The sequence below is a fragment of the Ditibartonella apihabitans genome, assembly GCF_002007485.1.
Lineage (GTDB): Bacteria > Pseudomonadota > Alphaproteobacteria > Rhizobiales > Rhizobiaceae > Bartonella > Bartonella apihabitans.
In genome coordinates this window covers 1,153,429-1,211,099 of record NZ_CP015820.1, presented here as the reverse complement: position 1 = coordinate 1,211,099, position 57,671 = coordinate 1,153,429, and the positions used below count along the sequence as shown (strand labels likewise).

At 44.8% G+C, this 57,671-nt stretch carries 46 protein-coding genes, 1 tRNA gene and 5 pseudogenes (2 of these 52 only partly in view); 21 read left to right on the top strand and 31 right to left on the bottom strand.

What is annotated here, in order from left to right; genetic code table 11:
- The 6 genes and pseudogenes from BBC0178_RS05455 to rpiA form a co-directional block, all read right to left on the bottom strand.
- On the bottom strand, positions 1-853 hold the 5' portion of the coding sequence (locus BBC0178_RS05455) for an NAD+ synthase (RefSeq protein ID WP_078039469.1). It extends 824 nt beyond the left edge of the window; the window shows 853 of its 1,677 coding nt (coding positions 1-853); the start codon lies at positions 851-853; its stop codon lies beyond the left edge, outside the window.
- A gap of 44 nt (positions 854-897) precedes the next feature.
- A pseudogene (locus tag BBC0178_RS05450) lies at positions 898-1,250 on the bottom strand (diacylglycerol kinase).
- A gap of 46 nt (positions 1,251-1,296) precedes the next feature.
- Positions 1,297-2,670 carry a class II 3-deoxy-7-phosphoheptulonate synthase gene (locus tag BBC0178_RS05445; RefSeq protein WP_078040376.1) on the bottom strand — a complete coding sequence of 458 codons (1,374 nt, stop codon included), beginning with the start codon at positions 2,668-2,670 and terminating at the stop codon, positions 1,297-1,299.
- Between the two features lie 198 nt (positions 2,671-2,868).
- On the bottom strand, positions 2,869-4,257 hold the full coding sequence (gor, locus tag BBC0178_RS05440; RefSeq protein WP_078039468.1) for a glutathione-disulfide reductase: 1,389 nt from the start codon (positions 4,255-4,257) through the stop codon (positions 2,869-2,871).
- A 175-nt stretch (positions 4,258-4,432) separates the two neighbouring features.
- Entirely contained in the window at positions 4,433-5,014 is a 582-nt protein-coding gene (locus tag BBC0178_RS05435; protein WP_077971336.1) for a DUF2059 domain-containing protein, read from the bottom strand.
- Positions 5,015-5,097: 83 nt separating this feature from the next.
- A complete protein-coding gene (gene rpiA, locus BBC0178_RS05430; protein ID WP_077971334.1) occupies positions 5,098-5,802 on the bottom strand; it encodes a ribose-5-phosphate isomerase RpiA in 705 nt (234 codons plus the stop codon).
- A 229-nt stretch (positions 5,803-6,031) separates the two neighbouring features.
- Between rpiA and BBC0178_RS11970 the strand changes: the two genes are divergently transcribed.
- Both BBC0178_RS11970 and bfr read left to right on the top strand, forming a co-directional pair.
- Positions 6,032-6,346 (top strand): (2Fe-2S)-binding protein, encoded by a 315-nt coding sequence (locus tag BBC0178_RS11970; protein ID WP_077971333.1) that lies wholly within the window; start codon positions 6,032-6,034, stop codon positions 6,344-6,346.
- Positions 6,312-6,806, top strand: coding sequence for a bacterioferritin (bfr, locus tag BBC0178_RS05420; protein ID WP_077971331.1), 495 nt, complete (start codon positions 6,312-6,314; stop codon positions 6,804-6,806). Before BBC0178_RS11970 ends, bfr begins: the two co-directional genes overlap by 35 nt.
- 531 nt (positions 6,807-7,337) lie before the next feature.
- Here the strand turns inward: bfr and BBC0178_RS05415 are convergent.
- The gene (locus tag BBC0178_RS05415; protein ID WP_149867423.1) at positions 7,338-9,533 is read right to left on the bottom strand and encodes a ComEC/Rec2 family competence protein; all 2,196 of its coding nucleotides are present in this window, start codon (positions 9,531-9,533) and stop codon (positions 7,338-7,340) included.
- A 222-nt stretch (positions 9,534-9,755) separates the two neighbouring features.
- On the opposite strand from BBC0178_RS05415, the gene gltX reads away from it, so the two are divergent.
- Positions 9,756-11,177: a glutamate--tRNA ligase gene (gene gltX, locus BBC0178_RS05410; RefSeq protein WP_078039466.1), complete on the top strand. Its 1,422-nt coding sequence runs from the start codon at positions 9,756-9,758 to the stop codon at positions 11,175-11,177.
- Between the two features lie 348 nt (positions 11,178-11,525).
- On the top strand, positions 11,526-12,818 hold the full coding sequence (gene gltA, locus BBC0178_RS05405; RefSeq protein ID WP_077971323.1) for a citrate synthase: 1,293 nt from the start codon (positions 11,526-11,528) through the stop codon (positions 12,816-12,818).
- Between the two features lie 297 nt (positions 12,819-13,115).
- On the opposite strand, the gene BBC0178_RS05400 is transcribed toward gltA, so the two are convergent.
- Together BBC0178_RS05400 and BBC0178_RS05395 are read right to left on the bottom strand one after the other, a co-directional pair.
- Entirely contained in the window at positions 13,116-13,883 is a 768-nt protein-coding gene (locus BBC0178_RS05400; protein WP_077971321.1) for a glucose 1-dehydrogenase, read from the bottom strand.
- 77 nt (positions 13,884-13,960) lie between these two features.
- Complete coding sequence (locus tag BBC0178_RS05395; RefSeq protein WP_078039465.1) at positions 13,961-15,082, bottom strand: ATP-dependent DNA helicase; 1,122 nt, start codon at positions 15,080-15,082, stop codon at positions 13,961-13,963.
- 86 nt (positions 15,083-15,168) lie between these two features.
- Between BBC0178_RS05395 and BBC0178_RS05390 the strand changes: the two genes are divergently transcribed.
- Positions 15,169-16,242 carry an NAD(P)H-dependent flavin oxidoreductase gene (locus tag BBC0178_RS05390; RefSeq protein WP_078039464.1) on the top strand — a complete coding sequence of 358 codons (1,074 nt, stop codon included), beginning with the start codon at positions 15,169-15,171 and terminating at the stop codon, positions 16,240-16,242.
- A 74-nt stretch (positions 16,243-16,316) separates the two neighbouring features.
- Here BBC0178_RS05390 and ilvN read toward each other — a convergent pair whose 3' ends face one another.
- The 9 genes and pseudogenes from ilvN to cbiE form a co-directional block, all read right to left on the bottom strand.
- Entirely contained in the window at positions 16,317-16,889 is a 573-nt protein-coding gene (ilvN, locus tag BBC0178_RS05385) for an acetolactate synthase small subunit (protein ID WP_078039463.1), read from the bottom strand.
- Between the two features lie 11 nt (positions 16,890-16,900).
- The gene (locus BBC0178_RS05380; RefSeq protein ID WP_078039462.1) at positions 16,901-18,700 is read right to left on the bottom strand and encodes an acetolactate synthase 3 large subunit; all 1,800 of its coding nucleotides are present in this window, start codon (positions 18,698-18,700) and stop codon (positions 16,901-16,903) included.
- A gap of 640 nt (positions 18,701-19,340) precedes the next feature.
- A pseudogene (locus tag BBC0178_RS05375) lies at positions 19,341-20,155 on the bottom strand (methyltransferase).
- On the bottom strand, positions 20,139-21,122 hold the full coding sequence (locus tag BBC0178_RS05370) for a bile acid:sodium symporter family protein (RefSeq protein ID WP_078039461.1): 984 nt from the start codon (positions 21,120-21,122) through the stop codon (positions 20,139-20,141). The pseudogene BBC0178_RS05375 and the gene BBC0178_RS05370 overlap by 17 nt, the downstream one beginning before the upstream one ends.
- A 69-nt stretch (positions 21,123-21,191) precedes the next feature.
- Positions 21,192-21,733: pseudogene (locus tag BBC0178_RS05365) on the bottom strand (gamma carbonic anhydrase family protein).
- Between the two features lie 29 nt (positions 21,734-21,762).
- A complete protein-coding gene (gene hflX, locus BBC0178_RS05360; protein ID WP_078039460.1) occupies positions 21,763-23,112 on the bottom strand; it encodes a GTPase HflX in 1,350 nt (449 codons plus the stop codon).
- A 176-nt stretch (positions 23,113-23,288) separates the two neighbouring features.
- Complete coding sequence (hfq, locus tag BBC0178_RS05355) at positions 23,289-23,531, bottom strand: RNA chaperone Hfq (protein ID WP_077973529.1); 243 nt, start codon at positions 23,529-23,531, stop codon at positions 23,289-23,291.
- Positions 23,532-23,659: 128 nt separating this feature from the next.
- Positions 23,660-23,848 (bottom strand): hypothetical protein, encoded by a 189-nt coding sequence (locus BBC0178_RS11965; protein ID WP_225868349.1) that lies wholly within the window; start codon positions 23,846-23,848, stop codon positions 23,660-23,662.
- Between the two features lie 146 nt (positions 23,849-23,994).
- Complete coding sequence (gene cbiE, locus BBC0178_RS05350) at positions 23,995-24,873, bottom strand: precorrin-6y C5,15-methyltransferase (decarboxylating) subunit CbiE (RefSeq protein ID WP_225868348.1); 879 nt, start codon at positions 24,871-24,873, stop codon at positions 23,995-23,997.
- A 71-nt stretch (positions 24,874-24,944) separates the two neighbouring features.
- On the opposite strand from cbiE, the gene cobG reads away from it, so the two are divergent.
- The 4 genes from cobG to cobJ are packed head-to-tail and all read left to right on the top strand — an operon-like array spanning position 24,945 to position 29,130.
- The gene (cobG, locus tag BBC0178_RS05345) at positions 24,945-26,312 is read left to right on the top strand and encodes a precorrin-3B synthase (RefSeq protein WP_078039459.1); all 1,368 of its coding nucleotides are present in this window, start codon (positions 24,945-24,947) and stop codon (positions 26,310-26,312) included.
- A 27-nt stretch (positions 26,313-26,339) separates the two neighbouring features.
- Positions 26,340-26,966, top strand: coding sequence for a precorrin-8X methylmutase (locus BBC0178_RS05340; protein WP_078039458.1), 627 nt, complete (start codon positions 26,340-26,342; stop codon positions 26,964-26,966).
- Positions 26,963-27,703, top strand: coding sequence for a precorrin-2 C(20)-methyltransferase (locus BBC0178_RS05335; RefSeq protein WP_078039457.1), 741 nt, complete (start codon positions 26,963-26,965; stop codon positions 27,701-27,703). The genes BBC0178_RS05340 and BBC0178_RS05335 overlap by 4 nt, the downstream gene beginning before the upstream one ends.
- A gap of 23 nt (positions 27,704-27,726) precedes the next feature.
- On the top strand, positions 27,727-29,130 hold the full coding sequence (gene cobJ, locus BBC0178_RS05330) for a precorrin-3B C(17)-methyltransferase (protein ID WP_078039456.1): 1,404 nt from the start codon (positions 27,727-27,729) through the stop codon (positions 29,128-29,130).
- 60 nt (positions 29,131-29,190) lie between these two features.
- Here the strand turns inward: cobJ and BBC0178_RS11960 are convergent, their stop codons facing one another.
- From BBC0178_RS11960 to folP, 3 genes are all read right to left on the bottom strand, one after another.
- Entirely contained in the window at positions 29,191-29,733 is a 543-nt protein-coding gene (locus tag BBC0178_RS11960; RefSeq protein WP_149867422.1) for a hypothetical protein, read from the bottom strand.
- Between the two features lie 109 nt (positions 29,734-29,842).
- On the bottom strand, positions 29,843-30,379 hold the full coding sequence (gene folK / locus BBC0178_RS05320; RefSeq protein ID WP_078039455.1) for a 2-amino-4-hydroxy-6-hydroxymethyldihydropteridine diphosphokinase: 537 nt from the start codon (positions 30,377-30,379) through the stop codon (positions 29,843-29,845).
- Positions 30,370-31,206, bottom strand: a complete 837-nt coding sequence (gene folP, locus BBC0178_RS05315; RefSeq protein ID WP_078040375.1) for a dihydropteroate synthase — start codon at positions 31,204-31,206, stop codon at positions 30,370-30,372. The genes folK and folP overlap by 10 nt, the downstream gene beginning before the upstream one ends.
- 105 nt (positions 31,207-31,311) lie before the next feature.
- Between folP and BBC0178_RS05310 the strand changes: the two genes are divergently transcribed.
- Positions 31,312-31,938, top strand: a complete 627-nt coding sequence (locus BBC0178_RS05310; RefSeq protein WP_078039454.1) for a DUF922 domain-containing Zn-dependent protease — start codon at positions 31,312-31,314, stop codon at positions 31,936-31,938.
- A 3-nt stretch (positions 31,939-31,941) separates the two neighbouring features.
- Here BBC0178_RS05310 and BBC0178_RS05305 read toward each other — a convergent pair whose 3' ends face one another.
- On the bottom strand, positions 31,942-32,256 hold the full coding sequence (locus BBC0178_RS05305) for a 2Fe-2S iron-sulfur cluster-binding protein (RefSeq protein WP_269466425.1): 315 nt from the start codon (positions 32,254-32,256) through the stop codon (positions 31,942-31,944).
- A gap of 210 nt (positions 32,257-32,466) precedes the next feature.
- Here BBC0178_RS05305 and BBC0178_RS05300 point away from each other — a divergent pair, with 210 nt between their 5' ends.
- On the top strand, positions 32,467-37,488 hold the full coding sequence (locus BBC0178_RS05300; protein WP_078039453.1) for an apolipoprotein A-IV repeat region-like domain-containing protein: 5,022 nt from the start codon (positions 32,467-32,469) through the stop codon (positions 37,486-37,488).
- Positions 37,489-38,854: 1,366 nt separating this feature from the next.
- Here the strand turns inward: BBC0178_RS05300 and BBC0178_RS05290 are convergent.
- From BBC0178_RS05290 to BBC0178_RS05275, 4 genes and pseudogenes are all read right to left on the bottom strand, one after another.
- Positions 38,855-39,466, bottom strand: a complete 612-nt coding sequence (locus tag BBC0178_RS05290; protein ID WP_078039451.1) for an ABC-type transport auxiliary lipoprotein family protein — start codon at positions 39,464-39,466, stop codon at positions 38,855-38,857.
- Positions 39,463-40,428: an MlaD family protein gene (locus BBC0178_RS05285; RefSeq protein WP_077971287.1), complete on the bottom strand. Its 966-nt coding sequence runs from the start codon at positions 40,426-40,428 to the stop codon at positions 39,463-39,465. The genes BBC0178_RS05290 and BBC0178_RS05285 overlap by 4 nt, the downstream gene beginning before the upstream one ends.
- A gap of 1 nt (position 40,429) precedes the next feature.
- Entirely contained in the window at positions 40,430-41,269 is an 840-nt protein-coding gene (locus BBC0178_RS05280; RefSeq protein WP_077971285.1) for an ABC transporter ATP-binding protein, read from the bottom strand.
- A 12-nt stretch (positions 41,270-41,281) separates the two neighbouring features.
- Positions 41,282-42,450: pseudogene (locus BBC0178_RS05275) on the bottom strand (MlaE family lipid ABC transporter permease subunit).
- A 265-nt stretch (positions 42,451-42,715) separates the two neighbouring features.
- On the opposite strand from BBC0178_RS05275, the gene BBC0178_RS05270 reads away from it, so the two are divergent.
- The 7 genes and pseudogenes from BBC0178_RS05270 to BBC0178_RS05240 all read left to right on the top strand — a co-directional run bounded on the left by BBC0178_RS05270 (position 42,716) and on the right by BBC0178_RS05240 (position 50,846).
- Positions 42,716-43,495 carry an SDR family oxidoreductase gene (locus BBC0178_RS05270; RefSeq protein ID WP_078039450.1) on the top strand — a complete coding sequence of 260 codons (780 nt, stop codon included), beginning with the start codon at positions 42,716-42,718 and terminating at the stop codon, positions 43,493-43,495.
- Positions 43,496-43,511: 16 nt separating this feature from the next.
- Positions 43,512-45,831, top strand: a pseudogene (locus BBC0178_RS05265) (NADP-dependent malic enzyme).
- 227 nt (positions 45,832-46,058) lie between these two features.
- Positions 46,059-46,343: an acyl carrier protein gene (locus BBC0178_RS05260; RefSeq protein ID WP_077971280.1), complete on the top strand. Its 285-nt coding sequence runs from the start codon at positions 46,059-46,061 to the stop codon at positions 46,341-46,343.
- Between the two features lie 9 nt (positions 46,344-46,352).
- A complete protein-coding gene (locus tag BBC0178_RS05255; protein WP_078039449.1) occupies positions 46,353-47,546 on the top strand; it encodes a beta-ketoacyl-ACP synthase in 1,194 nt (397 codons plus the stop codon).
- Positions 47,547-47,556: 10 nt separating this feature from the next.
- Entirely contained in the window at positions 47,557-48,834 is a 1,278-nt protein-coding gene (locus tag BBC0178_RS05250; protein WP_078039448.1) for a beta-ketoacyl-ACP synthase, read from the top strand.
- Positions 48,835-48,885: 51 nt separating this feature from the next.
- Positions 48,886-49,914: a zinc-binding dehydrogenase gene (locus BBC0178_RS05245; RefSeq protein ID WP_078039447.1), complete on the top strand. Its 1,029-nt coding sequence runs from the start codon at positions 48,886-48,888 to the stop codon at positions 49,912-49,914.
- Positions 49,914-50,846 (top strand): lipid A biosynthesis lauroyl acyltransferase, encoded by a 933-nt coding sequence (locus tag BBC0178_RS05240; RefSeq protein ID WP_078039446.1) that lies wholly within the window; start codon positions 49,914-49,916, stop codon positions 50,844-50,846. Before BBC0178_RS05245 ends, BBC0178_RS05240 begins: the two co-directional genes overlap by 1 nt.
- 757 nt (positions 50,847-51,603) lie before the next feature.
- Here BBC0178_RS05240 and BBC0178_RS05235 read toward each other — a convergent pair.
- Both BBC0178_RS05235 and galE read right to left on the bottom strand, forming a co-directional pair.
- Complete coding sequence (locus BBC0178_RS05235; protein ID WP_078039445.1) at positions 51,604-51,813, bottom strand: TOBE domain-containing protein; 210 nt, start codon at positions 51,811-51,813, stop codon at positions 51,604-51,606.
- Positions 51,814-51,839: 26 nt separating this feature from the next.
- Positions 51,840-52,847, bottom strand: a complete 1,008-nt coding sequence (gene galE / locus BBC0178_RS05230) for a UDP-glucose 4-epimerase GalE (protein ID WP_225868347.1) — start codon at positions 52,845-52,847, stop codon at positions 51,840-51,842.
- A 116-nt stretch (positions 52,848-52,963) separates the two neighbouring features.
- Here galE and mazG point away from each other — a divergent pair, with 116 nt between their 5' ends.
- Positions 52,964-53,809 (top strand): nucleoside triphosphate pyrophosphohydrolase, encoded by an 846-nt coding sequence (gene mazG, locus BBC0178_RS05225; RefSeq protein ID WP_078039444.1) that lies wholly within the window; start codon positions 52,964-52,966, stop codon positions 53,807-53,809.
- Between the two features lie 190 nt (positions 53,810-53,999).
- On the opposite strand, the gene BBC0178_RS05220 is transcribed toward mazG, so the two are convergent.
- Entirely contained in the window at positions 54,000-54,371 is a 372-nt protein-coding gene (locus tag BBC0178_RS05220) for an iron-sulfur cluster assembly accessory protein (RefSeq protein WP_078039443.1), read from the bottom strand.
- A 173-nt stretch (positions 54,372-54,544) separates the two neighbouring features.
- Here BBC0178_RS05220 and BBC0178_RS05215 point away from each other — a divergent pair, with 173 nt between their 5' ends.
- Complete coding sequence (locus tag BBC0178_RS05215) at positions 54,545-54,943, top strand: c-type cytochrome (RefSeq protein ID WP_078039442.1); 399 nt, start codon at positions 54,545-54,547, stop codon at positions 54,941-54,943.
- A 452-nt stretch (positions 54,944-55,395) separates the two neighbouring features.
- Positions 55,396-55,472 (top strand) — tRNA-Pro (locus BBC0178_RS05210).
- 283 nt (positions 55,473-55,755) lie between these two features.
- Here the strand turns inward: BBC0178_RS05210 and BBC0178_RS05205 are convergent.
- Together BBC0178_RS05205 and gltB are read right to left on the bottom strand one after the other, a co-directional pair.
- Positions 55,756-57,210, bottom strand: a complete 1,455-nt coding sequence (locus BBC0178_RS05205; RefSeq protein ID WP_078039441.1) for a glutamate synthase subunit beta — start codon at positions 57,208-57,210, stop codon at positions 55,756-55,758.
- Between the two features lie 45 nt (positions 57,211-57,255).
- Positions 57,256-57,671: the end of a glutamate synthase large subunit gene (gltB, locus tag BBC0178_RS05200; RefSeq protein WP_078039440.1), read on the bottom strand. It continues 4,312 nt past the right edge of the window; the window shows 416 of its 4,728 coding nt (coding positions 4,313-4,728); the start codon falls outside the window, past its right edge; the stop codon is at positions 57,256-57,258.

Genomic DNA, 57,671 nt, shown 5'->3' with positions numbered 1-57,671 from the left:
CATAGTCACCAAATCCCAAAACGCATGCCTGATAATCGGCAGCCAGGTCATGAAGCAATTTTTCTTGTGGACCTGAAAGACAAAACCATTTCCCATTCTGTTTTTGCCAATGGCTAAATGCCAGGTCACTTTCGAAATGGTTCATTTGAAAAGCATTCGAGCCATTTGCATTGAGTGCGAAAGACGCGCCGTCAAAAACGAGTTCATCCTGACCACCTATCTGGTTGGCATAAACGATCGGCAAAGAAGACTTCACCACCTGTTTTTTGACGACGTCGTATCTCAATTCCGGTTTTTCGCGACTATATGGTGAACCATTCGGTACGAGAATAATTTCGGCACCATCAGCGGCAAGACGAGCTGCCACTTCGTCGTCGTTCCATATATCTTCACAAATCGGTAAACCTATCTTTATGCCGCGGAAATTGATCGGCTTCGGACGGGGACCCGGAGAAAAAACACGTTTCTCATCAAATTCGCTATAATTCGGGAGGTCGAATTTACGACATTCAGCAATGATCTTTCCCTCATCAAGAAGGAGTGCAGAATTATAAACATGACCTTTTCGACGGAGAGGAACGCCGACAATGATACCTGCACCTTTGGTCGTTACAGTTGCAAGCTCGCTGATTGCTTTTTCGCATGCTTCATTAAAAGACGGTTTTAAAACCAGATCTTCAGGCGGATAACCGCTAATAAAGAGTTCAGTAAACAGTAAAAGATCGGCACCCGCATCGCTTGCTTGCCTGTGGGCGTCAAGTGCAAGTTTTAAATTGCCTTCAATGTCACCAACAACAGGGTTTAATTGTGCAATTGCGAGCGTGAGGTCATTTTCTATCAACTTTTTGGTCATGATCTTGATTTAGCCTGTCATCGTTGCACTTGCAACGGCATAAGTTAAACGAAAAACAAGGTTTGAATAATCACTGTAATCCATATGCATAGTGTTAAGATAATAGAGAGCAAAACTGCTAATGAGCCTGCGTCTTTAGCGATTTTAATTTCTTCGCGATAATCGTGTGTGACGGCATTGCACGCCGCTTCAATCGCCGTGTTTAGCACCTCTACGATAATAACAAAAACAATAGATCCCGTAAGTAGAAGAAAGCTACCCCATTCTTTAGTGATAAAAAAAGCTATGGGGAGAGAAACTAAAAAACTACAGCTTCTTGAATAATAGCTTTTTCGTGGGTTAGCAAATATCCGAGCGCATGAAGGGAATTCAAAAATGCCTTGAATAATCTCTCCATGCGTTCACCATTCAGTTTGAAAAACAAACCGCTTTCAGTACCGGTTTCAAGCTGTAGTCTTTACTGTTTCGGCATCACGTTGTTTTTTCAACAATTCCGCAACAAGAAATGCCAATTCCAGAGCCTGATCTGCATTAAGCCTTGGATCACAATGCGTGTGATAACGATCAGAGAGATGATCTGCCGAAATAGCATGCGCACCACCGGTACATTCTGTTACATCGCGACCGGTCATTTCGATGTGAATACCACCGGGATAGGTTCCTTCCGCATGATGAACTGCGAAGAAATTCTCCACCTCTTTCAGGATACGCTCGAAAGGACGGGTTTTATAGCCGTTTGCGGTTATTGTGTTCCCATGCATCGGATCGCAAGACCACACGACCTTCTTGCCTTCGCGTTCGACGGCGCGAATAAGCTGCGGCAAATGGTCTTCGACTTTATCATATCCGAACCGTGCTATCAGAGTAAGTCTCCCCGGCTCGTTTTCCGGATTGAGTATATCAATGAGCCTTATCAGATCATCCGGATCAAGTGATGGTCCGCATTTGAGACCAATCGGAGTTTTAATGCCACGGCAATATTCGACATGGGCATGATCGGACTGACGGGTGCGGTCACCAATCCAAAGCATATGACCCGATGTCGCATACCAATCGCCTGAAGTTGAATCCACACGGGTCAATGCTTCTTCATAACCAAGAAGGAGACCTTCATGGCTGGTATAAAATGACGTTTCCCGAAGTGATGAGTTGGTTTTCGGCGTAATTCCGATTGCCCGCATAAAATCCATCGTTTCCGAAATCCGTTGTGCCAGCTTGCTATAACGTTCACCTTGCGGGCTGTTTGCTATAAAACCCAGCATCCATTTATGGACATTATCAAGATTGGCATAGCCTCCTTGAGCAAAAGCACGCAGCAAATTCAATGTTGCAGCAGACTGACGGTAAACCTCCGACATACGTTGGGGATCGGGAGTACGGGATTCTTTATTGAACTCTATGCCATTAATGATATCGCCACGATATGACGGTAACGTTACGCCATCTTTGGTTTCGGTATCAGAAGATCTCGGCTTTGCAAATTGACCGGCAATACGGCCAACCTTTACAACCGGCTTTGACGCCCCGAAAGTAAGCGCAATAGCCATTTGCAAAAACACCCGGAAAAAATCACGGATGTTATCTGCTTCATGTTCTGCAAAACTTTCCGCGCAATCGCCACCTTGTAAAAGAAATGCCTTACCTTCGGCAACCTGGGCCAGCTCGTGTTTTAAATTACGTGCCTCGCCAGCAAAAACTAAAGGAGGATAACGACGCAATTCGCTTTCAACATGAGCCAATGCTACAGGGTCAGGATAGGTCGGTACCTGCTTGATCGGTTTTGATCTCCAAGATGCAGGCGTCCAATTTTTAGTCATCATTATCTCGCTTCACAGTATAAATCATAAGATAAGCGCACTTCCACCGGAAGATTATGGAATGTTCGCGATGAGGCACTTAACAATTTTCCGATATAAGCAGAATTGTTGTTTAAAGCCAAGACACAGGCTCTTCTAATCAAAAAATTGATTATTTTATCGAAATTCAACAATTTTTCTCGTCTATCAGTTCAGTTTTCAATTAAGCTTTTTCCCGTTTTCATAAACATATGTCGGCTTATACATTGTGACCAATTCCTCTGAAGCAGTCGGATGAAGTGCCATAGTTCTGTCAAACACATCTTTTGTTAGGTTGCCTTTGAGAGAAACACCAAGCAGTTGTGCCATCTCGGCGGCATCGTGTCCCAATATATGGGCACCGACAACGACCCGCGACGAGCCGTCGACAACAAGTTTGGTGAGCATTTTTTCAGTATTTCCCGATAGCGTATTCCGCATAGGACGGAAAAGCGCGCGATAGACCTCGACACGTTTGAACTTTTGTACAGCTTCTTCTTCTGTCATTCCGACTGTACCGATTTCAGGCTGGGAAAATACAGCCGTCGCAATCAATTCATGATCCGGAGCAACCGGGTTATTTTTGAAAGCAGTTTCAATAAAACACATAGCCTCATGAATCGCGACCGGTGTCAGTTGTATGCGGTCAGTTACGTCACCGACAGCCCATATATTATCAGCAGTTGTTTTCATGTATTCATCAACAATAACTGCATTATGAGAATTGCATTTTACCCCGGCTTTATCAAGGTTCAAGCCTTCTGTATTGGGCGAGCGCCCGAGTGCCAGCATTACTTTTCCCACTGTCAGGGTTTCACCATTCGAAAGCTCGACTTTAAAGTTTTCCGCTTCTTTCTCGACTTTGTTGATCGTTGCATGATAAACAATGCGGATGCCTTTTTCCTGCATCGCATCGTTTAACAATTGCCGCAAATCGGAATCGAATTTGCGCAAAACAAGATCACCTCTGTAAACGAGCGTTGTTTTCACGCCCAATCCGTGGAAGATATTTGCAAATTCTACCGCGATATAACCGCCTCCGGCAATCACAATTGATTCCGGTAATTGTTCGAGGTTAAAAGCTTCATTAGAACTGATGCACAATTCATGACCGATAATTTCGGGATGACGGGAAACATGTCCGCCTGTAGCAATGAGGATTTTTTCAGCACTAATTTCTTCGCCCGTTTTCTCTATCTTCAAGGTGTGTGCATCAACAAAAACAACGCGGCTCTCGAATATCTTGACATGATTATTATCAAGCCCTTTACGATAAAGCCCTTCGAGCCGCGAAATTTCCTTGTTTTTGGCCGCAACAAGTTTTTTCCAATCAAAACGGGAACCGCTGACAGTCCATCCAAAACCATGACTATCTTTGAATTCTTGAGAATATTGGGAGGCATAGACAAAGAGTTTCTTTGGAACACATCCACGAATAACGCAAGTGCCACCCATCCGATATTCTTCTGCTATAGCAACTTTTTTGCCGAGTGCACCGGCCAAACGCGCTGCACGCACGCCACCCGAGCCACCACCTATTACAAATAAATCAAAATCATAAGATGACACAGGCTATTCCTTTCAATTCGGTTATGCAGTCTTTTATATGGTGTAATCGCACCAAATTGTAAGCCAACGTAATGCAATTCACTTTACTCCAGTTCTGCAATACCGAAATTTTGGAATTTTTGCCAAAAAAATAGCGGCAAATATGCCGCTATTTCCAAGAATCACCGAAAAGTTATTATTGAGCTGGTACCGGAGCTTTTGGTTTAGCTGTCGAAGGCGCTGTCGGTGCAGCAGGCGCGGCGCGTTTTTGAGGGCCAACCTTTTGAGCCATTGCTTTACCGACATTTGTCGCTAAATCTTGAGCAACTCCTTGACGCCATACGTCGTAGGCCGAAAGAATATCCTTGACAGCAACCGGTCCTTCTGTGAGCAATTTCTTACCTGTATCAGACGTGTAGAAAGCGGTAATTTGGTCAAGTTCCGCTTGTGAGAAATGCTTGGCATAAGCACGCGCTGCTTCCTTTTCAAGATCGGCACGACGTTTGACCAACGCCATGGCCTGCTCGTCGACCGTATCGGAAATGATATTCGAAAGATTAGGGTCTTTGCGCATGAGCTCGTCTTTCAAATCACGAGCGGTGCTTGGCAGAAATTCATCAAATTGGTCTGTTGCATGGATTGCTGCGATTGCTTTTTGTGCTGATTGCAAGTGGGCTTCGCTAATATCGTCAGCATGGGCAAAATTGATTCCGATACTAACAATGGCAACCGTTCCCAGCGTTGCAGCAAGGCGGCGAATGGAAAATGCCGTATTCATTCAGTGGTTACTCCATAATTGTGGTCAATAATTCTTAGCCATTTTTTTCGTCAAGAAATATCCCGATGACAAAGACATTTACTCTAAAAATCCGACTCTTCCAAAACTTTTATTTCACCATTAGCCATTGCGACCACTGATTTGTTAGCCAAATTCAAAAATAATCCGTGCTCGACAACGCCGGGAATAGAGAAAAGCGCATTCGACAAACTCTCTGGATCAGAAATACGGCTAAATGATGCATCAAGAATAAAATGTCCACCATCAGTAACAAAAGTTTTGTTATTTTTGACGCGTAAAGAAATATTACCTGAAAGGCCAAGGCTTTTTGCAACGTCGACAATGGCCAGTTTTGTTGCTTCCAAACCGAATGGATTGACTTCAATCGGTAACGGAAATGCGCCGAGTGTTTTTACAAGTTTGGACTGATCAGCAATGACCAACATTCGGGCGGATGCGAAAGCCACAATTTTTTCCCGCAACAGAGCCCCTCCTCCACCTTTGACAAGCGCCATCTTCGGTCCGATTTCATCAGCACCGTCAATATCAAGGTCGAGACTGGGCATTTCATCAAGGCTGGCAACCGGTATTCCCAACTCACGACACAATTGTTCAGAGCGTTCCGATGTCGCAACACCCGTTACTTTCAGTCCTTCTTTTACCCTAAGAGCCAATAAACGAATAAATTCATTAGCTGTCGAACCGGTACCAATTCCCAATTTCATTCCGTCTTCGACAAATTCGACGGCCTTTGCGGCAGCGGCTTTCTTTAATTGCAGAGAATCCATGACGATCAGTTTTTCCTCAAAAATGCTATTTACCTCTTACGTATCGTTCGAAAAATTGCAATCACTACGCGTAATGAAACTGCTGTTTTGGACAAAATTCACCGATTTATACCCTATTTTTATAGTTGATAAAAAATATCCAGTTTATGCTTGATTTCGGCTCTAAAGTTTCATATGTTTGTCATGTTTATTTGAGTCGTATGGGTTAATTTAGACTTGGTTATCGATAATGATTGTTTGTTCGTGTAACGTAATAACTCAATCAGAGATCGAAGATGTGATCAATTCTCTGTTGGAAGAGGATTGTTGGCAATTGATTGTTCCCGGAAAAATTTATAAAGTACTGGCGAAGCGCGGCAAGTGTTGCTGTTGCTTTCCGAATATACTTGAAACTATTATTCGAGTTTCGGAAAATTTTCATCGCCTACATAATCGGGACGAGGCTGAAATTATCTCCTATCTTGATCGTGTGCGCGCATTACGATTGAAATATAGGAGAATAGGCCAACATGAAAGGTCACGAAAAGGTCATAGAGCAGCTTAATCATGCGCTCTTTTTGGAACTCGGTGCAGTCAATCAATACTGGATCCACTACCGTTTAACCGAAGATTGGGGTTACACAAAACTTGCCAATAAGGAACGTGAAGAGTCTATTGAAGAAATGGGCCACGTTGACAAGCTGGTAAAGCGCATTGTTTTCCTCGAAGGTCACCCTAATCTTCAAACTCTTGCACCATTGCGCATCGGACAGAACATAAAAGAAGTTCTCGAATGCGACTTGGCTGGTGAATATGAAGCAAGAGAAGCTTATCGCGTTGCACGTGAACTATGTGCCGAACTTTCCGATCATATTTCGAAAAAAGTGTTTGACGAATTGTTGGAAGATGAAGAAGGACATATAGACTTTCTCGAGACACAGCTTGCTCTTCTCAACAAGATTGGTGAAGAGAAATATGGTCAGCTCAATGCCGGTTCGGCCGAGCACGCTGAAGCAAAAGAGTAATTTTTTTGTTTATTGGCTGGGGTCCAAGAAAAACTTCGCTCCAGCCAGTTTTTATATTTTGTTCTGTTTCAATTATATTTTTTCCGAAAATATAATCACTCTTGCAAAAAAGAGTTTTAATAAAAGTAAGCCATTTAGACGATCGAATTATTAAAGTGGTCGATTTATTAAGTCAATTTTCAGAATGGAAATTTTCGATAACCTGAGCGCGATGCTGTCACGCCTGTAATGTCGCGTCAATAATGTCCCGCCTTTAATTTCACGTCAGTCATGTTGTTAAAACCGGTGAAATGGGAAATTTGCCTTTCGGATATGTCGTTCAATATTGTAGATTTTCAGCTTGCTATCAAATATCCCAACGCCGGATAGTTGATCGACGCATTTGACGTTTCATGAAGACCAATGAATATTCATCAATAAGATCAGGGCTTGATGTTTTACCTGTTTTTCAGGTATCCGAAACTAATCTCCAATGCCCTCCGATTGATCAATCCAGAATAACAGGCCACCTACTTTTCTTATTTTTATCATTCAAAATTTAGAACCCGAAGAACGCAAATATTTCCTGTGTTCGTTCCAGGGGCGCGTTGGTCCACTTTCGATTGCCGATATAATTTTGCCATTGTCTGTTACGACTATGCTGCCTTTGAGATTCAAGGAAGTTTCGGTAATGACCTTTTGTTCCGGTCTGCAATTTATCAGATGAATATTACTGGAAAGTAAGAGTATATCATCATCCGGACAGGTCAAGTCGCTGGTATTTTGCTTTTCAATCACCGCTATTTCCAACCCGCCGTCTTTTTGCGCATGACACGTACCATGATCACAAATGAATTGGGCATTCTTCTGGTAGTCTTCTGACGACGGGCCGACAATTCCATTCAAAGCATATGAACGCAACCAAACTTCCGTTGTAAATCTGGTCGGTTTAATATCTGTAATATAAAGGGTTTTGTCGTCTATCAATCCGACTGCTCCTTTATCTTCAGATATAAGCAATAAAGGCTGTGTTTGATGAATGACAAAAATTATACCGACAAAGAAGAATATTATGGAAAACAAACATAGTCTTGTTTTGAAAAACAGCAGGATTACGAGGCCGATGGATAAAAAAACCAATGCTATAGGGGGTATCAGCCCCGGATTGACGTCGGGAGAAATCGAAGCCACGCTATAGGCTATTTTTTCGACAATTTTCACCCCTACTCCCATAATTTGCAAGGGCCACCACTCCAGACCAAAAGGCATCAGCAGCGCGGCGGCAAGAGCGAAAGGCATGACAGCAATCGACATTACAGGAAAGGCTAAAGCGTTGCTAAGAACGCCTAAAGGCGCCGTGTTGGAAAAATGATAAGCGGAAAAAATCCCGCTTGCGAGTCCCGCAACAAGTGATGCGACGGCGGTTGAGAGAACCGGAAACAGAACAATTCGCATCACGCCAGCACCGAAAAACATTGGCGTTGTCTGAAAACCGGATTTATGTTTCCGGCTCCACCATCCGAATGTTGCAATCAAAGCTCCGGTTGCCGAAAACGACATTTGAAAACTCGGTCCCAAAACTTCATGAGGAAACACAACCAGAGTTATAATTGCTGCGATAGCAAGGTTACGCATTGTAATTGCGGAACGATCAAAAATTATTGCCACAAGCATAACCGCAACCATTACGAAACTGCGTTGGGCAGCAACGTCCGAGCCGGACAATAACAGATAGAAAGCGGATACAAACAACGCCGCCGCAGCAGCGAATTTCTTTGATTGATAGCGCGAAGCAAAAGAAGGAAATAGTGCAAGCAATGTCCGGATAACAATTAAAACCATTCCGGCGACCATCGCCATATGTAAACCCGAAATAGACAATATATGGGAAAGTCCGGCTATGCGTAATGCTTCATTCGTTGCCGGTAAAATACCGCCCCTCTGGCCAGTAATAAGTGCCGCTGCTATGCTACCTGTTTCGCCGCCTATCGCATTGATTATTCTGTTTGTCATTGCCAATCTGAGACGCGCGACTGCCAGAGAGAACCGTTCCAGTGATGAGATGGGTGGCTCAACAAAAATCTTTGTCGGTTTACCGACAAAATATCCTTGTGCGCCGATTGATTGAAAATAGTTTGCAAAGCTGAAATCATAACTGTCAGGACGTATCGGTCCGGAGCTCGCCCGTAATTTTGCACGTCCTTCGATGCCATCTCCGGGTTCAAATTCTGTGTTATTACCGGAAAATGTTAGTTTTGCACGTTCGGGAGCGTGATTGAGATGTGGTTTTTCGGTGGAAATTATATCCACGATCAACCGTGATTTCCCCCGTGTTACCTTTTCAACAGAGATAATCCGTCCTTTAATTGTCGAAGAGATATCACTCCCGAGCATTGGCGTAGAAAGGCGCCAGGTTTCTATCTTCGAACACAAAGCGCCAAGAAAAATGCACATTGCCAAACCGGTTATATAAAAGGCCGGACGAAAGTGACGGGAGAGAATGAATATCCCGATTGCGATAATAGAAAGCGCTGTAAGAGTTCTGCCATCAGGTTCATAAGAAAGTCCGAAATAGATGACTACCCCGACAGTCATGAACACAGGTATTAGTAAAAATAATAATCCTTGTTCGCGTTCGAAAATGAATGCGGAATACCCCCGCAAAAATATATCGGCGAGTTGTTTATAAAGCCGCTTTAACCCTGTTTTATGTGGAACGATAAATGGTATATCATCTGGCAGACTCACGACATGCCGTTCAAGCGGACTGTAAAGCTGCGCAACAGACCTCGTTCTGGTCTTAACGGATTGGCTGTTCAACCTTTGCGCATTTGATTTGCTTTCTAACGCATTTCTCTGCTTTATAATTCTATCCGTCCCCGTTGGTATGGCTGGTGCATGGTGCTGAGTCTATGCTAATGGTTCGACGCCATACTGACAATGGAATACTCATAGAAATCTGGAGACATTATGTCCACGCCTGTAGTTACACGTTTTGCCCCTTCACCAACCGGTTTTCTCCATATCGGAGGGGCGCGTACCGCTCTTTTCAACTGGCTTTATGCCAAACACACTGGCGGCAAGATGCTGCTCCGCATTGAGGATACCGACCGCGAAAGATCTACAAAAGCTGCCGTCGATGCAATTATTGACGGATTGAAATGGTTGGGACTGACATGGGATGGGGATCCCATTTCGCAATTTTCGCGCGTTGACCGGCATCGCGAGGTGGCAGAAGAACTCGTCAAAAAAGGTCAGGCCTATTATTGTTATGCAACGCCGGAAGAATTGACCGAAATGCGTGAAAAAGCGCGCGCTGAGGGAAAGCCGCCGCGTTATAACGGCATATGGCGTGACCGCGACCCTTCAAAGGCTCCCAAAGGAGTAAAACCAGTTATTCGCATCAAAGCCCCCCAACAAGGCGAGACAATTGTTCATGACCGCGTTCAGGGCGACGTCCACTTCCCGAATAAAGATCTCGACGATTTCATTATTCTTCGTTCGGATGGCACGCCAACATATATGCTTGCAGTCGTTGTAGATGATCATGACATGGGGGTCACTCATGTTATCCGCGGTGATGACCACTTGACCAATGCTGCGCGCCAGACAATTCTATTCAATGCTATGGGCTGGGATGTTCCGGTTATGGCTCATATCCCGCTCATCCATGGGGCAGATGGTGCGAAACTTTCAAAAAGGCATGGTGCGCTCGGCGTTGATGCTTATCGTGCCATGGGGTACTTGCCTGTTGCATTGCGCAATTATCTTGTTCGTCTCGGCTGGAGCCACGGAGACGATGAAATTATGTCGACCGAAGATATGATCTCGTGGTTTGATATTGACGACATTAACAAAGGTGCAGCGCGCTTCGATTTTAAAAAGCTCGAAGCGATCAATGGTCAATATATGCGTATGAGCGACGATAAAGATTTGTTTGACGCTGCGCTTTCTATTCTGCCAGAGATTGAAGGTGGTAAAGAACTAGAGGCCAAACTGAACGAGAAAAATCGTTCAGAATTTCTAAAAGGAATGCCGGAACTCAAAGAGCGCGCAAAGACACTTGTCGAGCTTATTGATAATGCTGCTTTTATCTTTTCTGACCGTCCATTGAAACTTGATGAAAAGGCAACCAACCTTCTCAATGACGAAGGCAAAACCATCCTCAAAGGGATTTATTCTGCTCTCGAATCTTGCACAGAATGGACCAAAGAAAAGCTTGATCATATTATCCGGAACTATGCTGAAGAGGCTCAATTAAAGCTCGGTAAAGTTGCTCAGCCATTGCGTGCAGCATTAACCGGAAGAGCCGTTTCGCCAGGCGTTTTCGATGTTCTTGTCATTTTAGGACGTGACGAGTCGCTTGGACGAATTCGTGATCAGATTGCTTAAGGAAAAATCACAAAACAAGCTTTATAATCTGAAAACGACTTTAATATTTATAGATTAATTTTGCACCACAGCCTTTTTTTAAAAGGGCTGTGGCTTTTTTTCTTAACAGTTTGAATAGAAATCAGAAGTTGCAAGAACGCCCCTTCACTTTTACGCAATTTTTCAAAATTGAATCACACAAGATTGACACCGGTAACGTAAAAATACGCAACTTAGACATTGCAAGCCGGCTCTTTTCGGATAATCTGGAAAACAACACAGGCATTGGACGTGAGCCGCAGTCATTACCTGTAATGTGAACGCGGTACCTCATCGTTTGTGGGGTGGAGGTTCTGAAAGGGAAGACATATGATAGATAATAAAGCACATATAACTGTTGACGGTAAAAGCATTGAGCTTCCGGTACGTAAAGGCACTATGGGGCCAGACGTTATCGAAATTGCTCCGCTCTATAAAGAAACCGGAACATTCACTTATGATCCCGGTTTTACGTCAACAGCTTCTTGTGAATCTAAAATCACTTTTATCGACGGAAACAAAGGCGTATTGCTGTATCGTGGCTATCCGATAGATCAGCTTGCAGAACAGGGCGATTTCTTGGAAACCTGTTACCTGCTTCTATACGGTGAACTTCCGAGTAAAAAACAAAAAGAAGATTTTGACCGCACAGTGCGCGAACATACAATGGTTCACGAACAGTTTTCGCGATTCTTTCACGGCTTCCGCCGCGACTCACACCCGATGGCTGTGATGGTGGCTTGCCTCGGAGCAATGTCGGCCTTCTATCACGATTCACTTGATATCGCTGATCCCCGTCAAAGAATGATCGCATCAATCCGGTTGATTTCGAAAGTACCGACTCTCGCCGCTATGGCCTACAAATATTCAATCGGCCAACCGTTTGTTTACCCACGCAACGACTTGGGCTACGCTGCTAATTTCCTGCAAATGTGCTTTGCTGTTCCTTGCGAGGAATATAAAGTTAATCCGGTGCTGGCACGCGCTATGGATCGTATTTTCATTCTTCATGCCGACCATGAACAGAATGCTTCGACATCAACTGTTCGTCTAGCCGGTTCTTCGGGTGCCAACCCGTTTGCTTGTATTGCTGCCGGCGTCGCCTGCCTGTGGGGTCCTGCTCACGGCGGTGCTAATGAAGCCTGCTTGAAAATGCTTCAGGAAATTGGTTCGGTTGATAGAATTCCTGACTTTATCGCACGCGCCAAGGATAAAAACGATCCTTTCCGCCTGATGGGATTTGGTCACCGCGTCTATAAAAATTACGACCCGCGTGCAAAAATCATGCAAAAGACATGTCATGAAGTTTTGACCGAACTTGGTATCAAGGACGATCCGCTTCTCGACATCGCTATGGAACTCGAACATATTGCTCTTAACGACGAATATTTCATCGAGAAGAAGCTTTATCCGAATGTTGATTTCTATTCCGGCATTACATTGAAAGCTCTCGGATTCCCGACCGATATGTTCACAGTTCTGTTTGCCTTGGCACGTTGTGTTGGTTGGGTTGCACAATGGAAAGAAATGATCGAGGATCCGGCACAGAAGATCGGCCGTCCGCGTCAGCTCTATACCGGTGCTGCACGCCGTGACTATGTTCCTATCGACAAACGGAAATAATTTGCTTCGGAAATATTCAATTTTCCGAAAGATAAAAATTCTAACCCCGCCACAACATTTTGTGACGGGGTTATTTTTAATTCAAACATTACGTTAGAGACCGAGATAGCGTCGTTATAAAAGTTGGCTATTTAGTGTCTTCGACGAATTCCATAAATTCACTCAACTCTGCTAACCGACATTCGCCTCCGGGTACACAACCAGCATAAGACGCATCTTCAGCCGGTTGCCTGCATTCGCGTAGCGTTAGCGACTGCCCATATAGTCTGGTTGGGCAATGGCATGATTTAACGCACTTTATTGGGCAGTATAGCCGCCATCAATAACCAATTCCGAACCGGTGACAAAACCGGATTCATCGGAAGCAAGATAAAGAATACCGTAAGCAATATCGTCCGGTACTCCTAATTTTCCAATCGGGTGGAGAGCTGTTAACTCTGCTTTTCTTTCCTCGACATTGCCGCTGTCTATGGCATTTTGTTCAACCATCGGTGTCCAGATATAGCCAGGATGGACAGAATTGACGCGAATTCCATAACCCGATTTTGCGCAATGCAATGCAGCAGACTTCGTGAAAAGGCGAACCCCGCCCTTACTTGCGTTATAGGCAGCAAGCGTTGGATCCCCAACCAAGCCTTCGATCGATGACAAATTGATAATCGAACCGCTCTTTTGATTTTTCATCACACGTATCGCTTCGCGGGTGCCAAGAAAAACCGCATCAAGGTTGATTGATAAGAGAAAGCGCCATTTTTCCAAAGTTTCTTCTTCAGCAGAAGCCGAATGACCAACGCCTGCGTTATTCACCAGAATATCCAGCCGGCCAAAGAGACTGACTGTGTCGTCAACGACCTTTTTCCATTGGTCTTCCTTGGAAACGTCATGTTTCATGTATTTTGCAGTACCGCCGGATTTATTAATTTCCGCCTCTACTTTTTTGCCTTGCACTTCATCAAGATCAGTCAAAACAACCTTCGCACCTTCTTTTGCTAGAAGACGTGATGTCGCCTCGCCCAAACCTTTTGCACCGCCTGTAACGATTGCAACTTTGTCTTTCACCCGCATAGTAAATTCTCCTCATAGCTACATTGAAATAGTATTCAATTTTAATCGCAATTATCGAATGTTATCAGAAGAATTGATTATCGTACAATTGTCAATTTTTCGGCTGCACGCGTAATTGCTGTATAAAGCCAACGTTCGCGCGTATCACGAAAAGCAAAACTTTCATCAAATAATACAACATTATCCCATTGCGAGCCTTGGGCTTTATGGACCGTTAAAGCATAGCCATAATCAAAATCATCATAACGGCGCTTCATTTGCCAGGAAATCTCGCTTTCTGGGTCATCAAAAACTGCTTTCAGTAACTTGATTTTTGCAACACCGCGATCGTCATCTTCCGGAGTGACGAGCAAACTTATACCGGGTTTTACGGTTTCCTTGGATGCCGTCATTACCCTCCATAACGACCCGTTCAACAAACCTTTGGCCGGATCATTGCGCAAGCAAACAAGCTTATCGCCGGCTTGCGGGTAATCGGCTGTAAAACCTTTGAGTTCTCTCAAACGCTTATTATAGAGTCGACGTGTTCGATTAATGCCAACGAGAACCTGATCGGCGTCGAGAACCAGTTGCTGGTCAACCTGCTTCCGCGTTATGACTTGAGCCGCACCATAGTCGCCATAGTCAATATCGCGTCCTTCACGAACATCCATTGCCAGACGGATAATCGGGTTATCCCGTGCCTGACGATGAATTTCTGTCAGAAGAAAATCCGGCTCATGTTCGGTAAAAAATCCGCCGCCCGATATTGGCGGCAATTGTCCGGGGTCACCCAATACAAGAATTGGAGTTCCAAAGCTCATGAGATCACGGCCGAGCTGTTCATCAACCATTGAGCATTCATCAATGACAACAAGCTTGGCCTGTGCAATCGGACTTTGACGATTGAGTGAAAACATCGGTGCCATCGAAGTTTTACCTGTGTTTTCGTCGGCAACTTCTTCTTCACCCCTTGGGCGATATATCAAAGAGTGAATAGTTCGCGCATTGCTCGCGCCTTTTGAACGCAATACCTGCGCCGCTTTACCGGTGAAAGCGGCAAATTGCACCGTACCATCAACGCTTTCGGCAAAATAGCGTGCTAAGGTTGTTTTTCCCGTGCCCGCATAGCCAAACAAACGAAAAACCTGAGACTGACCATTTTTAAGCCAATTTGCGACGCTGGTCAGTGCTTTATCTTGCTGTGGTGAAAATTGCATAACTTATCCAAACAGGATTCGACGGTTCAGAGCAAGTCCATTATAGTCCTTTTAAAAACAGCACCTGTGTTTTTAGGGAGGAAGATATGTCCTACATCGATTTCTGTCATCATTTCAATCTCGAAATCCCGCTTATTCAAGCTCCAATGGCAGGAGTTTCAACACCGGAGCTTGCGGCAGAAATCTGTAATAATGGCGCTATTGGCTCTCTGGGATTGGGCGCATCCTCGCCTGATGCTGCATCTCGGGCAATAGAAACATTAAAAAAGGTCACAAGGCGACCATTTAATATCAATTTTTTTAGCCACAAGCCTGTCAAGCCCGACGAACAAATTGACGACGCGTGGCTTCAGAAGTTAAGTCCCCTGTTCCACGAATTTAACGCCGAGCCACCTCGAACTTTGCGGGAAATCTATAGCAGTTTTTATATGAACGACGAATTGTTCGAGCTCGTTATGAAAGAAAAACCGGCAATTGTGAGTTTCCATTTCGGACTTCCCGAAACCGAAAAAATCTTGGCTATGAAGCAAGCCGGAATATATCTCATAGCAACAGCAACCAATCTTGATGAAGCTTGGGCTATTGAAAAGGCCGGCTTGGATGCAATTGTTGCTCAAGGTTATGAGGCCGGCGGTCATCGAGGGACATTTGATGAAAATTTAGCGGACTCATGTCTTTCTCTCAAACAGCTTTTAAAGATAATTTTGAAAAATCTTTCCATACCCGTCATAGCGGCTGGCGGATTAATGGATGGTCAGGATATTGCAGAATGCATTAAAGCCGGTGCAAGCGCCGTGCAATTAGGAACAGCTTTCATAGCCTGCCCCCAATCGCAAGCCGATAGCGGATATAAACAAACTCTCGCCAGCCAATCAGCATATCATACAGTTATGACACGTGCTTTCTCGGGGCGACCAGCGCGTGCGCTATATAATTCTTTTGTCGATTTCACCTGGCATCAGCCGGATAAAGATGTACCTTCCTATCCCTATGCATATGACGCGGCAAAACAAATTGCCAGTCTTGCCAAAGAAAAACAGGACTTCGGATTCGGTGCCTATTGGGCTGGCCAAGGTGCTCCCTTTTCCCGACCGATGGACGCAAAGAAACTCCTTGCTTGCCTCAAAAAAGAATTTCTTGATGCTATGCAATCGTCGTAAAAATAAGCGTTTAAAAAAGGCCCCTACCTTGCGGTAGAGACCTTCAATTTCGTTTATCGGTTGGCTTCTCTTAATCACATGCCTTCCGGACCACGGTTCATCGCCGAAACGCCTGTCCGACATATTTCTACCAATCCCAAAGGCTCCATAATGGAAATAAACTGATCGACTTTCGCGGTGCGGCCGGTAATTTCGAAAATAAAATGTTCGACCGTTGCATCAATCACCTTGGCGTGGAATGCCTCGGCCAAACGCAATGCTTCCACGCGATCGGCACCTTCACCTGTTACTTTTATAAGTGCCAATTCCCGCTCGATAGGTCCATCTTGCTCCTGCTCACGTGCACGAACAGTCAGATCGACCACGCGATGAACCGGTATAATCCGTTCCAACTGATGACGAATCTGGTTAAGAACTTGCGGCGTTGCCCGTGTCACAACCGTAATACGGGAAAGCTTTTCTGCATGTTCTGTTTCCGAAACTGTCAAGCTTTCAATATTATAACCGCGTCCTGAAAACATCCCGATAACACGGGCAAGCACGCCCGGCTCGTTATCAACGAGAACTGCAAGCATATGCGTTTCCATCGGGTCATTATTCGGCTCGATAAAATAAGCCGAACCAAAACTTAAATTCTGTGCGTTCATCATTCTATCCCTTATACGAGCGAGCGACCTTTTGCGTCGATAGCATTCTGAATTGATTCATCATTAGCTTCGTCAGGAAGAAGCATGTCATTATGTGCCCTACCCGATGGAATCATCGGAAAACAATTTTCCTGCTTGGCAACCACACAATCAAAGAAAACCGGCTTGTCGCATTCAAGCATTTCTTTGATTTTCCCATCAAGTTCTTCCGGTTTCGAGCATCTTATGCCAACTGCACCATAAGCCTCGGCGAGTTTGACAAAATCCGGCATAGCATCTGTGTAGGAATTCGACAGCCTGTTTCCATGGAGAAGCTGCTGCCACTGACGCACCATTCCCATATAATGGTTGTTCAATATAAACACCTTGACGGGTGTTTTATGTTGCATTGCCGTTGCCAATTCCTGAATGTTCATCTGAATTGACGCATCGCCTGCAACACAAATAACCAGCGCATCAGGATGCGCAATTTGCACGCCGATCGAAGCCGGAAAGCCATATCCCATCGTCCCTGATCCACCCGATGTCATGAAATGGCGTGGTTCCTCGAAGCCATAATACTGAGCTGTCCACATCTGGTGTTGTCCAACTTCCGTAGTGATATATGCGTTTTTGTCTTTCGTCAGTTCATAAAGGCGTTTTATCGCATATTGCGGCATAATAACATCAGATCTGTGCTTATAAGCCAGACAATTACGCGCTCTCCAGTGATTGATTTCGTCCCACCAGACTTTTCTTGCTTCTTTGTCCGGCACCGGTTTCAGAGCACGCAAACTGCGCGTCATATTTTCCAGAACATGCGCAACATCGCCGACGATCGGGACTTCAACCTGAACAGTTTTATTGATTGATGAAGGGTCGATATCGATATGAATAATTCTTGCTTTCGGTGCGAAAGCGTCAAGACGACCGGTAATACGATCATCAAAACGCGCACCGATAGCCAACATCACATCGCAATCATGCATTGTCATATTGGCTTCATAAGTACCGTGCATACCGAGCATACCCAGCCAATTTTTTCCTGATGCCGGATAAGCTCCCAATCCCATCAGTGTTGATGTGATAGGAAAATCACCGAGAGCAACAAGCTCACGCAACAATCTTACCGCATTGGCACCGGAGGAAATAACACCGCCGCCAGTATAAATTACCGGTTTTTTCGCTTCAGCGAGCATTGAAACTGCATATTCGATTGCTTTGGCGTTACCGTCCAATTGGGGGCGATAGCTTTGGCGTGGCATGGAGCGCGGCGCGGTATAAACGCCTGAAGCAAATTGTACATCCTTCGGTATGTCGATCAAAACCGGTCCCGGCCGTCCCGTTTGTGCAATATAGAACGCTTCATGAATGATGCGGGCAAGGTCGTTTACGTCTTTTACCAACCAGTTATGTTTCGTACACGGACGTGTAATACCGACGGTATCGGCTTCCTGAAAACCGTCTGTACCAATCAGCGTTGTAGGAACCTGCCCTGAAAAACAGACAAGCGGAATAGAATCCATCAATGCGTCCTGTAATGCTGTAACGGTATTTGTAGCCCCCGGACCAGATGTCACCAACATAACGCCGACTTTACCGGTACTGCGAGCATATCCTTCGGCTGCGTGTCCTGCTGCCTGCTCATGGCGAACAAGAATATGTTCGAATGAATTCTGCTGATAAATTTCGTCAAAAATCGGGAGAACTGCTCCTCCGGGGTAACCAAATACACGTTCTACCCCTTGATCGATAAGCGCTTGTACGACCATTTCCGCACCAGACATTGTTTTTCCGTCGAAACTGTCTTTTGGTTTTGGTTCTTCTGTCATTTTTCCTACTCGTCAACTGAATTCTTTGGCTAATAAAAAAGGCCCCCAAGGGAGCCTGTTTCGCGTATGAGTGGCTGTTAGCCGAATGGTTACACCATTTGCCCCATACGCGTTCGCACTACTAGAATAATCTGTTTCATGCGCGAAACATTATTATGCCTATGACAGCCCGTCAATCCAAAAGTTTCAATTTTTATCTAATATGTGTAGTTTATTAAGCAGAATCTTGATTTTCCGATTGCGTGTTTTTGTATAAGCCGCTTCTGTTATGTACATGTTATAGAAATCAACGTTAAAAGGCACACGTATCTGACAGACGACTTCAATCGTCAGAAAAATACAATTTCCTGAACCTTTGGAAGTTTTTACCGCACCGTCTACGGCACGTTTGACGAATTACAAGATTATTTTTCATATGATTTAGAAAACCGGCATATTTCCCACTTTGTTTCCACGAACTAAAAACCTCAATTCTATGTCCGGCTTATGGGGTAACAAAAACGGATGGAGCACGAAGCAAGCGAGCTCTTGAATTCCTCAACACTATAGAGGAAATAATCGCCGGTTCATTCGTTCAATCAAATAGACAATGAGAACAAAGAGCCCCGATCTGTTACCAAATACTGATCAGGTCGAAAAGTCAGGATGTCTTGCGAGTGACATATAATTGTCCCGGCACAGGCTCACCCTGTTCGGCACGAACAACTATATTATTGACGCTTACACATTCAATATTGTGTTTTGCCAATTCATTCCGGATATAATCCTCGTTGTGGGCAAAACGTTGATGCGGCCCGACTTTATAGTTCAGTCCGTTAAATGCACTTTCAGAAAGTGTTTCGGTTGAAAAACCGAAACTCCATGTTGTGCAAGACGTTCAGAAACTTTATCGAAAAACAATTCGATGTCCCCCATATAGGGTAGAACGTCGGTAGCGACGATTAAATCCCACTGTTCGGCAGAGCGTGTAACAAATTCCACGGCATCGCCCACAAACAGATGCTGGTAATCACCTTTTTCATGTGCAATCTCGATCATATTTTCGGAAAGATCGACACCGGTCTTGTCACTTGCCAGATCATCAAGTGCATCAGCCGAAAGTCCTGTCCCACAGCCAAGATCGAGCATTCGATCAAATTTCAAGTCGGGAAAAGCTGCTAATAACTGTTCTCGCAATTGTAACGGTACGTCATAGCCCAATTGATCAACCAGAATATAATCGAACATATCGGCATTTTGGTCGAATAAAGTTGCCACATAGGCTTTTGGAGCGGTCTTCGGCGTTTCTCCCCGATTAATAGCAGCAAGTCTCACTCTAATCCCGCCATAATCTTCGGGATCTGCTTCCAACGCCCGTCGATATGCTGCGGCTGCTTCATCAAATTTTCCCTGTTTTTCAAGGAAAAGCCCGAGGTTATAAAAATGTTCCAATTCGGCTTTATTCGTCTGTGCCACTTTGTTTTCTTCTTTCGGATAAATGACGGGCAATGATCGTACATACCATCAATTGTATCTGGTGAAATAACATGAGTGGCAAGACAATTGCGCCGATTGCCCCACCCGAGCCGGCAAAAATGGCATTGGCCATAGGCGCGCCACTTGCGAGACTTTTTTTCGAACCGCAAAAAGTAATTGTTATACAGTCCTTCTCGTCGAAGCCTAACAATTTTGACCCATACCATGTGACGGTCAATACAATCGCTAGCAAAACCACGTCGATAATAATCATCACAATCAGATCGTGCCAGCTTGTGGTGTGCCACAATCCGCTTGTGGTTGCTTCGCTAAACGCAAGATAGACAACCAGAATAATTGACCCTCTGTCGACGATTGAAGTCAAGGATTTGTGTCGTACTATAAAATTTCCGATAAAGCGCTGGCAAAGCTGACCGAGAACAAACGGAATAAGCAGTTGCACTAGAATGCTTTCAAATGCCGTTGCCGATATGGTTGCGTTGCCACTGCCTGCGGAAAACAACAATCCGACGAGAAGCGGCGTTAAAAACATGCCAAAAATGTTCGAGGCTGAAGCCGAAACAATTGCAGCAGGAATATTACCACCAGCAATGGACGTGAAAGCTATCGACGATTGGACCGTTGAAGGCAAAACGCACAAATAGAGAATACCCGCATAGAAAGCAGACTCTTTCAACCCCGGAACGATAATGCCTGCCAAAACACCCAAAATCGGAAAAAGAACAAATGTCGCAAGAAACACTGTCAAATGCAGTCGCCAGTGAACAATACCGGCTAGAACCGCTTGCCACGGTAACTTTGCTCCGTGCAGGAAGAATAGTAATCCGACAAAAATCTGGGTAAGCAACGAAAACCAATCCGCCGCTTTTCCGGATATTGGGGCGATGCTGGCAATGATAATTGCCACAATCAGCGCAGTTAAGAATTTGTCTGGCAAAAACTTCATTATTGTTATTCTTCTTGTTGTACGAAGAAAATGGAATAGTTGATGAGTAGCGCCTCGTAAATGGACCTATCATTGTTCCGGCAAAGTGAGAGGCACCAGATTATATTTGAATCTTTGTGCATTGTCATAATAATGTGACGCAGATTTTTAATGCCTTCTATTTCCTCATCGGTCAAATTTCTGACAAAACGTGCCGGATTGCCAACAATAAGTGACCGGCTTGGAAACTCTTTACCTTGAGTGACCAATGCCCCTGCTCCCACTATCGACTCTTCGCCAATAACCGCGTGGTTCATAATAATAGCGCCCATTCCGATCAAACTTGTATCTCCAATGGTGCAACCGTGAAGGATAACTTTATGACCAATGGTGCAATTTTTGCCAATCGACACTTCGATACCGGCATCGGTATGAACCATTGTCATATCCTGAATATTTGTTCCTTCACCAATAGTAATCGTTTCATTGTCCCCGCGCAAAACGCTTCCGAACCAAACACTGGAGCGCGGCTTCAAAACAACCTTTCCGATAATTTCGGCACTTTCTGCAACCCAGCTTGCTGAACTATCTTCAATAACGGGATCTATACCATCAAGCCGATAAAAAGCCATTCGCATTTCCCTCCGGAGATAAATTTCGGTTAGTCCGAATGTTTTGTTTTAATGATATTATCGAAGCGTTCATTCGCCTGTCCGGTTAGATTGGCCGAAACAATAACCGAACCGTCATCTTTAGATGTCTGTTTGATGACCTCACCATTCTTGTAAAGCCAATCAAGAAGACCGTATTCATCCGGCTTGAGAACAATTTGCCGTTTGATCATTTCGCCAGATATTCGTTTTTCAATAATCGCGAGGAGTTTGTCAACGCCTTTGCCGGTTAGAGCAGAAACAGCCACAACCGGCGTGAGAGAAGTGCGGGCAGAATCCTGCAAAGCAGCCAACGACACATCGTCGAGCAAATCGACCTTGTTCCAGACTTCTATAATGTGATCGGGATCATCTGTATTGACACCGAGACTTGATAAAATATTCAAGACATCCTGCGCGTGGGCGTGGTTTTCGACGTCCGACATATCGCGCACATGAAGGATAAGGTCAGCTTCGACAACCTCTTCCAATGTTGCTCTGAATGCTGCAACAAGATGGGTTGGAAGATCGGAAATGAATCCAACGGTATCCGACAACATCACCGTCTGTTCGTGCGGCAAGATTACTTTGCGCAATGTCGGATCAAGTGTTGCAAAGAGCATGTCTTTGGCCAACACATCCGCGCCCGTCAAACGATTGAATAATGTCGATTTACCTGCATTGGTATAACCGACAAGTGCTATAACCGGATAAGGGACTTTTTTTCTTTTCGCCCTATGGAGTGCTCTTGTTCTGACAACTGTTTCAAGTTCACGCTTGATGCGGACGATTTTTGACTGCAAAATGCGCCGGTCAGCTTCAATCTGTGTTTCACCAGGTCCGCCGAGAAAGCCGCTGCCACCGCGCTGTCTTTCCAAGTGGGTCCAACTTCTGACCAGTCGCCCCTTTTGATAATTGAGGTGGGCAAGCTCAACCTGAAGGACACCTTCTTTTGTTCTCGCCCTATCGCCAAAAATCTCGAGAATAAGAGCTGTGCGATCAATAACTTTGCAGTTCCAGGCTTTTTCAAGATTTCTCTGCTGGATCGGCGTCAGGGAAGAATCCATGACCGCAAGGTCGATTTTTTTATCAGAAACAACCTTGCCGATTTCTTCGACTTTTCCTTGACCTAACAGTGTTGCCGGACGCGGTTTTTCGATATTGACGGATATTTTTTCAACAACATTCAGGCGGATAGCTTCGGCAAGCCCTACCGCTTCATCGATACGCGAGCGCGACGATGCTTCATAATTTTTCTTCGAGTTCTCCCGATCATATATGACGGGAACGATAACAATTGCTCGTGTTTCAACTGTTTGTCTTGAAATCAGTTTGTGGGTCTTGTCATGATCGTCCATCATAACAAGCTAACCACAAAACTCGACATAAAAGTGGAAAGACCGGGAAGTGAAAAAACCTGATCTTTTCGGCAAGAAAACTTTTTTCAACCGAAAACTCTTTTTTGAAGTTTCAACCGAAAATTCCTTTTTTAAAAAATGCCCAAGAAGCTATTTCCCCGAAAAACTATAAAGAGAAGCTATTCAATGTCCTCTTCTTCATCCAGCATCTGCACCGGCTGACTAGGCATTATGGTCGATATCGCATGCTTGTAAACGAGCTGGGAGTGCCCGTCACGTCGCAGCAACACGCAAAAATTGTCGAACGATGTTACTATGCCGGTAAGTTTGACGCCATTTACCAAAAAGATTGTAAGAGAAATCTTCTGTTTACGTACTGCATTCAGAAAGAGATCCTGCAGGTGCTGCGATCGTTCTGTCATTGTTCTTATACCTATATTTCGAACCGCATAAAATTCTAATTTGTTCATATCGAACAAAAAACCACCAATTGTCAATCCGTAACTACAACCGCGCCCACAGCTTTAAGTAGCATAATATATTAAACAGTTCAGGTTTTTCGGGCAATCATCATGGTGATCGGAAGCGAATTGCGCCATACGTGAAAATTTCCCAAAGGAACCGCTTCGGCAAATGCAAGATGAATGAGGCGCGCATTAACTTTTTTGGAATGCTCTGCAAGGATGGCATTGGTTTCAAGCGTTACAGCATTGACAACCAGCCGTCCACCGGACTTCAAACTTTTCCAGCAGCAGTCGAACAAATCGGGATGGGTAAAACCGCCACCAATAAATATTGCATCGGGGCTTTCAAGGCCAGCCAGACAGAACGGCGCTTCTCCTCTTATGAGCGAGAGACCGATAACTCCAAAGTGATCGGCATTTTTTAAAATCGTATTTTGTCTACTCTCTTTTTTTCAATTGCATAAGCACGTGTTCCTCTAGAGGCACGTAACCATTCAATCGAAATCGAGCCGCTACCGGCTCCAACATCCCACAACACTTCACCAAATTTCGGAGCAAGATGCGCCATAGTAACTGCCCTGACATCCTGTTTGGTGAGTTGACCGTCTGTGAAAAAGGCGTCATCAGGCAATCCTGAACAAAAACTAAATCCGGCATCTGCACGATCAGCGTGGCATTCAACCGCTACCAGATTGAGATTTTCGCAATCATCAAGGTCGAATTTATCAGCCTTTTGAGAGCGAATGCGCTGTTTTTCACCGCCCAAATGTTCCATGACAGTCATTTCGCTTCCACCAAAACCATATTCTACTAGGAGTTTTGCAAGCTCTGATGGACTGTTTTTGTTTTCCGACAGAATAATCAGCCGGTTATTGTTCTGCAATTGGCCAAGGATTGAACGAATAGGACGGCCGTTGATTGAAAGGCAGACTGTATCTTGCAATGCCCAGCCGAGATGGGATGCGGCCAATGAAAACGACGACGGATGTGGCAGAACCAATACCTCGGCTACGGGTACTTTTCGAAGTAAAGTTGCTCCTGCTCCGAAAAACATAGGATCTCCGCTGACCAGCGCGACAACATTTTGCCCTTTTAACGACAATATTCCGTCTACGCCTTTTGAAAAAGGTGACGGCCAAGGAATTAATTTTGCCGGCAAATTTTCAGGCAAAAAACCAAGGTGTCTTTTGCCGCCAAATATATAGGAAGCCGCAGTTAAAGCATTTTGTTGGCGCAGCGTAAGGCCACTCCAGCCGTCATCTCCAATACCAATAATTGTCAGCCAAGGTTTTTTGTTCATTCACGTTGATCGGTAAGCTATTTGTCCCTATTTAGCTTTATTAGAATCTGCCCACTCCGAGAGCAAGCAAAATGATTACCGCCGCATCTACAGAAAATGAAGTTAAAATCAAGGCAGTTCAGGATAGACGATTTGCCTGTCCGGGATTGTTTCGTATGCCGCTAGCTAATGATGGCGGGATTTGCCGAATAAAACTACCGTTAGGCCGTTTGACGAGCGAGCAAATTGACGGCATAGCAGATGCAGCCGAAACCTTTTCGTACGGCTATGTCGAACTCACAACAAGAGCAAATGTGCAAATACGCGCTGTTGCAAAAAACAACCAACAGAAGTTGATCAACAAAATTCTTGATCTTGGTCTTGGACCTTTAACTCCGGAAGGCGACGATATTCGAAATGTCATGGTTGCACCAACCGCCGGCATTGACGTAGACATGTCGTGTAATACTGTTGAATTTGCCGACAAGCTTCTTGCTATGTTGCAACTTGAAAAAAACTTTGCGAGCCTGTCTCCGAAATTTTCATTTCTGATAAATGGCGGTGAAACAACACAGGTTTTGAACCATAAAGCCGATATCTGGCTTTCAGCCCATCCTGACGGCAAAGCTTACAATTTCGGATTTGCTTCATCGGCGCTCGATATGCCGGATAGCAAATCGCCTACCATTGGCAGCATCACAGAAAAAAAAGCGCTGGAATTTATACGATATGCGCTCGGATTGTTCATCTCCATAACAAAATCCGAACCTTCCATAAGTCGCATGAAGCATCTTTGTGTCAGTGGCAAATTTAAAGATTTTCTTGCCCAAATCTATCAACACTTTGGCAATGATATCTCTAAACCGTTGATGAACCCCGAATTACACGAAAACCTTTCGACATTAACCGGCATATTACCGCAGAAACAGAAAGACTTATTTTATGTGGGGGCAAGACCCGAGCTCGGACGAATGGCATCAAAAACCTTGCACGGCGTTGCAGAGCTTGCCAGAATTCGTGCACTCAACACGCCAATACGCCTTACCCATTATCAGGGGATCATCATACCCGATTGCAGTCGGGATGAAGCAACATTGATCAGAGATGGCCTTTCGAAACTCGGACTTGCAACCGACGAAAATAACCCGGCACTTTATGTTTATTGTTGTGCCGGTGCGCCTCTCTGTCATTCGGCACTTTCCAATGTTCAACGTGATGGAAAATATCTCGTTGAGCATTTTTCAGGCAATCCGAAAGCGCTCGTTCACTTGACCGCGTGTTCAAAATCCTGCGTGGCAACCGAAGCTTTTCCATTCACGATTCTCGCTGTCAAAGACGGTATTTATAACCTCTATCGTGCAAATTTAACGAATGAGACGGAAAAAAATAAATTCGGGCAACTTTTGTGCGAGAATATGAGCATATCTGATGTTATGCGCTATATAGAAAACGAGAAATAGAAAAATACCATAAAAAGGCGTGAAGCTATGCTTGATTACTTGAGAGATGGTCAGGAAATTTACAACCGGTCATTTGCAACAATACGCTCGGAAGCTGATCTCACCAATATACCGGCCGATCTCGAAAAGCTGGTTGTCAGGGTTATACACGCTTGCGGTATGACTGACATCGTGAAAGATATTGCATTTTCCGACGGCGCTGGCAGTATCGGCAGGAAGGCGCTCGCCGACGGTGCTACAATATTATGCGACGCCAAAATGGTTGCCGAAGGAATCACCCGAAAACGGTTACCGGCGAATAATCAGGTTATCTGTACACTCGCAGATAAATCTGTAGCGGAACACGCGAAAAAAATCGGAAACACGCGTTCAGCAGCAGCAGTCGAACTTTGGAAACCTTATATAAAAAACTCTGTTGTCGTCATTGGTAACGCACCGACAGCACTCTTTCACCTACTCAACCTCATTGAACAAGGTTTTGAAAAGCCTGAATTGATTATCGGCTGTCCGGTAGGATTTGTCGGCGCAAAAGAATCAAAACAGGCTTTGGCTAAAAACCAATTTTCCATACCCTATATTGTTGTTCACGGAAGACGGGGCGGTAGCGCAGTGGCAGCGGCTGCTATTAACGCTTTGGCGAGTGAACGCGAATGAACGGAAAACGAGCAAAGCTTATCGGTGTTGGCGTTGGCCCCGGCGATCCCGAACTTATAACGGTTAAAGGGATGAAAGCGATCCAGTCCGCCGACGTTATCGTTTATCACGAAACGGAAACGCATAACAGCAATGCGCTAAGAATTGCCAAGCGTTGGATTTCTGAAAAAGCACATTTACAGCCATTGACCTACCCCGTAACTGTGCAATCCGACAGCCGATCCGATCTTTATCGCGAAAAGTTAAATCAGTTTTATAACAACTCGTACCAAACGATTGATTTATATTTAAAAAATAACAAAACTGTTGTTATTTTGGCTGAAGGTGATCCGCTATTTTATAGCTCGTTTATGTATCTTTATGACCTTCTGGGAAAAAGCTACCCGACAGAAATCATTCCGGGCATTTCTTCAATATTCGGAGCTGCATCTGTTTTACAAGTGCCTTTGTGCTACCGCAATCAAAGCTTTACCATTTTGTCGGGCGTCTTGGAGAAACAGGCGCTTGTCGAAAAACTCCGCAATGGCGATGCATTTGCTATTATGAAAGTGGGAAGAAACCTGTCCAAAATAAAAGAGGCTTTGGAAATAACCGGCCTGACGGAACGCGCACTTTATATCGAACGAGCGACAATGGACGAGCAGAAAATCATTCCGATCCTTGAAGCCGATGGAGAAAAATCACCATATTTCTCACTTGTATTGATACCGGGTATAAAGCACAAAATTAAGACCTGACATAGGCAAAAAGGTTAATTATATTGTTTAATTATTCATCGCAAAATACTGATATTTTTATTTTTTCCGATTTATCGAAAGATCGGGCTACCGCTATTTCCAAGTTTTTAAAAAACGCAACTATATATGGAACAAGCCGTGTCGAAGGCACAGATATTACCATTGTCGATGACATAGCCAATTCAATTAAAGATGCTTTCCTATCCGGCCGTCCGATCGTTGCTTTGTGTGCTTGCGGTCTCATTGTCAGAATTCTTGCCCCGCTTTTGAAAGACAAATTCAGTGAACCTCCGGTTTTGTGTATTGCAGAAGATGGCTCTTCCGTTGTGCCATTATTGGGAGCGAATATCGGCGCGAATGATCTCGCTCATGACCTCGCAAAGCTTCTTGATAGTCATGCAGCAATTACCACCAGCGGATATTTGCGATTTGGTCTAAATCTTCTCACCCCTCCGGAAGACCTCGAACTTGTCAACAAAAACGACGCTGCAAGTTTTCTTTCTTCGCTTCTTGCCGGAGAAACCGTAGAGCTGGTGGGAACGCATCAGTGGTTTTCTACCGGTTCACTCCCATTCGCAACTGACGCTTCACTTAAGATCGTTATTGATGAGAACGGGAGTGATATAAAAGGCTCGTCTACCAAGCTCATTTATCGCAAGAGCAAAAAAAACGGGCTGCTTACAATTGTCGGACTGGGGCCTGGAAACAGCGAAAATATTACCTTTTCTGCTCGTAATGCTTTGGCAGAAGCAACCGATATTTTCGGCTATGATTATTATATAAAACTCGCATCTCCGTTTCTGGCGAAACAAACGCTCCATCCGAGCGATAACAGGCAAGAACTTTTAAGGGCAAAAGAAGCGTTGGACCTTGCCGCTACGGGCAAAAGAGTGGCTATGATTTCTTCGGGAGACCCCGGAATATTCGCCATGGCAGCCGCTGTTTTTGAAACTCTCGATGAAAACTATTCGCCGCTTTGGGACAATGTCGAAGTAAAAGTAGAAACGGGTATCACTGCCGCGCAATCTGCCGCAGCGCGTCTCGGAGCGCCATTGGGACACGATTTTGCGGTTATTTCATTATCTGACAATCTGAAACCGTGGAAAATCATCGAAAAGCGACTGGTTGCGGCAATAAAATCGGATATGGTGTTGGCACTTTATAACCCCGTATCACGCAACCGCCCGACGAAAATCGTTGATGTCTTGCGTATATTGAACCAACTTTGCCCTACTGACCGGATTGTTATGATAGGAACCGATATCGGACGCACTGGCGAACAGACCTTGATAACGACACTTGCCGACATGAACATCAGAGACATTACGAGTCGTTCTGTGGTTATCATCGGTTCAAGTCAAACACGCTGTTTTGAAAGGGCCGGCAAAGTGTGGAGCTATACCCCCCGTTCTTATCCGGATAGATAAAACCCAGATCACCCTTTTATTAATGGCTGTACCGCTATTAACGCTATGCCAGTCAATCTCTTAGTATAAGGATTGCCCTGAGGCTGCTGTCGCTTGTGTCCGTTTTTTAACACCGGTAGAGGTTGTCGATGTCGTTTTCTTAGGTGTCCTGACAACAGTGGTTTCTGTTGTATTTTGCGATAAAGCTTTGGTTCCCGCAGCCGCCTGAGCTTCCGCAGCTATCTGATCTGCACTTTTCGGAGATGTGTCAATCACCGATTTTACGACACCTCCTGCACTGACGGTGCAAACAGCATCACGTAAATCAACTTTGAGGATAACTTGTGTCGAGCCATCTCCGGGTTTGCGGGAATCAACCGCTTTGATAACGCGCGTAGGCAAAAAATACTTATTTGCCGCACTATTGATACATGCTTGTGCGAGATCAGGGGCTACGCTGCGTGTCGGAGCGGTAAATGAAGGAAATTTCGGTGCCGGATTGCTTGCAACAGCAGTTGTCAGAGAATTCGTCGCCGTTGTCTGGTTTTGTGTTGTAGTACATCCGGTAACGGAAAGTGCAAAACCTGCAACGATAAAGATGGATTTCGGAAATACGCTTGACATGCGGGCACCTCAGCTTAGCTCTTCGATGATGCTTATAAACACGATCGAACTTATAAAGCCCTTTAACGATTTTTTTCTCTTCCGTCATCATTAATATGTGAAATGACAGTCATCTCATCGTGAAGTGTGTCGGAAGTATCACAATGCCATCATCTGCGCAGTCCTTCTTCCATTCCCTGATAGTGCGTCCATTGACAATAAGAGCCTGCGCTATTTCGCATAAAGGGTATAAAACGAACGCTCTTTCAGTCATCAACGGGTGCGGTAATGTCAAGGTTTCCGACCGGTAATGAGGGATATTTTCATAAACAAGCAGGTCTATATCGAGAGTTCTTGGCCCCCATTTTATCTTTCTTTCCCGACCATATTTTTTCTCGATATGAAGACAGAATTGTAACAAATTTTCCGGATCAAAAATCGTCTCGATTTCACAGCAAATATTGACAAACCGGTTTTGGTCTATTTTGCCCCATGGGGGTGTCTGATAGAAGGATGAAACAGATATCAGATGGTTTTCCGAAGAGTGTTCGATATCGGCAAGAGCATATTTCAAAGTCGATGGAACATCCCCGATATTGCCCCCTAGCCCCAGCCAGGCTTTTTTGGGAGTATTATCGGAACTTCTTTTCTTATAAGCTAGTTGCATGCTACGCCTTCGACTCCGTCTACAACAGCCAATGCATCCTTATTCATGATCACATTATGTACTCTAAAAATGGAAAAACCTGCTTGTCTCAATAAAACGGAGGTTGCAGTCGTTGCTATATCGCGCATTTTCGCGTCTTGCTGACCGGTTAAAGTACCGAGGAAACGTTTTCTCGAGGTAGCAGCCAGTAACGGAAAACCGAACATATGAAGTTCCGACGCGCGGTTCAACAACACAAGATTATCATGAAAATTAAGGCCGAACCCGAATCCCGGGTCGAGTACAATAGCATCATCGGCAATACCGGACTTTTTGGCAAGCTCCAAAGATTTGTCAAAGAAGAATTTCTGATCTTCGATAATGTCTGTCAAAACGTCGCGGTCACGGGAATTGTGCATGATGACAACGCCCGCCCGCTCGGAAGCAATAATCTCGGCCATTTCGGGTTCCCGCTGCAACCCCCAAATATCGTTGATAATGTGTGCACCCGCTTTCAAGGCAATCTGGGCAGTTTCCGCGTGATATGTATCAATAGATAAAAACGCCCCCTCTTTTCCGGCCAATTTTTCGACAACCGGCAATACACGATTTTGTTCTTCTTTTATGGTGACGGTATCAAATCCCGGTCGGGTGGATTCGCCTCCGATATCAATAATGGAAGCGCCATCATCCATCATTTTTTGTCCAAAGCTAACGGCCTCTTGCAAAGAATTATGTTCCCCCCCATCTGAAAAGGAGTCCGGAGTCACGTTCAAGATGCCCATCAAAACAGACGACGGATGAAGTGAAATTGTTTTATTATGACCAATCGACCAGAAGTTTTTCATATTAATTTCCGCTTGCTTCAAGATTGTCTTATTTTGTAGACGCTTTTTTAGCATATTCATGTAAATGATCACACAAGTTTACTATTTTTAACGACAGAGATTAAAATGTTCAAAAAAACGATCAGTACTTTGGCTGCTACATGTTTTTTCTTGATACCGTTTTCTGGAACGGCCGATGCCGCCAGAATTTATAAAACTGTCAGCTATTACACCTTGTCAGGCACAACTCCTGCGCAACTCGATAAAGCCTTGGCACATAAGGGACCCTATATTAAAAGTACCGGAAGCCGCCATCCCGGAGCCACAACAATTTCATTTGATCCGCGATTGAAACTTGTTCAGGACGGTCGTTATTGCAAGGTCGCATCTGTAAGTGTTGATGTTCATGCAAAAATGTCTCTGCCTAGATGGAAACAACGTTCAACGACCAAATCGATAGAAATGGCACTTGTATGGGACACATTGTCGAGGGACATCCAGCGCCATGAAGAAAGTCACATTGTGATTGCCCGCTCCCATGCGACAAAAATAGAACGCTCGGTAAAAAGTCTTCCCTATAGATCGAATTGCAATCTGTTGAAGCAGGATATCGAAAAGACAACCTATAATATACTGCTCGACCATGAAAATGCCCAACGACAGTTTGATCGTGCAGAGGCAGTCAATTTTGATCACCGCTTTATAAATTTACTTGTCGGACGTTTGCAAAAACTCGAACAAGCAAAGCAATAATCATCAGCTTTGGCGTTCGGGAATGTAAACAACAAGTCCATCCAGACTTTCATCGAGAACAATTTGACAAGAAAGTCTGGAATTTTCACGTCTGTCATAAGCAAAATCCAACATATCATCTTCCATTATATTTGGCGCCCCTACCCTGCTCCGCCATTTTTCATCTATATAGACATGACATGTTGCACAGGAACATGCGCCACCACATTCGGCAATGATGCCGGGCACGTTATTTTCCAGTGCAGCTTCCATCAGAGTGAGGCCTGATGAGCTATCCACAGCAAATTGCTGGTTGTTTTCCTCACTTATGAACAAAATATGTACCAACTTACAATCGTCCTATATATTTGATTTATCATATTTTTTTTAGTTTTTTGAGACTCCCCCCGTGGCGCCGTTAACTTTATCTTAAAAGATTTCAAACTTTAGCCAAGAACGTATTCCTTTCTAATTCCTTAAAGGTTAGGATAAGCATGCTTTATTGAAAGTACCACCGTCTTTCAATGTGTATAGAGTAAAGAGGCTAAGATGGCACGTAGAACCAAGGCAGAAAAAATTGATGACGAAGTCGAAGAAGCACTCGAAGAGGCTTTGGACTTCAATTTCGATAATGCCACCACAAAAGAGAGTGCTGCCCAATCGACCAACGGCCTAATCGACCTGGATGATCTCGCCGAGCAAATAGCGCAAGCAACAGAAGAGCTTGCTGCTGAAAATGCTCCTTCGGCTCGTTTGAATGGCCAGAATAGCCCAACTGTTGATGAATCTGTGGCTGAAAGCCTGTTCGGCAAAAAGCCGGATCGCGAATCGACTGGCGGTACCGTGCATGACAGTCTGGTAACCAATCCACCGAAGCCTGCCAATGATGATCTCAATTTAATAAAGGTTTCCGGAAACTATACGGCAAAGCCATCACGTATTTATTGGAGCACCACTGCACTCAGTGCTCTGTGGGCGGCAGGCGGTGCATATGTTGCAAATTCATTGGCTCCTGCCGGCCTTGCAGCATTTGCCGCTACTCCTGTCGGACTTGCCGTTGCCGCCGGAACCGCTGTACCGATTTTAATGTTCTGGGGATTTGCGCAGCTTTCCAAACGATCCACTGAACTCCGCAATATTGCGGCTGCAGTAAGTGATGCTGCCTTACGCTTAGGTCGTCCGCAAGCAACAGAAGAACATGCCGTATCACTTGGTAAAACTATCCGTCAGGAAGTTTCTGCCATGAACGAAGGTATTGAACGGACTCTGTCACGGGCTGTGGAACTCGAAGCACTCATTCAGGGTGAAGTTCAAAACCTTGAACGTGCCTATACAGAAAATGAATCGCGTATTCATAATCTCATTAGCGAACTGAGCACCGAACGGGAGGCAATTCTCGGTCATGCCGATCGGGTGCAATCCACTATTCGCGGCACACAAAATGAATTGAGCAAAGAATTCGACGTCATCACGTCCAATATTTCGAACAATGTCGAGAATGTTACAAAAACTCTTACTCAAACACTCCAAAAACAGGGCGAAGAACTTGTTGCCAGATTGGCAGAGGTGGGTGACGGCGTAAGTGGCGAACTCGCTGAAAAATTCCGTCAGACTGCTGAAGAATTGCAAAGGCAGAATTCCGATCTTTATAACAATCTCGAACAGAGCGTTACTTCTGCTGCCGAACGGCTGGAAAATAATAGTGAGAAAATTTCCACAAGTTTCAATCAAGGAGCTGAGGAAGCAGAACAGCGCGCAGAAGCACTCAGTCAACGGATGCAAGCTGCTACCGAGCGGGCTTTATCCGATTTCAACGACAAAATTACAAAATTGGGTGACCATGCTTCTACTTTGTCCACACAATTCGACAATGTCGCCACAGAAGCGATTGCGGCGTTTGAAAAACGTCTTGCCGATGTCGACAGTTCACTGGGCGAACGTGGTAATTCAATCATCGCTGCCTTTATAAACCGTGCTCAAGAGCTCGAAGAAAACACTGAAAAGCTGGGTGGCGTTCTTGATGCAAGAGCAAATCAAATCAACGAAACTCTCAAGGCTCGTACTGTCGAAATTGCGAATGCATTTACCGCAGGTCGTAACGACTTCCTGTCAACATTTGATGACGGCAAAAAATTGCTTGCTGATGAAGTCAAAGGGCTTGATATCTCGCTTGGCGATATGCTCAAAAATCGTTCCGAAGAATTCAAATCACAGATAGCCGGAGGACGCGAACTCATAGCAGAAATGCTCGGGAGCGAAACCGACAAATTGGCTCAGACAGTGAAAGGTCAGATGGACGTACTTTCACAGCACGTCAGCAGTATTGAACAAGTTTTGGTAAAAAATGTCGAAACACTTGATCTGCACTCGCGCGAGCATGTTGAAGGCATTGAAAAACGTACCAACGCATTACAGGCTGCTATTGAAAAGAGTTTTGAAACAGCCAACGAACTTATTGATACACAAACCAAAAATATCGACACGAGAGCGGATGCTTTAAGAGATTCACTTACAGTCAACAGTTCCGCTCTGAACGAAGTCCTTGCCGATCAGGCACGTATTCTGGAAGAGCGCATTGATTATATCAAGGATGTCATTGCAAAAGGTGACGCTACATTCAACGATACAGTTGGCAGTCAGGTACTGAAAGTACAAGATTCGATCGCCAACAATAGCCAGGAATTGAAAACGGCGTTCGCGAATCATTTGGACACTCTTAAAAATCATACGCAATTGCTTGAAAAAGCGCTGAACGAATCAAACGATTCATTGTTAACGTCAATGGATAACCGCATCGGATCCATGAATGAGACATTGACCACCAATTCCAATATCGTCACCGAGCGCGCAAAAGAGTTACAGGATAACTTTACGAATACGCTAGGTGAAATATCGAAATCGTTCGAAGCGCAAAGCAACTTGTTAGAACAAAAATCTGACGAGCTTAAAAACGTGGTAGCCAAAAACAATGAAGGCATTAAAAACACGTTTTCCGAACAGACTGCGATTCTTGACAATCGTACCCAGACGATACAGACCGCACTGGAAACCGGCATACAGAACGTAAAAAGCTCGTTGGAAGGTTCAGCCCTGTCTTTTGCTAGCGACCTTCGCGACAGCATTACTTCTGCGTCAGAAACATTCACCGATGAAGCCAAAAAAGCATCCGAATTGATTACCCAATCGGGTGGTGAGCTGGTGACAAACCTGACATCCCAGACCGACAGAGCGCATTCGCTGCTAAACGAGACAAGCGATAAACTCGTTAACGGCCTGACAGAAGCAACTGACAGAGCGTCCGACATCCTTTCGTCTACCGGAGCCGGTTTGACAACATCTTTGGCCGAACAAACAGATAAAACCAAAACAATTCTTGAAGATTCAAATGCGTCTTTAAAGGATTCACTGAACGATATTGCTGACAAAGCATCTTCTTTGTTGTCGCAATCGGGCAATCAGGTTCTCTCTTCCTTCAATGAGGAAGCAACCAAACTTCAGTCTACCCTCACGAATATCAGCGATGGTATTTTGTCGACGCTGAATAATGAAACAAATAAGGTTCAAACCAAGATTGCCGATCTTGGTCAGGAATTTGTAACGTCTTTTGCCGATGTAGCTGTAAAGGCCGAAGGTGTCCTGTCTGCTTCCGGAAAACGGGCTGTTACAAACCTGACAGAACAATCCGAAACGGTTGGGAAAGCTCTTTCGGCTGCGGGTGACAACATTCTTTCATCTCTTGATGCAAAAATTAATGAAGCCACAACACGCTTCAATGAAGCTGGACAGACGTTGACAACATCTTTTGACGGTGAAATGGCGAAAGCCGAGGGAATTATCAATCAGCAGGCCGAACGTTTCAATTCGGTTATAGTCAGTTCAGCACAATCTATAGAACAATCATTAGCTGATCGTTCCAATTTCCTGAACGAAACGATGCAGCAATTGCAAACCAATATCGATTATCATTTGAATAGCATTGGCGAAAACGTCAATAATGTCGTTAGCGGAGCTTCCAGCAAGATTGCAGGTGATGTCGAACAACTGACAAATGTTGCCGAAAATCTCGGACAGGCTGCTCAACAGACGACCCAATCACTCGGTAGTCTGGCAGCCCAGTTCAATGATCAATTGAGCGCTGCAACACAAGAAGCCGAACAACGCATGCAAGCACAAAATGATGCCTTGATGAACGCCTTGGCACAACGCACCTCGGAAACACTTCAAGCGGTTTCCGGTGTCAAGGATGATTTCATCGGCAATGTTTCGGGAGTGTTGATGCAGATGGAGCAATCTGCACAGAATATCAGTGCCAATGCAAATAGCTTGATCTCGTCAATCCAGAATATTGACGGACAGTTCAATGAAGCGGCCAATAGTTTCTACCAGAACAGTAATCAGATTGCTGAAAATCTGAACAATTCTACCCAGATGTTGGGCAACAATGTTGAACTTCTGCAAGGTTTGTCTGGCAGCGCACTTGAACAAATAAATCAAATGTCTCAAAGCCTTGATCAACACGCAAATGTTCTCAATCAGGCTGTTCACATGCTTAATCAATCACAAAACTCGTTTAGCGGTACGATTGAAGAAAAGCAAAATGCATTGGCTCAATTAAGTGACGCATTGATGTCCAAATCGGAAGAAATCAATCAGGTCATTGCCCATTACGAGGAGGCTATCGGGTCGGCATTGAAAGAAACAGACCAGAGCACACGCGATTCAGCGTTCAGACTTCAACAGAGTTTGAACGAGATGGTTGTCGTCGCCTCGTCGAAATTTTCCAACGCTACCGATGAAATTCGTCGTGCGACAGAATCCATCAAGAGCGAGCTTGAAAAAACAAGCAATAATTTGAACACCACTATCCGTCAGCTACCGGCACAAACGAAGGAATCAGCAGAACAAATGCGTCATGCTGTTACCGATCAGATCAAAGCGTTGCAGGAATTGTCTCTGCTCATGCAGCAAAATGCGCAGAACAGCAATTTTTCACGGCCATCAACGTCGGCTACAAGCTTGAAAGCGGAAACCCCTGTTTTTGAAGACAGACCGCGTTCATCCACTTTGTTCAAACAGAATTTTACCGCAAATCCGTCGATGACACCAAAGCCAGCCACGGCGCCTGTAAAAGACGGTTGGGTATCAAATCTTTTGGCTCGAGCTTCTCGCGGAGATGAATCGGGTGTTGCAACTCTCACCAAAGTTGACCAACCGCGCCCTGCCGATCATGTGATTGAATCGCTAAATTCTCTATCCGTCGATATTGTCCGGGCAATTGACCATAATGCTGCGGTTCAACTCTGGGATCATTATCGTCGTGGACAGCGGAATATTTATACACAGAAGCTCTATACGCTGAATGGTCAGAAAACATTCGAAAAAATCCGCCAAAAATATCTGGTTGATAGCGACTTCCGCCGTTCGGTCAACCAATATATTGCAGATTTCGAAAAGCTGCTACGCGATGTCTCTCGGGAAACTGGCGACAGAGAAACAATAAGGAAATATCTCACTTCCGATACAGGCAAGGTTTATACAATGCTTGCCCATGCAAGCGGCCGTATCCAGTAATCTCATTGAAAGGGGAACATCAAGCTCCCCTTTTTCATATCTGTGGTCTGCGACTTCATTTCTCGCTATCCGTCTATCAAACTTGATTGACCTTGTCGGAGATTTGGCTCCGCACGATTGGCGTTCCGTCTGTCTCTGTTGCCTTATCTTTGCTGATTGTTCATTCCGTTCGTTTCCCTCGATTGAGGTTACAGACGTCTAAAACGGGGCATCCAAAGTGAGTTATCCTGTATAAAAGCGGCCATCAACACGTTAAATTTTTATCGTACTATCGCTATTTTCTTTGCTTTAATGTGGAAAATATCATTCGAACAGATCGGAATTGTACCGTGATTTCTCGACACATCATTAGCCTGAATGCTTTTGTCAATTGAAGCGGGTAAGGACAGGTTTACGTGATCGGATAACCGGAAGCCAATAAATTGGACAGAAACAAAAGTTTCAGAAAAAACAACCGAACAACCATTATGTGAAAGGGATCACCGTTTTAAAAAATGCTGTTTTTTTAATTGAGACCGTTTCAACTCGTCTCGACAAACAGTCCAAGAACAAACTGTTTCAACAAACAATCAAAGACGGGGATTTCATGTCTACCTGCCCTATCTTTGAAAGACAAATCAATTTTAAAATCATAAATTGTCGAAAAACCACCGGAAAACAATCAATCAAGCGACAAAGGCTCTGATTGAATAACTTGTTAATAGTTATACAATCCCTCCATAGAAAGGTGAAACATCCCCTATCTTTTTTGTTTTCCGAAAATCGGGAAAATTACGTTATATCGATTTTCAATATTTCATTTTTATTTTTAAAAATTGCTATCCGGTTAGCTTCGCAAAATTTATTACAAGATACGAAATTCTTAAACCGCACAAATTTCTTTGCTTTCCTGACAAGCCGTCTTTGAAAAAAAATAATATCGCTTCTGGCTTTCTATCGACTCATGAATTTCGGATTCTTCTCAAGCGACGTTACTAGAATTTCCGGAACTGTTATCTGCCTTGTTCGATTTAGCGGTTAACTGCCGATCAAGCACATAGCCGCTTTGTGGGTTTAAACCTAACGCGGCTGGTAGCTGTTTGGTGATTTTTGAAACTAACGAATGAAACAGCAATAATGAGAATATCAATAATGGTGCGGTCGTTACTCGCCCTTTTTGGTCAATGCATCGGTTAGTGACTTAAGTGTTCGATGGCGATAAAACAGGTTAAAGCCAAAAATTCTGCGAGAACCTCACCATTTATTTTGCCAATATTTTTTTCCGCACCGGTTCGGGGGTTGGCTATCTTTTTTGCTTAATCTTAACCCCATGATTGATCATCAAAATTCGCAGGTCTTCGCCATAAAGGCGGATGTTCTACACTTTTCAGATAGTCGAAATCGTCCAATTTATGATGTCCTTGGTCATTTTCTTAAAGGCATTATCCAAGGCTGCGGCATATTGATTATTATTTGTTCCTGAAACAGGTGCCTCGGTTTTGAAAACTCTGGACGCCGTTATATTGCCGTTTCTGTCATCCATAATTTTTACAGATATTTCCAGAGTGGCAGTGTTGTGTCCGTTAACAACATTGACATCAAATGAACGGATATCAGTCAGGATACGATAATTGATTGCCAAGCCATCACCCGGGCGTCCAACGCCACCAAAATGATTGCTATTGTCAAAGGCCTGAACAAGACGTGCCTGAACAAGATCAGGAAGACGATCGCTCCATTGTGCCCGTTTAAGGTAAGCGATGGAACCATTCTGCTTAATAACAATATCTTGTCCATCAAGCGCTTTAACAGCATCCGGTTTTTCAACAAGTATCTGTATTTTTTGATGTTTCGGCGTTCCGGCTACAGCAACATCGTTGATAGAAAGATCATAAGTATCACGCGCGGGCGCTCCACATGCTGAAAGAAGAGAAGCCGTCAACAGAAATCCCAAAGGATAGCTGAGAATCCGTTTGACGTGTTTCGTTTCTATTATCATCGACGTGTTCTCCCGTCATATTGTGGCACAGTACCCGAACCTCCGAACAATATCCGTTGGGGATCACGCTCCAGATCGGATATTGCCTTTTCAATACGGTCAACCGAGCGGCGGCTATCACTAACAAGCGCCTCGACATTTCTCAAACCCTGCCCCGAAAATCTTTCAAGATTATTGGCAATCGGCCCGATATGCTCATTTATCGTGTCGGCAGCTTTCTGAATAGAAGCTAAAGTTTGCTGGGCTTGTACAATGACGCTGTTCCGGTTGTCGGGTGAAAGCATGTTGTCAAGCTTTGCCATTATAGAATCTGCTTTTTCCGAAGCCGTATTAAGCCGTGACATCATTTGTCTGGTATCATCAAGAATTTTCTGCACATTATCGGTGTTTTTGTTCAACGTATCCGAAAAATTGCGGGCATTTTTAATCGTTTCCGTGAGCGGTTCACGGGAATCTTTCATAAATTGCTCCATCTCGCCCAGAGTGGAATTGGCGCGAGCAAATATATCTTGCGCTGTCGCCAACAGATTGTTGAATGTCGACGGATCCGCATCGATACGAGCGACTGTATCTTCCTTTTTGGCCTCTTGCAAAAGGTTAGGTTCTTTCAGGCTCCCCCCTTTTAGTTCAATAAAAGCAAGACCGGTTAATCCTTGAAAGCCTAAAGTTGCGACTGTGGAGCGCGTTATAGGAGTGGTACCATTAATTTCGGTTTTCGCTATAACCATATTCGGATTGGTATCATCAAGCACCAGCCTGCGTACTGTACCAACGCGAATGCCGTTGAAAAAAACCTGACTGCTTTCACCAAGCCCCGTTACCGAACCGGGAATACGCACATCCAAAGGTTCGAGCTGATGCGAATCACCCATTCTGGCTATGAAATAAACGATCATAAAAGCAGCGATAAGTGTCACCACAGTGAAGATACCGACTGTCACATAATCTGCTCTGGTTTCCATCTTACTCTGCCGTCTCTTTTATATCAGTTTTCGGGTGTCGATCACGAGGAACAATCTGTCTTGCGCGTTTGCCGCGAAAATACGATTGAACCCACGGATCGTCAAACTTCAACATTTCCTCAATAGTCCCCTCAACCATAACCTTTTTATGACCGAGAACTGCTATTCTGTCACAAACAGCATAAAGGCTATCAAGGTCGTGTGTTACCATATATACAGTTAATCCCATAGTGTCGCGTAAATCTTCAATCAAAAGATCAAAATCTGCCGCGCCAATCGGATCAAGACCGGATGTCGGTTCGTCCAGAAAAACAATATGGGGATCAAGCGCCAATGCACGAGCGAGAGCCGCACGTTTAATCATGCCGCCGGAAAGCTCGGAAGGATATTTTTCCGCCGTATCGGCTTCTAGTCCGACCAACGAGATTTTAAGCCGCGCAAGTTCGTCCATCAATTTTGGCGACAAATCGAGATATTCCCGCATCGGGACCTGAATGTTTTCCAGAACATTCAATGCTGAAAAAAGCGCACCGTGCTGGAATAATACGCCCATTCGCATATCAATCTCGACCTTTTCCTGATCCGAAATTTCATCAATGTCCTGTCCCAGTATTTTTATATGGCCTGATACTTTTTTATTCAGTCCCAGAATGGTTCTCATAAGAACTGATTTTCCGGCGCCCGATGGACCAATAAAACCCAGAATTTCCCCGCGATGAATATCCAAATTCAATCCATCAAGAACTTTTTTGCTGCCAAATTGGACTGTAACATCACGAACCGAGATGATTTCATCGGTTGTCAGATCCAATGTCGAGTGGTTTCGTTTGGCTTTTCTCACCTTGAAAACCTCTTAAAAGTTGATTGCAGCATAGAAGATGGCAAAAAAGCCATCAATAACAATGACAACGAAAATCGATTTAACAACCGAACTTGTCACCCGTTGCCCTAGTGACTCGGCGCTTCCTCCAACCTTCATCCCTTCGACAGATGCGATGATGCCAATGATCAATGCCATAAAAGGTGCTTTGATAAGTCCTGCAAAATAGGTTGTCGTATAAACAGCATCGTTCAAACGCGTTATAAAAGCCTCATATGAAATATTCGAATAGAGATTGGCAACCACGCCAGCACCCACCAGCGCAGCGAGATCGGAAATAACGGTCAGAAGTGGTAAAATAATTGCCAAAGCCACAAGACGCGGAAAAATCAGGACACCGATCGGATTTAGTCCCATAACTTTCAATGCGTCCGTCTCTTCACGCATTTTCATGGATCCTATCTCGGCAGTTATCGCACTTCCAGAACGTCCGGCAATCATAATGGCTGTCAAAAGAACACCGAGCTCGCGAAAAACCAGAATCCCGACGAGATCGACGACAAAGATTTCAGCTCCGAAAAGACGTAACTGGAATGCCCCTTGTTGGGCGATAATCGCACCAACGATAAAAGACATAAGAACGATGATAGGAACAGCACCAACACCCATTCGATCTATTTGCGTCACCACTGCCGGAAGACTTACGCCAGATCCACGACCTTTTTTCATTTGCGAGCCACGAATTGTCGCTCCCAAAATATCCATAGCGAGTAAAAATCGTGATAACTATTTATTACCCTTTCACCCAGTGTCGAAAAAAAACGGATATAGGCCGGCAGTTTCGGCTCGTTGAGCGTGTCATCTTTATTTGAAAAACTCTTCCCCACTGTAATAAGCAGCGAATGCCAGGATTGTTTTGTACCGGTAAGTTCGACAGCAATGTTGCGTTTTTTGAGTTTTACATAAAGCCGCTCGAGGACCCAGGCTCCGGCAGTGTCAAGAGATTGCAGTCCCGAAGCATCCAGAACCGCTTTTTGGCAATCAACATTTTCCAGCTCACGTAAATCGTCGTCAATAAGATAGACAGTGTGGGTCGTCCAATAGCCATGGCACAAGACAGACAAAACACCATCGCGGAGCTCATGTTCCACAATTGCCGGTTTTTTGTCTGCCTTTTCCTTCGCGTTTATGCGATCAGTCATTCAACCCGTCCATTACCCCGTTGAAACGTCGATTCCTCTCAATACAATTTTAAGTATCATTCAGAAAGATTAATGTGCCATTAACTATAAAAATTTTGATTATAACACATTCGTGTAAGGAAGGAGCTTTCGTGGATCATGACAGGTGCGTGTCCTTAGACTATAGTTGAAAAAGATGAAACGAAAGCATAACATTCGTCTGAAAAGACGAGATGAGTATTGAATTTCATCTCTTTATCAAGTTTTTTCTGAATGAAAGTATAATATGGATTTGGGTATAAGCGGGCGGAAAGCAATCATATGTGCTTCAAGCAAAGGACTCGGAAAAGCATGTGCTATAGCTTTGGCAAATGAAGGATGCGACGTTATAATCAATGGCCGACATGCGGATAGTCTTCATAAAGCAGCACAAGAAATCAAAGCACTTACCCAGAAAACCGTGATAGAGGTCGTTGGCGACGTTTCAACATCCGAGGGGCAGCATTTATTGCTAGAACAATGCCCTGAACCGGATATTCTCGTTACCAATAATCACGGCCCGCAATTTCGTGATTTCAGAGAGCTCGACCGCAATAAAATTGTCGATGGCGTCATTCAGAATATGATAACGCCAATCGAACTTATCAAAGCAGTGATTGACAAAATGGTCCAAAAAAAATTCGGCCGCATTGTCAATATAACGTCTACATCCGTCTACGCTCCGATAGCAGGACTTGATCTGTCATCGGGTGCACGGGCTGGCCTCACATCGTTTCTCGCAGGCATTGCCCGAACGGTTGTTTGCGATAACGTAACAATTAACAATCTTTTGCCCGGTCCATTTCTGACTGACCGGCTAAAACAAAGCTTTGATGCTGCTTCCGGTGAGACCGGAATATCCGCTGACACGATCATGAAAGAAAGACAATCACAAAATCCGGCAAAACGATTTGGCAATCCTGAAGAATTCGGACAGGCTTGCGCTTTTTTATGCTCGGAAAAATCCGGTTTTATAACCGGGCAGAATTTAATCATTGATGGCGGCTCTTATTTGAGCGCCTTTTGAAATTTGGAAGAGCAATATGGTACAGAAAAACAAATCTCCTCGTCAGAAAGAACTCGAAGAAGCTGCACTTTTTTATCACCGTTATCCGAACCCCGGAAAGCTGGAAATACATCCGACAACTCCGCTTGGAAACCAGCGCGATCTTGCACTGGCCTATTCTCCAGGCGTTGCTGCTCCTTGCGAGGCAATCCACGACGATCCGAAAACGGCTGCAGAATACACTTCACGAGCAAATCTCGTTGCGGTTGTTTCGAATGGTACTGCGGTTCTCGGTCTTGGAAATATTGGCCCGCTTGCTGCCAAACCGGTTATGGAAGGAAAGGCCGTCCTCTTTAAAAAATTCGCGAATATTGACGTTTTTGACATCGAAATAAAAGCAAATGACATTCCGCATATTGTCGAAACTGTCGCTGCTTTGGAGCCGACATTTGGCGGCATCAATCTTGAAGATATCAAAGCACCTGAATGTTTCGAAGTCGAAGAACAGCTCAGGGCACGGATGAATATTCCGGTATTTCACGACGACCAGCATGGGACAGCCATTATCGTTGGTGCAGCTGTTATCAATGGCCTCGAACTTGCTCACAAAAAATCGAGGATGTAAAATTGTCGCTTCCGGAGCAGGTGCGGCAGCCCTAGCCTGCCTCAATCTTTTGGTTCGACTCGGTGCAAAGAAAGAGAATATCTGGGTCAGCGACCTTGAAGGTGTTGTTTATGAGGGACGCGAAGCGCTGATGGATCGCTGGAAAAGTGTCTACGCGCAAAAGACAGATGCCCGCAAACTCGATGACATCATTGAAAATGCCGACATATTCCTCGGGGTTTCGGCAGGAAATGTCCTGAAGCCGGAAATGGTCGCCAAAATGGCCAAGACGCCACTCATTCTGGCTCTTGCCAATCCGACGCCGGAAATTATGCCTGAGGATGCCAGAAAAGTGCGTCCCGATGCGATGATTTGCACCGGTCGTTCCGATTATCCCAATCAGGTTAATAATGTTCTTTGTTTTCCGTATATTTTCCGTGGCGCACTTGATGTCGGAGCAACGGCAATCAACGAGGAGATGAAAGCAGCAGCTGTTTACGCTATTGCTGCACTAGCCAAGGAAGAACCTTCCGATGTTGCTGCCCGCGCCTATTCGGGTGAGGCTCTCAGCTTTGGACCAAATTACCTCATTCCCTCCCCATTTGATCCACGGCTTATTTTGCGCATTGCGCCGGCAGTTGCAAAAGCGGCAATGGAATCAGGCGTGGCGACAAGACCGATCAAAGATATGAACGCTTATCTTGATCGATTGAACCGGTTTGTTTTCCGTTCCGGACTTATCATGAAACCGGTTTTTGCCGCCGCAAAAATTGCTGAACGTAAACGCGTTATCTATGCAGACGGTGAAGACGAAAGAGTTTTGCGTGCAGCTCAAATAGTTCTCGAAGACCAGACAGCCACACCAATTCTGATCGGCAGACCGGACGTGGTCGAGACCAGACTGAAACGTTTCGGTTTGAGAATTCGTCCGGGCAAGGATTTCGAACTCATCAATCCGCAAAATGACCCCCGTTATCGTGATTATGTCGATCTGTTTCTTCATTACACCGGTCGGCGTGGTGTAACACCGGAAGCCGCAAAAACAATCGTTCGAACATCAACAACAGCAATTGCAGCTCTTGCCGTCATGCGTAACGAGGCAGATGCCATGATCTGCGGGCTTGGTGGCCGTTTTGGAAGGAATCTTCAACTTGTCGATCAAATCATAGGTCTCGGAAATAATATCGGCCAATTTTCGGCTTTGAGCCTGTTGATATCACAGCGTGGAACACTCTTCCTCACCGACACTTACGTAAACACCGATCCAAGTGCAGAACAGATAGTGGAAATGGCAGCCCTCGCTGCCGAAGAGGTTCGTGGTTTCGGTATCGAGCCGAAAGTTGCGCTTCTTTCTCATTCGAACTTCGGCTCTAAAGATACCGAATCCGCCAGAAAGATGCGCAAAGCTTCCGAGCTTCTTGCCGAGCGTTATCCCGAGCTTGAATCAGATGGTGAAATGCATGGAGATGCGGCTCTTTCACAAATTTTACGTGATCGCGTTTTCCCCGGATCGCGTTTAAAAGGAGAAGCAAATCTGCTTGTGTTCCCTAATCTTGATGCTGCCAATATCACTCTTAATGTTGTAAAAAATCTGACAGATGCGTTACATGTCGGTCCTATATTGTTGGGTACAGCAAGACCCGCTCATATTTTAACACCATCCGTTACCTCTCGTGGTGTCGTCAATATGACAGCTCTTGCCGTCCTTGAAGCCAATACGAAAGGGAATCAAAAACAACTCAATAAGGGATAAAGTCGTAAAATTTGCTTTCCATTTTACTTTTTGACTGTTATTCCGCCTCTATCTCCATAAAAAAGCCGAAATAGAACCGGCTTTATAGTGGAAGAGGCGGAATATTGTTTCCGGGAAGCAATAAGAAATGTTAATTCTGCTTTAAGTCTTTTTTTAATTGAGAAAGACGCTAGATAGAATCGCTGAAAGGCTGCTTGACGGCCGTAACTAGTAAAAGGAATTGCACATTGTCCTCTACGTTTGACAAAGTTGCCGATATCATCGCTGAAACAAGCGAGATCGATCGCAATACAATCACACCGGAAAGCCATACGATTGACGATCTCGGTATTGATAGTCTGGACTTTCTGGATATTGTTTTTGCCATAGACAAAGCTTTCGGTATCAAAATACCGCTAGAGCAATGGACACAGGAAGTTAATGAAGGCAAAGTAGGAACAGATGAATATTTTGTTTTGAAAAATCTTTGCGCCAAAATTGACGAACTTGTTGCAGCTAAAAACGCCGGATAATCCTGTATAATGCAAAAAAACCATTCTGTTGTCATCACCGGTATAGGTTTAATCAGCTCTTTGGGAGAAGGTGTTGAAAAACATTGGGAGATGCTGAACGCGTCTTCCCTCTCCCCGCGAATTGATAGTGAAAGCTTTTCGCCTTATACCGTTCACGCTCTCGGGGACGTTGACTGGAGTAAGCAAATTCCCAAGCGGAGTGATCAAAGACAGATGGAAACCTGGCAAAGATTGGGTACATATGCGGCCGGTCTTGCCTTGGACGATGCGGGTGTCAAAGGTGATCTTTCAATCACTTCAACCATGGATATGATCGTTGGTGCCGGTGGAGGCGAACGCGATGTCAATGTTGATGTCGAGATACTCAACAAAGGTCGCACAACAACAGATCGTGGTGTGATGCTCAATGCAACTCTGTCAACCGAGTTGCGTCCAACTCTTTTTCTTGCACAGCTTTCAAATCTATTGGCAGGCAATATTTCGATCGTTCACAAGGTTATAGGCTCCTCACGCAGCTTTATGGGTGAAGAAGGAAGTGGCCTTGCTGCCTTGATGGTTGCAATTGCGCGTATCAGATCAGGCCAAAGCACTCATGCCCTTGTTGGCGGCTCATATAATGCCCAGCACTATGATATGTTGTTGGGGCAAGAATTGGGGCAATTGTTGAAGCGGGATGGTTGGTCGCCTGTATGGCAGCGTGAGAATTGTCTGGGTGGCGGCCTTGTAACAGGCTCCGGCGGCGTTTTTCTTGTACTGGAAAGTGCCGAATATGCAAAAAAACGAGGTGCCAATATCTATGCAGTCATTTCGGATTTCGTAGCCGATCAAACCAATCGAAAGAAGATACCGATTGAGAAAACACTGGATACAATTCTGGAGCGTGTCAAAGGAAACGCTCTTCTCGGACAAAATGATCTCATCATATCAGGCGCTTCCGGCGTTAAAGGCATAACCGGAGCCGAGAAGACATTATGGGACAAGAACAAGCTTGCCTATCGAGGTATCTCGACTTTGTTCGGCCATTGGCGTGAAGCGCAATTTCCTCTCGCACTGGCTCTCGGCGCCATGGCTATGAAGAAAAAACAAAGCTTCAAAGCATTAAGTGATGATGAACAACCATTCGATGGCAATCTTGAGAGCGTTATCGTTTCTACCGTTGGCGCAACAAGAGCCGAAGGCATGGCAAGACTTATAGCTGGCTAAAGGATTCGTAATGGACAAATATACCGATCATCTAGGGCGGCCAGTTGTCGCAATTACCGGAGCTGGTGTCATCAGTTCTTTAGGTCAGGGAAAAGATAAAAACTGGGAAAAGCTTGTCAATGGTGTCAGCGGCATTCACAGGATTACGCGCTTTCCGGTTGAAGGTTTGACCACACAAATAGCGGGCACGGTAGATTTTCTTGAAGAAAGTCACATCGGTGCTTCAGCTTTATCGGAAAAACTGGCGACAGTTGCTGCAAGCGAAGCAATTGAGGAAGCCGGACTTGATGAAACTGCTTTTAACGGGCCACTCTTTTTAGCTGCTCCTCCGGTAGAACTTGATTGGAAGTCGCGTTTTGCTCTTGACGATGAAGTTAATCGCGAAAAAAATCCGTCCTATCAGGCATTTTTGGAAATATGCGCTAAAACCCCTCATCAAGCTTTTTTCGAGACTACGCAATTCGGCTATATCGCCGAACGTTTGAAGGATCATTTCGGAACAACCGGCCTTCCTGTTACTTTGTCTACCGCCTGCGCCTCCGGCGCAACGGCAATACAGCTTGGTGTTGAAGCTATAAGACGCGGCGAAACCGATCGCGCATTGACAATTGGTACAGATGGTTCGGTTTCGGCGGAAGCTCTGATAAGGTTTTCTTTGTTATCCGCTCTTTCAACGCAAAACCAGATACCCGAGAAAGCCTCGAAACCTTTCAGCAAAGGCCGTGATGGCTTCGTAATGGCTGAAGGGTCAGGTGCACTTGTTCTTGAATCTCTCGAAAGTGCATTAAAGCGGGGAGCAAAAGTTCTGGGTATTCTTGCCGGTTGCGGAGAAACAGCCGACGACTTTCACCGCACGCGGTCAAAACCCGATGCTTCTCCCGCTACTGCATCTATGCGCAAAGCATTGGAAGATGCAGGTATTGGCATTGATGACATTGATTATATCAACGCTCATGGGACCTCGACACCGGAAAACGAAAAGATGGAATATCTGGCCTTGTCAAATGTCTTCGGCGAACATGTTCATGATGTTCCGGTGTCATCCAATAAATCCATGATTGGCCATACACTGACTGCGGCCGGTGCGATAGAGGCCGTTTTTTCACTATTGACCATCAGAACCGGTATTATGCCGCCAACCATCAATTATGATGACCCTGATCCAGCAATTCCACTTGATGTAGTGCCTAACAAGTGCCGGAAGGGTAATGTGACCTCTGTTCTTTCCAATTCTTTCGGATTTGGCGGACAGAATGAAAGTCTTGTCATCAGAGCTTATAACGGGTAACTCACCTTTTAACGGCATTCTCTGGCACATTATTTTTAAGAAGGAATAGTCATGCGCGCATTGCAATTGCTTGACGACAAACGTCTTGAATTAACTGAAATAGCGCCTCCTCCGGCTCCCGGCAATGGTGAAGTTACTGTTCAGATAAAGGCTGTAGCGCTTAACCATATCGATGTTTGGGGATGGCGTGGTATGGCTTTTGCAAAGCGCAAATTACCGCTCACAATCGGAGCGGAAGCTTCTGGCGTTGTCCAGTCGATTGGTTCGGGTGTTGGTAACCTTCAGGTGGGACAAATTGTATCCATTTATGGAGCAAGAACCTGTGGACTTTGCAAAAACTGTCGTGAAGGACGGGATAATCTTTGTACACATGTCAGCGGTGTTCACGGCTTCCATATTGACGGTTTTGCCTGCGAGGCTGTGAATTTGCCTGCCCGATTGCTGGTACCGGCACCGCTTGATTGTGATGAAATTGATGCCGCTGTCGCTCCAATCACTTTCGGAACTGTCGAACATATGCTGTTCGATAATGCAAAACTTCAGCCCGGCGAGACAATTCTCATACATGCCGGTGGATCAGGCATCGGTTCGGCTGCGATACAATTGGCAAAGCGTATGGGCTGCACGGTTTATACAACAGTCGGCTCTGACGGCAAAATCGAAAAAGCGAAAGCTCTCGGTGCCGATGTCGTCATCAACTATCGGAACGATCGGTTTGAACATGTTGTAAGAAAGCTGACCAAGAAAAAAGGCGTCGACGTCGTTTTTGAACATGTCGGTGCTGATACCTGGGCCGGTTCGATGCTGTCTTTGAAACGCGGCGGACGCCTCGTTACGTGTGGTTCGACATCAGGTGTTTCTACATCAATGAACCTTATGCAACTCTTCCAACAGCAATTGAAAATTTTCGGTTCTTTCGGCTGCCGAATGGAAAATATGGCGAATGCCATGCAAAAAATGGCAGAAGGCATTGTTCATCCGGTTGTTGATACCATTGTCGATTTTGGAGACATTGAAAAAGCATTGAAACGGATGGAAAGCCGTGATGTGTTTGGTAAAATCATCCTGAAAATCAGTTGATGCAAAAATTGCGTTCAAAACTCATTCTTTTTCGTATCCGGACGAAATTGAAAGACTGGTGGGACTGGTCTTGGGCACATTTCGTCGCCGGATTGATGGCGCTTATTCGCTATCTTCCGGCAAAAGCAGGAATCGGCTTTTTTGCTTGGTTTGCCCGAACTGTTGGGCCCCTACTCCCACGTCACCAGATTGCACTCGACAATTTGCGTCAGGCCTATCCGGAAAAAGATCCTGAATGGATCCGTAAAACCGCTCTTGAAATGTGGGAAAATATGGGGCGTTTATTTGCGGAATATGTATTCCTTGATAAAATTTTCGACTTCGATCCGAATGCCAAAAAGCCCGGTCTGGTTGAAGTCGATGGAATTGATATCTTTGTCCGGCTCCGAGACGAGAAAAAACCGCACATTTTCTTTACAGCCCACACCGGTAATTTTGAACTTTTACCCATTTGTGCTGCAACATTCGATCTCAATGTAACGGCACTTTTTCGCCCGCCGAATAATCCCTATATCGCAAAACGGGTTTTGAAGGCCCGGCGCACTGCTATGGGGCATCTTGTACCTTCCAAAGCCGGTGCTGCTTGGGCGCTTGCAGGCAAATTGGCAGAAGGTGAAGATGTCGGCATGCTGGTCGATCAAAAGTTCCGCCGTGGTATAAAGGGAACTTTTTTTGGTAGACCTGTCAGAACCAACCCTTTATTGATCAAGCTTGCCCGCCAATATGACTGCGATGTCTACCCTGCCCGCTCTATCCGCTTACCGGGTGGACGTTACCGGCTGGAACTTTATGAACGCATGGATTTGCCAAAAGATAAGGACGGCAATATTGATGAGGTTGCAGCCGCCCAAAAGCTGAATGACACTGTTGAAACATGGGTGCGCGAATATCCTGGTCAGTGGATGTGGTTCCATAAACGCTGGGACGATTAGTATCTCTTATAACGTTCCCCGAAAAACGGATTTCCCATTTGTTGCACCCGCTGGATATCTATTCGGCATTGCGGATTATCATGATAACGCATAACTCCACATTAGGCTTCCAACACAATAATGACGGCAATATTGACAAAGTCATGGGTTCACGAAAGCGACGCTCCAGCGAGAAGCAAGCTATGTGATTATCAGTAAAATAGCGGCATTTTGATAGATATATTGACTTCCGATCGCTTTCTCAACCATTGGGAAGCTCGTAAGTTAAAAAGCACAAAGCTCTAAAAGATGAGTGCTTTGAAGATAGCATCAATAGGCTTTTAAAGCTTTTGTACGAGCAACAGTTTCCGGCTATTTGCCAAACTTCCCGAGGACGAAATAGCAAACGAGATATTATTCCCTTTCAGGCTTTATCGCGACTGAAAAAGAGAGTGGGTCCGGGGGCGTTTGTTTAGAGACTAAATTCAATGAACGGTTCTATCGCTTTGACGAGGCAAATTCCGGTTTTTTAATATCAAAACTTGCGTCCGCACACGGCTGTCAAATTTATATGCTTTTGCACCGTTCTTTGTTTGAAGCTCTCCTTAATAGAGGAGACAAACCTAAATAGCCCGATACACCCCCTCGTTTTTCGGCAGATAATCCCACAAATTCGAAGAGAAAAAATGGCGATATTTTCTGTCTCTCGGCACGAACGCTAAGACAAAGCGAAATATCGCATCATCAGCCGTTCTTTATCGTTAGCTGGGAAGCCGCCTTAATCTGCAACTGCAACCATAACATCGGATGATTTTATAACAGCAGCAGCAGGTTCACCGACTTTTAGCTGAAGATCATCAACCGCTTCATTGGTAATGGAGGCTGTTACCACTACACCACCAATATCAATCTGGACATGGGCTGTTGTCGCACCTTTTTTAATGGCGACAATTTTACCTTTAAGAATATTACGCGCACTGATTTTCATTCCTCAATTTCCTTTCCGGCTAAGGTTTATTTATAACCATCTGGGTTTTTGACCTGAAAATTCCACATATCCGCGCACATTTTTTCCAAATCTTTTTCGGCTCGCCAATGAAGTTTATCAAATGCCGTCGACGGATTGGCGAAAAATTCCCCAATATCGCCGGGGCGTCTTGGCCCGACTTCATATTTTATTTTCTTGTTCGATATATGTTCAAATGCCTTTATGACATCCATCACGCTATAACCGCGACCGCGTCCGAGATTGATAACATCGCAACCAGGATGTTCTAGGGTCTTCAAGGCTCGTAAATGCCCCTCGGCCAAGTCACTCACATGAATATAATCACGCACTCCGGTTCCGTCTTCGGTGTCATAATCATTTCCCCATATCATGACTTTATCGCGTTTTCCCGAGGCAACCTGAGCTATGATAGGCATAAGATTATTAGGAATACCCTTGGGATCTTCCCCTATCAGTCCGCTCTCGTCTGCCCCAACGGGATTGAAATAGCGAAGAATGGAAAATGCCCAACTCGGGTCGCTTGCGTAAAAATCACGTAGCATATTCTCTACCGTCAGTTTCGTGCGCCCATAGACACTCACCGGATTGAGCGGATGTTTTTTCATCATAGGGTAAATATTTCGGAGGACCATAAACAGTGGCTGTTGATGAAAAGACCAGTTTTTCACACCGGTCGACTTCATAGCTTGCAGCAAACGCAAACTTCCCACCACATTGCAATCATAATAAAGATCCGGCTTTTTTTCGGATTCGGCAACAGATTTCAAGCCGGCAAAATGGATGACCGCATCGCATTTATGATGTTCCAAAACATATTCGACAAAACTACGATCACGTACATCACCTGACTCGTTCGTCGGTGCACGTCCTGTGAGCTTCTCAATTCTGCGCAATACTTCCGGATGACTATTACCGAAATTATCAAGAATAATAACACGATAGCCGGCATTCATAAGTGCCACACAACAATGCGAACCTATGTAACCCGCGCCGCCAGTTACCAAAATATTCATAATGCAACCTATAGACCACAAGACATGTGACTTTTATGAAAGAATTCTTTATCACTGACAAGCCGTTGAATGGAATAAATTATTGCATTTTTTTAATATCAGAAAGATTTTTCATCATGGAACCATCAAACAATATTGACCGTCTGATCGAAATTATGAAAGCCCTGAGAGATCCTGAAACAGGTTGTCCTTGGGACCAGAAACAGGATTTCAAATCCATAATCCCTTATACTGTTGAAGAAGTTTACGAAGTAGCCGATGCAATCGAACGGAACGATAAATATGATCTTTGTGAGGAGCTTGGAGATTTGCTCTTGCAAGTTGTATATTATGCCCAAATGGCCGAAGAAGAAGGCAGTTTCAACTTTGGTGATGTTGTCTATGCTATAACAAAAAAGATGATACGTCGGCATCCCCATGTTTTCGGGTCTCCTGCACAGAGAAAGAAGGGACTTATAAAGGGTGAATGGGAGCGCATAAAGAAAGAAGAAAAAGCAGAAAGGAGCGAGAAGCGAAAATCGGCAAACCTTCCCGACGATACTCCAAAAGGCTATCTCGCATGCGTAAAATCCACCCAGCCATTGGAAAAGGAAGCTATTGCGTTACAACAGAGAGCTGCAGAAGTCGGATTTGACTGGACAGACCCTGCCCCTATTTTTGCAAAAATAGACGAGGAAGTAAAAGAACTCAAAGACGCTCTTCAATCCAAAAATAAAAAAGACATAGAAGATGAATTCGGCGATGTTTATTTTACGCTTCTCAATCTTGCAAGACGACTTGGCGTTTCGCCACGAACCACGTTAAAAAACGCAAACCAGAAATTCCGCTACCGTTTCAACTTTATTGAAAACGAGCTCAACAAAAATAATAAAAGCCTGAATGATGCCTCTCTAGACGAGATGGAAAAACTCTGGAACGAAGCCAAAGTTGAAAGCCGTCGAAAACAGCCAAATCCCCAATAAACAAAATTCGCAGTAAACGAAATCCCCAGAAAGCAAAATCCCGAGTAACTAAGACTGAACGTTTGTTCTCTGATGATGCGAAAGTTTTAATGGTATCAAATTTTGTGAATAACTGCGAAACGCAATGAAATCTACCCTATCGCGCGATCAAATCGCGATCGGGTTAGCATAACTGATTTCGCAGTTCTTATTACTTTTGGGCGACAGCCAAATCAGCTTGGGTCGCAGGACGAATTTCAACGGACATTCCACAACCACAAGCAGAGGTCTGATTGGGGTTATTAAAAACAAATCCGGTATGTAAAGTGGTTTTTTCAAAATCGATCTGTGTGCCCAGCAGGAACAGCGTGGCTTCACGAGACACAAAAACGCGTGCACCGTCGTCTTCTGCAATATCGGCATTCTCGACAAGGTTTTTTGCGAGGTCGACAGTATATTCCATACCCGCGCATCCACCTTTTTTTACGCCCACAACGATTCCACATGCATCGTTATTTGCCATTATGTCACGAATGCGCTCTTTGGCAGCATCTGTCATTGTGATTACTGAAAATCCGGCCATAGATTGCTTGTTCCTTTTAAATTCCGATTGCTAATCTGGTGTTTCAATCGTCTCGCGTCAAGATTTAATCGCGATTTTCGAAAATAGGGTTCAATCTTTGAATACCAATACGAAAATTTTGGTGCTAATATTCGTCTAACGAAAAATTCTATGAATGAAATTTGATCAAGTTGATGCGTCGTCTTATTATTTTTTGTCTGACATTTTTTAGCATTTTGACACTTGCTCCGGCCTCTTACGCTGCTGATGTCGAGAATGGAAAGATCGTTTTCAAACGTTGTGCCGCCTGCCATAATGCAGATAAGCCCGACAATCGGATCGGTCCGACGCTTCAAGGCATTATCGGGCGGAGAGCCGGCACACTTCAAGGCTACCGTTATTCACCTGCCATGGTGAATGCCGGTCAAAATGGCCTTATCTGGAATAGAGAGACACTCATAACCTATCTTCATAACCCGCAAGGGATGGTAAAAGGAACGCGCATGGCATCCATTCGCCTGAATAATGATTCGGATATTGATGACCTCATTGCGTATCTGAATTCGGTCTTGCCTGTTCCCGATAAAAAATAAACCAAATCCGCATTAAAAATCCGACTTTTGCCGGCTGGCCTATGTTTGTTCTGCACGTGCCGGCATTACGCGTCTTCGGAATAACGGCACATTTTTTAAAATGATAAAAAATCAAATGGATTGTCTTTAGCTTCGTGAAAAAACGACAGATTAAGCAATTGTCGGGTTAAAGCATTTTGAAAATGGATTTAACACAGAAACCGGAATCGGTTTTTGCGGGAACGATAACTTCGCTTACAAAGATTTAAATGCCGGTGGGACGCAATGATGATCCCATAAGGTCAATAATCGAGGCTACAATTATTTATAGAAATCCGGAGAGAAACATAATTCGGGTTCCCGTCAAATTTGCACAAAACAACGCAATTGAATAGCGTTTTAGCAATTTTGATCTTTTTAAGAATTTTTCACTTGCCTTTATATCGCTAGTATTTTAGGCCTTCTTCACGGTTCGGAGCGTAGCGCAGTCCGGTAGCGCACTTGACTGGGGGTCAAGGGGTCGTGGGTTCGAATCCCGCCGCTCCGACCATTCTTCTTTCAATATCTTGATCTTTGTTTTCAGCGACCGGATGTTTTCCGGTTCATCACTGCAAAATGGTGCTGTGGGCGCAAAACTATTATTCTTTCCTTATTCCAGTGAATTGATGAAATGCGCATGAAACAATTGTCGCTTTCGCTTATCGCCTACGATTGCTTCGGCGCAATTTGCTTAAATAACTTTCATTAAAAACGTTAAATATAAAAAGGCTCCGGAAAGTCCGGAGCCTCGAAATACACGGTCTATCGCGGGTAACCCGCTCTCTGTCGTCGATTTAACGAGGCAGCAATGTCTCTCCCATCAGGAATTCATCAATGGCACGAGCAGCCTGCCGCCCTTCCCTGATTGCCCAAACAACGAGTGATTGGCCGCGTCTCACGTCACCGGCTGCAAAAAGCTTATCGACACTGGTTTTATAATTGTTCGTATCGGCCAAGACAGAATGCGCTCCGCGACGGTCAACCTTCAACTTCAGACGGTCTCCCAACTCGCTACAAACACCAGCTTCGAATGGTCCGGCAAAACCGATTGCGACAAATGCAAGATCAGCTCGAATAAAAAACTCGGTACCGGCTATCGGTTTACGTTGTTCATCGACATGACAACATTTTACATGGGTCAATTCGCCATTTTCAGCAACAAACTCGAGTGTAGCAACCTGAAATTCGCGTTCTGCACCTTCCGCCTGACTGGTCGAGGTGCGCATTTTGGTAGCCCAATAAGGCCAAACGCTGAGTTTATCTTCTTTTTCTGGTGGCTGAGGACGAATATCCAACTGGGTTACCTTCACTGCACCCTGGCGGAAAGCCGTTCCCACACAATCCGAGGCGGTGTCCCCGCCGCCAACGACAACAACATGTTTTCCATCAGCAATAATGGGTGGCGAAGGCCAGCCGACTGATTCGATATTTTCACGCCCAACACGTTTATTTTGCTGAACGAGATAACACATGGCGTCATGCACACCTTGAAAATGGATGCCCGGAATATCGATCTTGCGTGGCGTTTCAGAACCACCGCAATAAAGAACCGCGTCATAATTGGTTAACAGATCATCAACCGCCTTGTCGACGCCGATATTGACACCGCAATAGAAAGTGACACCCTCGCCTTCCAATTGTTCGATACGACGATCGATATGATGTTTTTCCATCTTAAAATCGGGAATGCCGTAACGTAAAAGCCCTCCCGGACGGCTTTCACGTTCGTAAACATCAACCATATGACCAGCACGGGCAAGTTGCTGCGCTGCTGCCATTCCTGATGGGCCTGATCCGATAATGGCAACTTTTTTTCCTGTTTTCGCCTCATTAGGTTGAGGCGCAAAAAAACCAAGTGCAAAAGCCTTGTCAGCCAATGTCTGCTCGATTGTCTTGATTGTTACAGGAACATCCTCAAGATTGAGCGTACAGGCCTCTTCACAAGGTGCCGGACAAACGCGGCCTGTAAATTCAGGAAAATTGTTTGTGGACAGAAGATTGTTAATCGCTTCCTTCCAATTGCCTTTATAAACAAGGTCATTCCAATCCGGTATCTGGTTATTGACGGGACACCCCGTCGAACCATGACAGTAAGGAATGCCACAATCCATACAGCGCGCGGCCTGTTTCTGCACCTCTGCTTCGGACATCGGAATAGTAAATTCCCGAAAATGGCGGATGCGATCAGAAGCTGGCTGATACTTTTGAGATTGGCGATCTATTTCAAGAAAACCGGTTACTTTACCCATTTTTGTTTCCGTATCTGAAGTTTGCACTATGGACACCGGCTGCTGTTATTCAGCAGCCGTTTCCATGCGCATCTGTTCCATTTCTTCCAAAGCACGGCGATATTCGACCGGCATAATTTTTACAAATTTCGGACGATATTGATCCCAATTATCCAGAATTTCCTTGGCCCGTGCCGAGCCAGTGTAATGCAGATGATTGGCAATCAGTTGGGCCAGTCGCTCTTCATCATGGTGGGTCATATTGGCCGAGACATCTACCCGACCTTTATGCATGAGGTCACCACCGTGATGATGAAGTTTTTCAAGCATATCATCTTCTTCGGGAACAGGTTCGAGTTCAACCATCGCCATGTTGCATCTTTTAGCAAAATCACCTGCTTCATCGAGTACATAGGCAACGCCACCAGACATGCCGGCAGCAAAATTTCTGCCGGTCTTGCCGATTACGACAACGATACCGC

Bases quoted from the DNA above. Each gene is read 5' to 3' on its own strand.
- BBC0178_RS05310 (WP_078039454.1), top strand. From the start codon at position 31,312: ATGTTCAAAAAAACGATCAGTACTTTGGCTGCTACATGTTTTTTCTTG.
- BBC0178_RS05370 (WP_078039461.1), bottom strand. From the start codon at position 21,122: ATGAAGTTTTTGCCAGACAAATTCTTAACTGCGCTGATTGTGGCAATT.
- ilvN (WP_078039463.1), bottom strand. From the start codon at position 16,889: ATGAACGCACAGAATTTAAGTTTTGGTTCGGCTTATTTTATCGAGCCG.
- BBC0178_RS05215 (WP_078039442.1), top strand. From the start codon at position 54,545: ATGCGTCGTCTTATTATTTTTTGTCTGACATTTTTTAGCATTTTGACA.
- BBC0178_RS05340 (WP_078039458.1), top strand. From the start codon at position 26,340: ATGCTTGATTACTTGAGAGATGGTCAGGAAATTTACAACCGGTCATTT.
- BBC0178_RS05445 (WP_078040376.1), bottom strand. From the start codon at position 2,670: ATGACTAAAAATTGGACGCCTGCATCTTGGAGATCAAAACCGATCAAG.
- BBC0178_RS05390 (WP_078039464.1), top strand. From the start codon at position 15,169: ATGTCCTACATCGATTTCTGTCATCATTTCAATCTCGAAATCCCGCTT.
- hflX (WP_078039460.1), bottom strand. From the start codon at position 23,112: ATGATGGACGATCATGACAAGACCCACAAACTGATTTCAAGACAAACA.
- hfq (WP_077973529.1), bottom strand. From the start codon at position 23,531: ATGACAGAACGATCGCAGCACCTGCAGGATCTCTTTCTGAATGCAGTA.
- BBC0178_RS05245 (WP_078039447.1), top strand. From the start codon at position 48,886: ATGCGCGCATTGCAATTGCTTGACGACAAACGTCTTGAATTAACTGAA.
- mazG (WP_078039444.1), top strand. From the start codon at position 52,964: ATGGAACCATCAAACAATATTGACCGTCTGATCGAAATTATGAAAGCC.
- BBC0178_RS05240 (WP_078039446.1), top strand. From the start codon at position 49,914: ATGCAAAAATTGCGTTCAAAACTCATTCTTTTTCGTATCCGGACGAAA.
- BBC0178_RS11960 (WP_149867422.1), bottom strand. From the start codon at position 29,733: ATGTCAAGCGTATTTCCGAAATCCATCTTTATCGTTGCAGGTTTTGCA.
- BBC0178_RS05400 (WP_077971321.1), bottom strand. From the start codon at position 13,883: ATGCGGGTGAAAGACAAAGTTGCAATCGTTACAGGCGGTGCAAAAGGT.
- BBC0178_RS11970 (WP_077971333.1), top strand. From the start codon at position 6,032: ATGATTGTTTGTTCGTGTAACGTAATAACTCAATCAGAGATCGAAGAT.
- BBC0178_RS05255 (WP_078039449.1), top strand. From the start codon at position 46,353: ATGCAAAAAAACCATTCTGTTGTCATCACCGGTATAGGTTTAATCAGC.
- gltA (WP_077971323.1), top strand. From the start codon at position 11,526: ATGATAGATAATAAAGCACATATAACTGTTGACGGTAAAAGCATTGAG.
- bfr (WP_077971331.1), top strand. From the start codon at position 6,312: ATGAAAGGTCACGAAAAGGTCATAGAGCAGCTTAATCATGCGCTCTTT.
- BBC0178_RS05335 (WP_078039457.1), top strand. From the start codon at position 26,963: ATGAACGGAAAACGAGCAAAGCTTATCGGTGTTGGCGTTGGCCCCGGC.
- galE (WP_225868347.1), bottom strand. From the start codon at position 52,847: ATGAATATTTTGGTAACTGGCGGCGCGGGTTACATAGGTTCGCATTGT.
- cobG (WP_078039459.1), top strand. From the start codon at position 24,945: ATGATTACCGCCGCATCTACAGAAAATGAAGTTAAAATCAAGGCAGTT.
- BBC0178_RS05300 (WP_078039453.1), top strand. From the start codon at position 32,467: ATGGCACGTAGAACCAAGGCAGAAAAAATTGATGACGAAGTCGAAGAA.
- BBC0178_RS05250 (WP_078039448.1), top strand. From the start codon at position 47,557: ATGGACAAATATACCGATCATCTAGGGCGGCCAGTTGTCGCAATTACC.
- gltX (WP_078039466.1), top strand. From the start codon at position 9,756: ATGTCCACGCCTGTAGTTACACGTTTTGCCCCTTCACCAACCGGTTTT.
- rpiA (WP_077971334.1), bottom strand. From the start codon at position 5,802: ATGGATTCTCTGCAATTAAAGAAAGCCGCTGCCGCAAAGGCCGTCGAA.
- BBC0178_RS05435 (WP_077971336.1), bottom strand. From the start codon at position 5,014: ATGAATACGGCATTTTCCATTCGCCGCCTTGCTGCAACGCTGGGAACG.
- BBC0178_RS05220 (WP_078039443.1), bottom strand. From the start codon at position 54,371: ATGGCCGGATTTTCAGTAATCACAATGACAGATGCTGCCAAAGAGCGC.
- BBC0178_RS05285 (WP_077971287.1), bottom strand. From the start codon at position 40,428: ATGGAAACCAGAGCAGATTATGTGACAGTCGGTATCTTCACTGTGGTG.
- BBC0178_RS05235 (WP_078039445.1), bottom strand. From the start codon at position 51,813: ATGAAAATCAGTGCGCGTAATATTCTTAAAGGTAAAATTGTCGCCATT.
- cbiE (WP_225868348.1), bottom strand. From the start codon at position 24,873: ATGAACAAAAAACCTTGGCTGACAATTATTGGTATTGGAGATGACGGC.
- BBC0178_RS05380 (WP_078039462.1), bottom strand. From the start codon at position 18,700: ATGACAGAAGAACCAAAACCAAAAGACAGTTTCGACGGAAAAACAATG.
- BBC0178_RS05205 (WP_078039441.1), bottom strand. From the start codon at position 57,210: ATGGGTAAAGTAACCGGTTTTCTTGAAATAGATCGCCAATCTCAAAAG.
- folK (WP_078039455.1), bottom strand. From the start codon at position 30,379: ATGCAACTAGCTTATAAGAAAAGAAGTTCCGATAATACTCCCAAAAAA.
- BBC0178_RS05270 (WP_078039450.1), top strand. From the start codon at position 42,716: ATGGATTTGGGTATAAGCGGGCGGAAAGCAATCATATGTGCTTCAAGC.
- BBC0178_RS05395 (WP_078039465.1), bottom strand. From the start codon at position 15,082: ATGCAATTTTCACCACAGCAAGATAAAGCACTGACCAGCGTCGCAAAT.
- folP (WP_078040375.1), bottom strand. From the start codon at position 31,206: ATGAAAAACTTCTGGTCGATTGGTCATAATAAAACAATTTCACTTCAT.
- BBC0178_RS05290 (WP_078039451.1), bottom strand. From the start codon at position 39,466: ATGATAATAGAAACGAAACACGTCAAACGGATTCTCAGCTATCCTTTG.